The 56,058-nt window shown below is 74.3% G+C and carries 54 protein-coding genes (1 of these 54 only partly in view); 33 read left to right on the plus strand and 21 right to left on the minus strand.

The window, feature by feature from the left end; genetic code table 11:
• Positions 1-103: 103 nt before the first annotated feature.
• The 12 genes from GD632_RS12575 (at position 104) to GD632_RS12630 (ending at position 12,762) form a co-directional block, all read left to right on the plus strand.
• Complete coding sequence (locus GD632_RS12575; RefSeq protein ID WP_193311473.1) at positions 104-1,135, plus strand: methyl-accepting chemotaxis protein; 1,032 nt, start codon at positions 104-106, stop codon at positions 1,133-1,135.
• A gap of 166 nt (positions 1,136-1,301) precedes the next feature.
• Positions 1,302-2,912 (plus strand): methyl-accepting chemotaxis protein, encoded by a 1,611-nt coding sequence (locus GD632_RS12580; RefSeq protein ID WP_152192561.1) that lies wholly within the window; start codon positions 1,302-1,304, stop codon positions 2,910-2,912.
• Positions 2,913-3,069: 157 nt separating this feature from the next.
• Entirely contained in the window at positions 3,070-5,286 is a 2,217-nt protein-coding gene (locus tag GD632_RS12585; RefSeq protein ID WP_226924853.1) for a chemotaxis protein CheA, read from the plus strand.
• Positions 5,286-5,702 (plus strand): chemotaxis protein CheW, encoded by a 417-nt coding sequence (locus tag GD632_RS12590; protein WP_152192563.1) that lies wholly within the window; start codon positions 5,286-5,288, stop codon positions 5,700-5,702. Before GD632_RS12585 ends, GD632_RS12590 begins: the two co-directional genes overlap by 1 nt.
• 29 nt (positions 5,703-5,731) lie before the next feature.
• A complete protein-coding gene (locus tag GD632_RS12595; RefSeq protein ID WP_152192564.1) occupies positions 5,732-7,408 on the plus strand; it encodes a methyl-accepting chemotaxis protein in 1,677 nt (558 codons plus the stop codon).
• A 10-nt stretch (positions 7,409-7,418) separates the two neighbouring features.
• Positions 7,419-9,056 carry a methyl-accepting chemotaxis protein gene (locus GD632_RS12600; RefSeq protein ID WP_152192565.1) on the plus strand — a complete coding sequence of 546 codons (1,638 nt, stop codon included), beginning with the start codon at positions 7,419-7,421 and terminating at the stop codon, positions 9,054-9,056.
• Between the two features lie 81 nt (positions 9,057-9,137).
• Positions 9,138-10,247 carry a chemotaxis-specific protein-glutamate methyltransferase CheB gene (gene cheB / locus GD632_RS12605; protein ID WP_152192566.1) on the plus strand — a complete coding sequence of 370 codons (1,110 nt, stop codon included), beginning with the start codon at positions 9,138-9,140 and terminating at the stop codon, positions 10,245-10,247.
• Positions 10,244-11,065 carry a CheR family methyltransferase gene (locus tag GD632_RS12610; RefSeq protein WP_152192567.1) on the plus strand — a complete coding sequence of 274 codons (822 nt, stop codon included), beginning with the start codon at positions 10,244-10,246 and terminating at the stop codon, positions 11,063-11,065. The genes cheB and GD632_RS12610 overlap by 4 nt, the downstream gene beginning before the upstream one ends.
• On the plus strand, positions 11,062-11,445 hold the full coding sequence (locus tag GD632_RS12615; RefSeq protein ID WP_152192568.1) for a response regulator: 384 nt from the start codon (positions 11,062-11,064) through the stop codon (positions 11,443-11,445). Before GD632_RS12610 ends, GD632_RS12615 begins: the two co-directional genes overlap by 4 nt.
• Positions 11,442-11,915: a chemotaxis protein CheX gene (locus GD632_RS12620; protein ID WP_152192569.1), complete on the plus strand. Its 474-nt coding sequence runs from the start codon at positions 11,442-11,444 to the stop codon at positions 11,913-11,915. Before GD632_RS12615 ends, GD632_RS12620 begins: the two co-directional genes overlap by 4 nt.
• A gap of 2 nt (positions 11,916-11,917) precedes the next feature.
• Positions 11,918-12,280 carry a response regulator gene (locus GD632_RS12625; RefSeq protein WP_152192620.1) on the plus strand — a complete coding sequence of 121 codons (363 nt, stop codon included), beginning with the start codon at positions 11,918-11,920 and terminating at the stop codon, positions 12,278-12,280.
• Positions 12,277-12,762, plus strand: a complete 486-nt coding sequence (locus GD632_RS12630; protein WP_152192570.1) for a hypothetical protein — start codon at positions 12,277-12,279, stop codon at positions 12,760-12,762. Before GD632_RS12625 ends, GD632_RS12630 begins: the two co-directional genes overlap by 4 nt.
• Here the strand turns inward: GD632_RS12630 and GD632_RS12635 are convergent.
• Together GD632_RS12635 and GD632_RS12640 are read right to left on the minus strand one after the other, a co-directional pair.
• Positions 12,759-13,571, minus strand: coding sequence for an SGNH/GDSL hydrolase family protein (locus GD632_RS12635; RefSeq protein WP_226924854.1), 813 nt, complete (start codon positions 13,569-13,571; stop codon positions 12,759-12,761). The genes GD632_RS12630 and GD632_RS12635 overlap by 4 nt on opposite strands.
• A 67-nt stretch (positions 13,572-13,638) precedes the next feature.
• Positions 13,639-14,310 (minus strand): uracil-DNA glycosylase, encoded by a 672-nt coding sequence (locus tag GD632_RS12640; protein WP_152192571.1) that lies wholly within the window; start codon positions 14,308-14,310, stop codon positions 13,639-13,641.
• Between the two features lie 119 nt (positions 14,311-14,429).
• Between GD632_RS12640 and GD632_RS12645 the strand changes: the two genes are divergently transcribed.
• From GD632_RS12645 to GD632_RS12665, 5 genes are all read left to right on the plus strand, one after another.
• Complete coding sequence (locus GD632_RS12645; RefSeq protein WP_152192572.1) at positions 14,430-14,711, plus strand: DUF3263 domain-containing protein; 282 nt, start codon at positions 14,430-14,432, stop codon at positions 14,709-14,711.
• Positions 14,712-14,755: 44 nt separating this feature from the next.
• The gene (locus GD632_RS12650) at positions 14,756-15,376 is read left to right on the plus strand and encodes a LytR C-terminal domain-containing protein (protein ID WP_152192573.1); all 621 of its coding nucleotides are present in this window, start codon (positions 14,756-14,758) and stop codon (positions 15,374-15,376) included.
• Between the two features lie 318 nt (positions 15,377-15,694).
• Positions 15,695-17,323 (plus strand): chaperonin GroEL, encoded by a 1,629-nt coding sequence (groL, locus tag GD632_RS12655; protein WP_152192574.1) that lies wholly within the window; start codon positions 15,695-15,697, stop codon positions 17,321-17,323.
• A gap of 179 nt (positions 17,324-17,502) precedes the next feature.
• Positions 17,503-18,183 (plus strand): MgtC/SapB family protein, encoded by a 681-nt coding sequence (locus tag GD632_RS12660; protein WP_152192575.1) that lies wholly within the window; start codon positions 17,503-17,505, stop codon positions 18,181-18,183.
• Positions 18,184-18,185: 2 nt separating this feature from the next.
• Positions 18,186-19,064 carry a DUF4031 domain-containing protein gene (locus GD632_RS12665; protein ID WP_152192576.1) on the plus strand — a complete coding sequence of 293 codons (879 nt, stop codon included), beginning with the start codon at positions 18,186-18,188 and terminating at the stop codon, positions 19,062-19,064.
• A 56-nt stretch (positions 19,065-19,120) separates the two neighbouring features.
• On the opposite strand, the gene GD632_RS12670 is transcribed toward GD632_RS12665, so the two are convergent.
• Together GD632_RS12670 and GD632_RS16465 are read right to left on the minus strand one after the other, a co-directional pair.
• A complete protein-coding gene (locus GD632_RS12670) occupies positions 19,121-19,411 on the minus strand; it encodes a WXG100 family type VII secretion target (RefSeq protein ID WP_152192577.1) in 291 nt (96 codons plus the stop codon).
• Between the two features lie 53 nt (positions 19,412-19,464).
• On the minus strand, positions 19,465-20,556 hold the full coding sequence (locus tag GD632_RS16465; protein WP_193311474.1) for an HD domain-containing protein: 1,092 nt from the start codon (positions 20,554-20,556) through the stop codon (positions 19,465-19,467).
• A 105-nt stretch (positions 20,557-20,661) separates the two neighbouring features.
• Here GD632_RS16465 and GD632_RS12680 point away from each other — a divergent pair, with 105 nt between their 5' ends.
• Genes GD632_RS12680 through moaA form a run of 3 tightly spaced genes read left to right on the plus strand, consistent with a single transcriptional unit; the run spans position 20,662 to position 22,585 of the window.
• Entirely contained in the window at positions 20,662-21,138 is a 477-nt protein-coding gene (locus GD632_RS12680) for a MogA/MoaB family molybdenum cofactor biosynthesis protein (RefSeq protein ID WP_152192578.1), read from the plus strand.
• Positions 21,138-21,566 carry a molybdenum cofactor biosynthesis protein MoaE gene (locus tag GD632_RS12685; protein WP_152192579.1) on the plus strand — a complete coding sequence of 143 codons (429 nt, stop codon included), beginning with the start codon at positions 21,138-21,140 and terminating at the stop codon, positions 21,564-21,566. Before GD632_RS12680 ends, GD632_RS12685 begins: the two co-directional genes overlap by 1 nt.
• Complete coding sequence (moaA, locus tag GD632_RS12690; RefSeq protein ID WP_152192580.1) at positions 21,563-22,585, plus strand: GTP 3',8-cyclase MoaA; 1,023 nt, start codon at positions 21,563-21,565, stop codon at positions 22,583-22,585. Before GD632_RS12685 ends, moaA begins: the two co-directional genes overlap by 4 nt.
• Before the next feature lie 117 nt (positions 22,586-22,702).
• Here moaA and GD632_RS12695 read toward each other — a convergent pair whose 3' ends face one another.
• Both GD632_RS12695 and moaC read right to left on the minus strand, forming a co-directional pair.
• Positions 22,703-22,939 carry a MoaD/ThiS family protein gene (locus GD632_RS12695; RefSeq protein WP_152192581.1) on the minus strand — a complete coding sequence of 79 codons (237 nt, stop codon included), beginning with the start codon at positions 22,937-22,939 and terminating at the stop codon, positions 22,703-22,705.
• The gene (moaC, locus tag GD632_RS12700; RefSeq protein ID WP_152192582.1) at positions 22,936-23,415 is read right to left on the minus strand and encodes a cyclic pyranopterin monophosphate synthase MoaC; all 480 of its coding nucleotides are present in this window, start codon (positions 23,413-23,415) and stop codon (positions 22,936-22,938) included. Before moaC ends, GD632_RS12695 begins: the two co-directional genes overlap by 4 nt.
• An 84-nt stretch (positions 23,416-23,499) precedes the next feature.
• Between moaC and GD632_RS12705 the strand changes: the two genes are divergently transcribed.
• The 7 genes from GD632_RS12705 (at position 23,500) to GD632_RS12735 (ending at position 29,711) form a co-directional block, all read left to right on the plus strand.
• Complete coding sequence (locus tag GD632_RS12705; protein ID WP_152192583.1) at positions 23,500-24,738, plus strand: ThiF family adenylyltransferase; 1,239 nt, start codon at positions 23,500-23,502, stop codon at positions 24,736-24,738.
• An 11-nt stretch (positions 24,739-24,749) separates the two neighbouring features.
• Positions 24,750-25,970 (plus strand): molybdopterin molybdotransferase MoeA, encoded by a 1,221-nt coding sequence (locus tag GD632_RS12710; RefSeq protein WP_152192584.1) that lies wholly within the window; start codon positions 24,750-24,752, stop codon positions 25,968-25,970.
• Complete coding sequence (gene mobA, locus GD632_RS12715; RefSeq protein ID WP_152192585.1) at positions 25,961-26,578, plus strand: molybdenum cofactor guanylyltransferase; 618 nt, start codon at positions 25,961-25,963, stop codon at positions 26,576-26,578. Before GD632_RS12710 ends, mobA begins: the two co-directional genes overlap by 10 nt.
• Positions 26,579-26,660: 82 nt before the next feature.
• Positions 26,661-27,071 (plus strand): TOBE domain-containing protein, encoded by a 411-nt coding sequence (locus GD632_RS12720; RefSeq protein WP_152192586.1) that lies wholly within the window; start codon positions 26,661-26,663, stop codon positions 27,069-27,071.
• Positions 27,068-27,829, plus strand: coding sequence for a molybdate ABC transporter substrate-binding protein (modA, locus tag GD632_RS12725; RefSeq protein ID WP_152192587.1), 762 nt, complete (start codon positions 27,068-27,070; stop codon positions 27,827-27,829). Before GD632_RS12720 ends, modA begins: the two co-directional genes overlap by 4 nt.
• Complete coding sequence (locus GD632_RS12730; RefSeq protein WP_226924855.1) at positions 27,826-28,647, plus strand: ABC transporter permease; 822 nt, start codon at positions 27,826-27,828, stop codon at positions 28,645-28,647. The genes modA and GD632_RS12730 overlap by 4 nt, the downstream gene beginning before the upstream one ends.
• The gene (locus GD632_RS12735; RefSeq protein WP_152192588.1) at positions 28,644-29,711 is read left to right on the plus strand and encodes a sulfate/molybdate ABC transporter ATP-binding protein; all 1,068 of its coding nucleotides are present in this window, start codon (positions 28,644-28,646) and stop codon (positions 29,709-29,711) included. Before GD632_RS12730 ends, GD632_RS12735 begins: the two co-directional genes overlap by 4 nt.
• Before the next feature lie 60 nt (positions 29,712-29,771).
• Here GD632_RS12735 and GD632_RS12740 read toward each other — a convergent pair whose 3' ends face one another.
• From GD632_RS12740 to GD632_RS12770, 7 genes are all read right to left on the minus strand, one after another.
• Positions 29,772-31,208 (minus strand): sensor histidine kinase, encoded by a 1,437-nt coding sequence (locus GD632_RS12740; protein ID WP_152192589.1) that lies wholly within the window; start codon positions 31,206-31,208, stop codon positions 29,772-29,774.
• The gene (locus tag GD632_RS12745; RefSeq protein ID WP_152192590.1) at positions 31,205-31,918 is read right to left on the minus strand and encodes a response regulator transcription factor; all 714 of its coding nucleotides are present in this window, start codon (positions 31,916-31,918) and stop codon (positions 31,205-31,207) included. The genes GD632_RS12740 and GD632_RS12745 overlap by 4 nt, the downstream gene beginning before the upstream one ends.
• 18 nt (positions 31,919-31,936) lie before the next feature.
• Entirely contained in the window at positions 31,937-33,460 is a 1,524-nt protein-coding gene (locus GD632_RS12750; RefSeq protein ID WP_152192591.1) for an amidohydrolase, read from the minus strand.
• A 2-nt stretch (positions 33,461-33,462) separates the two neighbouring features.
• Entirely contained in the window at positions 33,463-34,029 is a 567-nt protein-coding gene (locus GD632_RS12755) for an NYN domain-containing protein (RefSeq protein WP_152192592.1), read from the minus strand.
• A 123-nt stretch (positions 34,030-34,152) separates the two neighbouring features.
• The gene (locus GD632_RS12760) at positions 34,153-34,890 is read right to left on the minus strand and encodes a PspA/IM30 family protein (protein WP_152192593.1); all 738 of its coding nucleotides are present in this window, start codon (positions 34,888-34,890) and stop codon (positions 34,153-34,155) included.
• 70 nt (positions 34,891-34,960) lie between these two features.
• Positions 34,961-36,976 (minus strand): TPM domain-containing protein, encoded by a 2,016-nt coding sequence (locus tag GD632_RS16415; protein WP_264371892.1) that lies wholly within the window; start codon positions 36,974-36,976, stop codon positions 34,961-34,963.
• A gap of 40 nt (positions 36,977-37,016) precedes the next feature.
• Positions 37,017-37,922, minus strand: a complete 906-nt coding sequence (locus GD632_RS12770; RefSeq protein ID WP_152192594.1) for an NUDIX hydrolase — start codon at positions 37,920-37,922, stop codon at positions 37,017-37,019.
• A 105-nt stretch (positions 37,923-38,027) separates the two neighbouring features.
• Between GD632_RS12770 and GD632_RS12775 the strand changes: the two genes are divergently transcribed.
• Entirely contained in the window at positions 38,028-39,005 is a 978-nt protein-coding gene (locus GD632_RS12775; RefSeq protein WP_152192595.1) for a Gfo/Idh/MocA family protein, read from the plus strand.
• 65 nt (positions 39,006-39,070) lie between these two features.
• Here the strand turns inward: GD632_RS12775 and GD632_RS12780 are convergent, their stop codons facing one another.
• The 3 genes from GD632_RS12780 to GD632_RS12790 all read right to left on the minus strand — a co-directional run bounded on the left by GD632_RS12780 (position 39,071) and on the right by GD632_RS12790 (position 44,946).
• Positions 39,071-40,732, minus strand: coding sequence for a DNA repair helicase XPB (locus GD632_RS12780; RefSeq protein ID WP_152192596.1), 1,662 nt, complete (start codon positions 40,730-40,732; stop codon positions 39,071-39,073).
• A 120-nt stretch (positions 40,733-40,852) separates the two neighbouring features.
• Positions 40,853-43,096, minus strand: a complete 2,244-nt coding sequence (locus GD632_RS12785) for a helicase-associated domain-containing protein (RefSeq protein WP_226924856.1) — start codon at positions 43,094-43,096, stop codon at positions 40,853-40,855.
• A complete protein-coding gene (locus GD632_RS12790) occupies positions 43,093-44,946 on the minus strand; it encodes an SseB family protein (protein WP_152192597.1) in 1,854 nt (617 codons plus the stop codon). The genes GD632_RS12785 and GD632_RS12790 overlap by 4 nt, the downstream gene beginning before the upstream one ends.
• 182 nt (positions 44,947-45,128) lie before the next feature.
• Here GD632_RS12790 and GD632_RS12795 point away from each other — a divergent pair, with 182 nt between their 5' ends.
• The 3 genes from GD632_RS12795 to GD632_RS12805 are packed head-to-tail and all read left to right on the plus strand — an operon-like array spanning position 45,129 to position 47,622.
• Complete coding sequence (locus GD632_RS12795) at positions 45,129-45,512, plus strand: cold-shock protein (protein ID WP_152192598.1); 384 nt, start codon at positions 45,129-45,131, stop codon at positions 45,510-45,512.
• Positions 45,513-45,535: 23 nt separating this feature from the next.
• Positions 45,536-46,378 (plus strand): DUF3027 domain-containing protein, encoded by an 843-nt coding sequence (locus tag GD632_RS12800; protein WP_152192599.1) that lies wholly within the window; start codon positions 45,536-45,538, stop codon positions 46,376-46,378.
• Positions 46,379-46,407: 29 nt separating this feature from the next.
• Positions 46,408-47,622 (plus strand): MFS transporter, encoded by a 1,215-nt coding sequence (locus GD632_RS12805; RefSeq protein ID WP_152192600.1) that lies wholly within the window; start codon positions 46,408-46,410, stop codon positions 47,620-47,622.
• Positions 47,623-47,693: 71 nt separating this feature from the next.
• On the opposite strand, the gene GD632_RS12810 is transcribed toward GD632_RS12805, so the two are convergent.
• The 4 genes from GD632_RS12810 to GD632_RS12825 all read right to left on the minus strand — a co-directional run bounded on the left by GD632_RS12810 (position 47,694) and on the right by GD632_RS12825 (position 53,292).
• Complete coding sequence (locus tag GD632_RS12810) at positions 47,694-49,922, minus strand: beta-xylosidase/alpha-l-arabinosidase (RefSeq protein WP_152192625.1); 2,229 nt, start codon at positions 49,920-49,922, stop codon at positions 47,694-47,696.
• Positions 49,923-50,066: 144 nt separating this feature from the next.
• Positions 50,067-50,960, minus strand: a complete 894-nt coding sequence (locus tag GD632_RS12815; protein WP_152192601.1) for a carbohydrate ABC transporter permease — start codon at positions 50,958-50,960, stop codon at positions 50,067-50,069.
• Positions 50,957-51,994, minus strand: a complete 1,038-nt coding sequence (locus GD632_RS12820) for a carbohydrate ABC transporter permease (protein WP_152192602.1) — start codon at positions 51,992-51,994, stop codon at positions 50,957-50,959. The genes GD632_RS12815 and GD632_RS12820 overlap by 4 nt, the downstream gene beginning before the upstream one ends.
• A complete protein-coding gene (locus GD632_RS12825; RefSeq protein ID WP_152192603.1) occupies positions 51,991-53,292 on the minus strand; it encodes an extracellular solute-binding protein in 1,302 nt (433 codons plus the stop codon). Before GD632_RS12825 ends, GD632_RS12820 begins: the two co-directional genes overlap by 4 nt.
• 110 nt (positions 53,293-53,402) lie before the next feature.
• On the opposite strand from GD632_RS12825, the gene GD632_RS12830 reads away from it, so the two are divergent.
• A complete protein-coding gene (locus GD632_RS12830) occupies positions 53,403-54,404 on the plus strand; it encodes a LacI family DNA-binding transcriptional regulator (protein ID WP_226924857.1) in 1,002 nt (333 codons plus the stop codon).
• On the opposite strand, the gene GD632_RS12835 is transcribed toward GD632_RS12830, so the two are convergent.
• Entirely contained in the window at positions 54,405-54,653 is a 249-nt protein-coding gene (locus tag GD632_RS12835) for a DUF2530 domain-containing protein (protein WP_152192604.1), read from the minus strand.
• A gap of 125 nt (positions 54,654-54,778) precedes the next feature.
• On the opposite strand from GD632_RS12835, the gene GD632_RS12840 reads away from it, so the two are divergent.
• Positions 54,779-56,058, plus strand: the 5' portion of a protein-coding gene (locus tag GD632_RS12840) for an NCS2 family permease (RefSeq protein ID WP_152192605.1). Its footprint extends 184 nt past the window's final position; the window shows 1,280 of its 1,464 coding nt (coding positions 1-1,280); it begins with the start codon at positions 54,779-54,781; the stop codon falls past the right edge of the window.

The following is a 56,058-nucleotide window of genomic DNA, read 5'->3' on the forward strand; positions in this document are numbered from 1 at the left end:
CCCCCCCCCGCCGCCCCCCCCGCGCCCCCCCGCCCCGTCGCCCCCCGGGGGGGGGGGGCCCCCCCCCCCCCCGGCCGCCGCGGGGGAGGACCTCTCCGACGCGATGGCGACGTCCCAGTCCGTCAGCCTCGCCGTCGCACTCGTCGGCCTGACCCTCGTGCTCGGGATCAGCTGGCTCACCCAGCGCTCGGTGACCCGTCCCGTGAGCCGGATGCGCACGGCGCTCCAGGCGATGGCGGCCGGGGACCTGACCGTGCGCGCGGACGTCGACAGCGCCGACGAGGTCGGCCAGATGGCGCAGGCACTGGACACCGCACAGACGAACCTCCGGGCACTCGTCGGTGAGGTCTCCGGGACGGCGCAGGCGGTGGCCGCGGCCGCGGAGGAGCTGTCGGCCGGCGGGAGCCAGCTCGGCTCGACGTCGGAGGAGACCTCGACGCAGGCGAGTGTGGTGGCAACCGCCGCCGGGCAGGTGTCGAGCAACGTGCAGACGGTCGCGGCCGGGGCAGAGCAGATGGGAGCCTCCATCCGGGAGATCGCGCAGAGCTCGAACGACGCGGCCCGGGTCGCCCACCAGGCGACCGGGGTGGCGGCGGCCACGAACGAGACGGTGGCCAAGCTGGGAGTGAGCTCCCAGGAGATCGGGGACGTCGTCAAGGTCATCACGTCGATCGCCGAGCAGACCAACCTGCTGGCGCTCAACGCCACGATCGAGGCCGCGCGCGCCGGCGAGGCCGGCAAGGGCTTCGCGGTGGTGGCCGGGGAGGTCAAGGACCTCGCGCAGGAGACCGCCAAGGCCACCGAGGACATCGCCCGTCGCGTGGCGGCGATCCAGGTCGACACCGCGGGCGCGGTGGACGCGATCGGGGAGATCTCGCGCATCGTGGGCCAGATCAACGACTACCAGCTGACCATCGCCTCGGCGGTGGAGGAGCAGACGGCGACGACCAACGAGATGGCGCGCAGCGTGACCGAGGCCGCGACCGGGTCGCAGGAGATCGCGTCGAACATCACGGGGGTGGCCACCGCCGCGGCCTCGACCACCGAGGTGCTCGGCCAGCTCAACGGAGCGGCCGACGAGCTGGCCCGGATGTCTGCCGACCTGCAGGCCCGCGTCGCGCAGTTCACCCACTGAGCCCTCGACGGACGTCTCACAACGCCGGCGTCACTGCCGACGAGTGGGGTGTGCGCAGGATGCGCACGGCCGTCCTGCGTCCCCGCGGACTGCCCGACGCGGTGGGGTGGACCCACGGAGCGCCGGTGCCCGCTGCAGGACGACCACCGACCCACAAGGAAGACCGATGTCGGCAGAACCTCTCGCCAGTGCCCCCTCCCGCCGTTCGCTCCGCGATGTCTCTGTCCGGGTGAAGATCGCCGCCACCGTGGGTGTCGTCGCGCTCGTCGCCCTCGTCATCGGGGTGGTCGGCATCATCGAGGTCCGCGGCCTCGCACGGGACCAGGAGGACATGTTCAACCAGCGCGTCACCCCGATCGTCGAGCTGGCCGAAGCCCAGGAAGTGTTCTACGGAGCACGCCTCCGCGCGAACGCCCTGCCGGTGCGCCCGGCGGCAGAGCTCGACGCCTACCTCGCCGACGTCGACGACCGCGAGACGGAGGTCGTCGCGATCCTCGAGGACTACCGTGAGCACGCCACGAACGAAGCAGCGCTCGACTCCCTCGTCGCCGCGGTCCAGGGCTGGCACGAGGAGGTCCGGGGGCCGTGGGCGGATGTGGTCCGCTCGGGCGACCTCGAGGCCATGGAGGCGTACTACAACGAGACGCTCGCCGCCGTCGGTCAGGAGGCTGCTGAGATCCTCACGGCGGGCATCGACAACCAGGTGCGGTCCGCCACGGCGGACTTCGAGACGGCGAAGGCCGAGGCCGCGAGCACGCAGGTGCTCCTCATCGTTGTCCTGCTCGTCGGGCTCGCTGTCGGCATCGTCGTCGCTCTCGTCGTCATCCGGCAGATCATGCGGACCGTCGAGACCGTGCGGGCCGCCGTCGAGGCGCTCGGCAACGGTGACCTCACCGCGGAGCCCCAGGTGACCAGCAGGGACGAGCTCGGCCTGATGGCCGAGCACCTGGGGCGCTCGATGCGCCAGCTGCGCGGGACGGTCGGCGCGGTCAACGAGGCCGCCGTGACGATCGCCTCCGGTGCGGAGGAGCTCGCTGCCTCGACCACGCAGGTCGTCGCCGCGAGCGAGGAGACCTCCGCCCAGTCCGGTGTCGTCGCCTCCGCCGCCGAGCAGGTCAGCCAGAACGTCCAGACCGTGGCGGCGGGCGCCGAGCAGATGGGCGCCTCGATCCGTGAGATCGCCCAGAGCTCCAGCGAGGCGGCGGCCGTGGCCGCCCGCGCCACCACGCAGGCGGCCGTGACGAACGAGACGGTGCAGAAGCTCGGCGCCTCGTCGATCGAGATCGGCAACGTCATCAAGGTCATCACGACCATCGCCGAGCAGACCAACCTCCTTGCCCTCAACGCGACCATCGAGGCCGCTCGCGCCGGGGAGGCCGGCAAGGGCTTCGCCGTCGTCGCCAGCGAGGTCAAGGACCTCGCCCAGGAGACCGCCCGGGCCACCGACGACATCGCCCGCCGCATCGAGGCGATCCAGCAGGACACCGAGGGGGCCGTCGGCGCCATCGGGGAGATCACCGAGATCATCGGGCAGATCAACGACTACCAGATGACGATCGCCTCGGCCGTCGAGGAGCAGACCGCGACGACCAACGAGATGTCGCGCAGCGTGACCGAGGCGGCGACCGGGTCGACCGAGATCGCGGGCAACATCACGGGGATCGCCTCCGCCGCGGCGGACAACAGCGCGACGATGACCCAGATGAGCAGCGCCGTCGCGGAGCTCGCGGGCATCTCCGAGGGCCTGCGCGCCCAGGTGTCCCAGTTCCGCGTCTGAGCCACCACTCCGCCACGGGCGGGTCCGCCACCGGCGGGCCCGCCCGTGGTGTGTTCACCCCGACGTCTCACAAACACCGCGCGGGCACCGATGAGCAGGGAGTGCGCAGGAAGCGCACAGACCGACACGGATGCATGGAGGTCCGCCGGTGGATGGCATGGATGAGATCGTCCACGAGTTCCTCGTCGAGAGCTACGAGAACCTCGACCAGCTCGATCAGGACCTCGTCGCGCTCGAGAGCGCCCCGACCTCGCGCGAGCTGCTGAGCAGCATCTTCCGCACGGTCCACACGATCAAGGGAACGAGCGGCTTCCTCGGCTACTCGAACCTCGAGAGGGTCTCCCACACCGGGGAGAGCCTCCTCGCCGAGCTTCGTGACGGCGCCCGCCGGATGGACCAGGCGACCACCGACGTGCTCCTCGCGCTCGTCGACACCCTCCGCGCGATCCTCGCCTCCATCGAGGCCGGCCGCGGCGACGACCACGACGTCGAGCCCACGATCGCGCGCATCGTCGCCGTCCAGGAGGGCGCGGTCCCGCCGGAGCCCGCCGCCGTCCCCGAGTCGGCGCCGAGCCCCGAGCCGGAGCCGGCCGCCGAGCCCGCTCCCGAGCCGGCTCGCAAGGTCATCGGCAAGCGCCGCGCCACCGAGGCGCCCGCCGCCCCCACCCCTGCGGCTCCGGTCGCCGAGCAGCCCGAGCCCGAGCACCACCGCAACGCGGCCGAGAGCTCCATCCGCGTTGACGTCGAGCTGCTCGACAGCCTCATGCGCCAGGTCGGTGAGCTCGTCCTCGTCCGCAACCAGTTCGACCGCCTGTCCGACCGCGGGGAGGACGCCGAGCTCGCCCGCTCCGCGCAACGCCTGAGCCTCATCGCCACCGAGCTGCAGGAGGGCGTCATGAAGACGCGCATGCAGCCCATCGAGCACGTGTGGAACAAGATGCCGCGCGTCGTGCGCGACCTCGCCTCCATGCTCGGTCGCAAGGTCTCGCTGTCGATGCTCGGCGGGGAGACCGAGCTCGACCGCTCCCTCCTCGAGGCCGTCAAGGACCCGCTCACCCACCTCGTGCGCAACGCCGTGGACCACGGCATCGAGGCGCCCGCCGAGCGCGTCGCGGCCGGCAAGCCCGAGCAGGGCCAGGTCACCCTGCGCGCCTACCACGCCGGTGGGCAGGTCATCGTCGAGATCGCCGACGACGGCCACGGGATCGACCCCGACGCCGTCGCGGCCAGCGCCGTGAACAAGGGGCTGCGCACCGAGGAGCAGGTGCGGGCGATGACCCCGCAGGAGATCTACGAGCTGCTCTTCCTGCCCGGCTTCTCCACCGCGAAGGCGGTGACCAACGTGTCCGGCCGCGGCGTCGGCATGGACGTCGTGCGGACGAAGATCGAGGCGATCGGCGGGTCCGTCGACGTCGACTCCCAGCCCGGGGCCGGCACGACGTGGCGCCTGCGCATCCCGCTCACCCTGGCGATCATGCCGGCGCTCACCGTCACCTGCGGTGCCCGGACCTTCGCCATCGCCCAGACGAACCTCCTCGAGCTCGTCGCCGTCGACTCGAGCCAGCTCGAGTACGTCGGCACCGCCCCCGTCTACCGGTTGCGTGGCGCACTCCTGCCGCTCCTCTCGCTCGCCGAGGTGCTCGGCATGGAGCCGCAGCAGCAGGCCTCGCACACGATCGCCGTCCTCCAGGCCGATGAGCAGCGCTTCGGTCTGCTCGTGGACCGCGTCCTCAACAACGAGGAGATCGTCGTCAAGGCGCTGTCCTCACGGATCAAGCAGATCGGCCTCTACTCCGGTGCCACGGTGCTGGGTGACGGCGACATCGCCCTCATCCTCGACGTCCAGGCCATCGCCCGCCGCGCCCTCATCGGCGAGCTCGGCCAGCTCGTGCGCTCGAGCAGGGCGCCCGAGCTCCGCACGAGCGGCACGGAGCAGCAGCTGCTCGTCGTCGCCATCGGCGAGGACCGGCGCGTGGCCATCCCGCTCGCCGACGTCACCCGCCTCGAGCGGATGCCCGCGGACCGCCTCGAGCGCGTCGGCAGCCGGGAGGTCGTCCAGTACCGCGGCGACCTGCTGCCCGTCGCCCGTCTCGACCGGGTGCTCGGCGCCATGAGCTATGAGCAGCCCGAGGAGCTCCTCGTCATCGTGCTCACCTCCGGCGGCGTGACGGTCGCCGTCGTCGTCGGGGAGATCGTCGACATCGTCACCGACGACCCCGCCAGCCGCAGCGGGCTCGAGGACACCGGGCTCACCGGCTCGACCGTCATCAAGGACCGCGTCACCGAGCTCCTCGACGTCGGTGACCTGCTCCACGCGGTGGGCATCGCGCCCTTCGACACCTCCGCTCTCGACGAGGAACTGGTGAGGATCTGATGAGCACCCAGTACGTGACCTTCACCCTGGGGGACAACCTCTACGGCATCGGCGTCGGGCAGGTGCAGGAGGTGCTGCCGTACCGGGCCACCGCCAGCGTGCCGCTGGCGTCTGCGGAGGTCGCGGGCCTCGTCAACCTCCGGGGGCAGGTGGTCCTCGCCCTGGACCTGCGCACCCGCCTGAGCCTGCCGCCCCGCGAGTCGAGCGAGCCGATGATGGTCGTCGTCAAGCTCGGTGGGGAGCCCGTCTCGCTCCTCGTCGACGCGATCGGTGACGTCGCCGAGGTCGACGACGCCCAGTTCGAGGCCCCGCCCCAGACCCTCACCTCCGAGCTCCGCGAGGTAATCCGCGGCGCGTACAAGCTCGACGGCCGCCTCCTGCTCGCCCTCGACGTCGACGCCGTCACCGCGGCCTGACCCCGACCTCCCCACCCCTGGAGAACCCCATGGCCGTCCTCGCCCCCGAGCGGACGCGACCCGCACCGGCTCCGTCGCCGGTCCGGCCCTCCGCGGCACCCACCCCGTCCCGCAGGCGCCGCATCGGCGACGTCTCGCTGCGCACGAAGATCATCGGCAGCTCGCTCGGAGCGGCCGCGCTCGTCCTCGGCATGTCCGGCGTCGCCGTCTGGGGCACGCTCAGCGCCGCTGACTTCGCGACCGAGACCCTCGAGCGGGACGTCCGTTCCGAGCAGGTCATCGGACAGATGCGCGTGGCCTTCTCGCAGGCCCAGTTCCTCGGGGCGGCGAGCCTCCTCGTGGCCACCCCGCAGGAGGCCCAGTCCGTTCTGGAGGAGCGCGGTGCGCACCTCGCCGAGCTCACCGCCCTCGCCGAGGAGTACCGGGCGGAGCTCGCCCCGAACGCCGAGGCGGCCACCCTCGTGGCCGACGTCGAGACCGCGGTCGATGACTACCTCGCGGCGGCAGCCGCCACGGGTGAGCTCATCAGCAGCGGCAACGCCGCCGGCCCCGAGGTCGGTGAGCTGGTGGCCGAGATGGACGCGCAGGCCGCGCTCATCGCGGAGGACCTCACCGCCGTCGCCGGGATCCACGAGGCGACGGCCACGGAGGGGCTCGCGCAGATGGAGGCCACGGCGACGACGGCGATCGTCTCCGCCGTCCTGTGGTCGGTCGTCGGTGCCGTCGTCATGATCGGCGGCGGCATCCTCATCGGCCGCCGCGTCTCCCGCAACGCCCTCCGGCTCGTGCGGACGACGACGGCGATGGCGTCCGGCGACCTCACGACAACGACCGACGTCACCGACCGGGACGAGCTCGGCCAGGTCGCCGAGGCGCTCGACGCGGCGCAGCGCAACCTGCGCGAGCTCGTCGCCGAGGCCTCCGGGACGGCGCAGGCGGTCGCAGCGGCCGCGGAGCAGCTCTCGGCGAGCGGCGGCTCGCTGCGGGCCACGACCGAGGGGACCTCCACGCAGGCCGGCGTCGTCGCCGCCGCGGCGGAGCAGGTCTCCGGCAACGTCCGGACGGTCGCCGCGGGCGCGGACGAGATGGGCGCCTCCATCCGGGAGATCGCGCAGAACGCCGCCGAGGCCGCCGAGGTCGCCGCCCAGGCCACCGGGGTGGCCGAGACGACGAACGAGACGGTCGCCAAGCTCGGGACGTCATCCCGCGAGATCGGCGAGGTCGTCAAGGTCATCACCACCATCGCGGAGCAGACGAACCTCCTCGCGCTCAACGCGACCATCGAGGCCGCCCGGGCCGGTGAGGCGGGCAAGGGTTTCGCCGTCGTCGCGGGGGAGGTCAAGGAGCTCGCGCAGGAGACCGCGCGGGCCACCGAGGACATCGCCAGCCGCGTCGACGCGATCCAGGTCGACACGGCCGGGGCCGTCGCCGCCATCGCCGAGATCTCCCGCATCATCGGCGCGATCAACGACTACCAGCTGACGATCGCCTCCGCCGTCGAGGAGCAGAACGCGACGACCGACGAGATGTCGCGCAGCATCGCCGAGGCCGCCACCGGCTCGGGGGAGATTGCGGGCAACATCACCGCCGTCGCCAGCTCCAGCGCCGCGGCCGACGACACCCTCGTCCAGCTCACGGCCGCGGCCCAGGAGCTCGCGGGCATGTCGGCCAACCTCCAGAACCGCCTCGCGCAGTTCCGCTTCTGATCGGACCCCCATGCCCACCGCCCCCGTGTCTCCCGTGCGGCTGCGTCGCACCGGTGTCGCGACCCGGCTCTACGTCGCCTTCGGTGTCGTCGCGCTGTTCGTCCTCATCGCTGCCGGCATCGGCTTCGGTGCCGTCTCGCAGCAGCGCGAGCAGTCCGAGGAGCTCGCGCGCGCCCAGGCGCTCGCCCGGCTCGCCGAGGAGGCGCGCTTCCAGATCGCCGACGCGACGGGTTGGCAGGGGCTCTACCTCAGCGACGTGGCGGTGCTCGGCACCGACGTCGGCCTCGCCGCCGACTCCTACAACAGGGCGGGCATGGCCGAGACACGCCGCGACGTCGAGGCCTGGCTCGACGAGCTCGACACCGTGGACCTGAGCCCGGCGGAGGAAGAGATCTTCGCCAGGCTCCGCCCGGCGTGGGAGGACTTCTTCACCTGGGACGCCCAGGTGGTCGAGTGGCTCGCCCTCGACACGCAGGAGGGCCGTGAGACAGCGCTCGAGTCGATCAACGGAGGGGAGGCGGGCGAGTCGTACTTCACCGTCCTCACCATCGCCGACGAGGCGCAGGCACTCGCCGCCGAGGAGGTTGCCGCGGCTGAGACCGCCCAGGCCGACGGTCAGGCGACCGCGATCACGCGGCTGGTGATCACCGGTTCCCTCGGCACCGTCGTCGCCGCACTCTTCGCCGGCCGGACCACCCGCCTCCTGCTGCGCCGGATCACCCGCCTGCAGCACCTCGCCGAGCGGCTGCGCGCGGGGGACCTCACCGCGCGCAGCGAGCTCACGCGCACCGACGAGCTCGGCGACGTCGGTACCGCCCTCGACGAGGGGGTGGCCGCGGTCCGTGCCCTCGTCGGCGCGGTCGGAGACTCCGCGGACCGGGTCTCCGGGTCCACCGGGGAGCTGGAGGCGCGCACCCAGCGCGTGTCCGCCGAGGTCGCCCAGACCTCCGCCCAGAGCGCCGCCGCGGCGGCCGCCGCGGAGCAGGTCTCGGCCAGCGTGCAGACCGTCGCGGCCGGGGCGGAGCAGATGGGCGCCTCGATCCGCGAGATCGCCCGCACGGCGGAGGAGGCGGCCGCGGTCGCCTCCCGCGCCAGCACCGTGGCGCGGTCGACGAACGACACCGTGGCGAAGCTCGGCACCTCCTCCCAGGAGATCGGCGACGTCGTCAAGGTCATCACCTCGATCGCGGAGCAGACGAACCTCCTCGCGCTCAACGCGACCATCGAGGCCGCGCGGGCCGGTGAGGCGGGCAAGGGCTTCGCCGTCGTCGCGGGGGAGGTCAAAGAGCTCGCGCAGGAGACGGCGCGGGCCACCGAGGACATCGCCCGCCGGATCGAGACGATCCAGGGGGACGCGGGCGCCGCCGTCGGCGAGATCGACGAGATCACCCGCATCGTCGGGTCCATCAACGACCTCCAGCTCACCATCGCCTCCGCGGTGGAGGAGCAGACGGCGACGACGAACGAGATGAGCCGCGGGCTCTCCGAGGCCGCCACCGGCTCCGGCGAGATCGCCCAGAACGTCACCGTCCTCGCCTCGGCCGCCGAGACCCTCGACTCCGTCCTCGGCGGGATGAGCGCCGAGGTCGGCGACCTCACCGGGATGTCCACCGAACTGCGCGGCCGCGTCGCCCGGTTCGCCTACTGAGCGCCGACCCGCCGTGCACACCTGCCCAGACCGCGTCCCCGCCCCGGCGACGCTCCCGATGACCGGAAGGGGGAACCCCGCATGAGCGTGCGAGTCCTCGTCGTCGACGACTCCGTCGTCATCCGCCGCCTCGTCACCCAGGCGCTGGGCGCCGACCCCACGATCGAGGTCGTCGGCGTCGCCGCGAACGGCCGCCTGGCCCTCGGCAAGGTCGAGCAGCTGGCACCCGACCTCGTCACCATGGACATCGAGATGCCCGAGCTCGACGGCATCTCCACCGTCCGCGCGCTGCGGGCCGCAGGCCACCGGATGCCGGTCATCATGTTCTCCACGCTGACCGAGCGCGGGGCGGCCGCCACGCTGGAGGCGCTGTCGGCCGGCGCGACGGACTACGTCGCCAAGCCCTCCGGCGCCGGCGGCCTGCAGGAGGGCCTGCGGCGGGTGGCCGGGGAGCTGGTCCCCAAGATCCATGCTCTCGTCCCCGGTCGCCGCCGCGCCGAGCAGCTCGCCACGGCGCGGACGACGACGGCGTCGGCGCCGGCGCCGGCGCCCCCCACGCTCACCGGCCGCGGTCCCGTCCGGCTGCGCGCCCTCACGCCGCGGGCCGCGCCGGTGCGCGCCGTCGTCCTCGGGTCGTCCACGGGAGGCCCGGCCGCGCTGGCCGAGCTCGTCGGCGGCCTGGCGGAGGCACCGCCGGTGCCGGTGGCGATCGTCCAGCACATGCCCGCCGTCTTCACCCGTCAGCTCGCCGACCGGCTCGACCGGATCGGTCCCGCGACGGTCGTCGAGGCCACCGACGGTGAGGCACTGCTGCCGGGGCACGTGTACGTCGCCCCCGGTGGTCGCCACCTCCTCGTCGCGGGCGACCGGGGCGCCCTTCAGGCCCGGCTCGCCGACACCGCGCCCGTCAACTACAGCCGTCCCTCCGTGGACGTGCTGTTCCGCTCCGCCGTCGCCGCGCTGGGCGGGGAGCTGCTCGCCGTCGTCCTCACCGGGATGGGGGCGGACGGCGCGGCCGGGGCGGGCCAGGTCGCCGACGCCGGCGGCACCGTCCTCGTCCAGGACGAGACGACGTCCGTGGTGTGGGGGATGCCCGGTGCGACCGCCGCTGCCGGCAACGCCCACGCCGTCCTTCCACTACCGGAGATCGCCAGCGCCATGACTCGAGTCATCGGGGAGGCACGCCGATGAGCGTGTCAGCAGAGACATTCGGGTACGTCGCGGACCTCGTGCGCACCCACAGCGCGATCCAGCTCGCGCCGGGCAAGGAGTACCTCGTCGAGAGCCGGCTGCTGCCGCTCGCGCGGGAGAAGGGGCTGACCGGACCTGCGGCCGTGGACAGCTACGTGCGCGGCATGCGCCACGGCTCCGACCGCAGCGAGGTCACGCGCGTCGTCGAGGCCCTCACGACCAACGAGACCTCGTGGTTCCGGGACTCCTCGCCGTTCGCGGCGCTGCGTCAGCACATCGCCCCGGCAGCACGGGCGCAGACCACCGGGCCCCTGCGGATCTGGTCGGCGGCGTGCTCCACCGGCCAGGAGCCCTACAGCATCGCGATGACCCTGCTCGAGAGCGGCGAGCGTCGCTTCTCGGTGCTCGCGACGGACCTGTCGACGGCCGTCCTCGCCCAGGCGCAGAGCGGGCGCTACAGCCAGCTCGAGATGAACCGCGGCCTGCCCGCGGCGATGCTCGTGCGCTACTTCGAGCGGGCGGGTGCCGGCTGGGGCGTCAAGGACGAGCTCCGGCGCGCCATCACCTTCGCCCAGCACAACCTGCTCCAGCCACCCCCCGCCGGGGGGCCCTTCGACGTCGTCTTCCTCCGCAACGTGCTCATCTACTTCGACGCCGCCACCAAGCGGGACATCCTCTTCCGCATCCGCCGGGCCATGCGGCCCGGCGCCTTCCTCGTGCTCGGTGCCGCCGAGTCCATGGTGGGCATCGACGACGCGTGGGAGCGCGTCCCGACCGCTCAAGGTTCCGTCTACCGAGTGCCAGGAGGCACCCCATGAGAGCTCTTGTCATCGACGACTCGCGCGCGATGCGCCGGATCGTCTCCCGCCTGCTGCAGGACCTCGGCTACACCACCGACGAGGCGGGCGACGGTGAGGAGGCGCTGACCCTGCTCGAGGCCGACAGCGGCTACGACCTCGCCTGCGTCGACTGGAACATGCCGGTCATGGACGGCCTGACCTTCGTCTACGCCGTCCGCCAGCGGCGCGAGTGGCGCGGGATCACGCTCATGATGGTGACGACCGAGTCCGAGCACGGCCAGATCGTGCGGGCGCTCGCCGCCGGCGCCCACGAGTACCTCATCAAGCCGTTCACCCCCGACGCCCTCAGGGCCAAGCTCGAGATGCTCGGGCTCCTGCCCGTCGAGGAGAACGCATGAGCGCCACGATGGCCGACCACGTCGTCGCGATCGCGCAGGACATGTTCACCGCGATGATCGACGGCGAGCCGGGCCTGCTCACCGACCGGGCGGGTGACGTCGTCCTCGCCGCCCCCGTCCGCGCCTGGGTGGAGATCCAGGGCGAGCCCGCCGTGCGCACCGTCGTGGCCACCGGCCGCGAGACCGCCGACCGGATCGCCCGCGCCCTGCTCGCCCTCGGACCCGCCGAGCCCGTCACGGTCGAGGACCTGCGCGACGCCCTCGGGGAGGTCGCCAACGTCATCGGCGGCAACCTCAAGGGACTCATGGAGGGCACCGACGGGCTGAGCCTGCCCGTCGTCAGCCTCGACGACACCCAGCCGGGCGGTGACCTCGTGTGGGAGCGCGCGCTCCAGTGGCACGACGCGCCCCTCGTCATCTCCGCCTGGCACCCCGACACCACCACCGACGCAAAGGAGGACACGCAGTGAGCCTGCGAGTCATCGTCGCCGACGACAGCAAGGTCATGCGGCAGATCGTCATCCGCACCCTCCGGCAGGCCGGGTACGGCGACTGGGAGGTGACCGAGGCGAGCAACGGCGCCGAGGCGCTGGAGCTCGCGCTCGCCCAGCAGCCCGATCTCGTGCTGTCGGACTGGAACATGCCCGAGATGACCGGCATCGAGCTGCTCCGCGGGCTCAACGCCTCCGGGAGCGAGGTCCCGCTCGGGTTCGTCACCTCCGAGGGCTCCCCGCAGATGCGCGAGCTGGCCGAGAGCGAGGGCGCACTGTTCCTCATCGCCAAGCCGTTCACGCCGGACGCGTTCCGCTCGACCATCGACCCCCTCCTCGCATGAGCGCCACGACCCCGCTCCCCCCGCTCAAGGAGCTCCGTGACCTCCTCACCATGCTCGTGGGACGCGACTGTGAGATCGCCCTGGCCGAGGAGTCGGTGACGCCGGCGACCGAGCCGGGCGTCGTCGTCGGCGTGTACGTCACCGAGTTCCTCCGCGGTGAGGCGCTCGTGGCCGTGGACACGCACCTGGCCGCGGCCCTCGGCGGCGCGATCGCGCTCATCCCCGCGGGCGCGGCGCGCGCGTCTCTCGGCCCACTCCAGGAGACGCTGCTCGAGAACGTCACCGAGGTGCTCAACGTGACCTCGGCGCTGTTCAACGTCGGCGACGCCCCGCACCTGCGCCTGGAGTCGGTCCACGACTCCGGCGCCGGGCCGCTCCCCGCCGACGTCGCCACCTGGCTGCGCAGCTACGGCCCCCGCCTCGACACCACCGTCGACGTGCAGGGCTACGGCAGCGGCCTGCTGTCGGTGGTGCTGCGCTAGGCGGTCTCGACGGTGACCGGCTCCGGGTACTTCGCCCGGCGCAGGTCACCGGAGGACCGCCGGCGCAGGCGGCGCTGCACCCAGGGCAGGGCGTAGGCCTGCGCCCAGCGGGCGTTGCCGCGCCAGCGGTCGGCCCGCGCCTCGGGCGGCAGGGGCGCGAGCGGGTCGTCCCACGCGTCGAGGTCCGGGGCGAGCCCGAGACCCACCAGGGCCGCCTGCGCCACCCGCTCGTGACCCGCCGTCGAGAGGTGGATGCGGTCCTCGGCCCACATCCGCCAGTCCTGGACCGCGCGCATGCCCCACAGGTCGAGCACGTGCGCGCCGTGGCGGTGAGCGATCGACCACAGCCCGGTGTTGAAGACGGCCACCTTGGACCGGGTGAGGCGGATGACCGGTGCCCCCGCCGGGTCCGAACCGGTGACGAGGAGGACGTCCGCGCCCGCCGCCCGCAGCCCCGCGACGGCGTCCTCCAGTGACTGGAGGAGGGCGTCGACGTCCGCGCCCGGCCGGAGGATGTCGTTGCCGCCCCCGGTGACCGAGACGAGGTCCGGGCGCAGGTCACGCGCGGTCGGCAGCTGCTCACGGAGGATCTGCCGCAGCAGACGGCCGCGGACCGCGAGGTTCGCGTACTCCAGCGGCGGCTGGCCGGCCGCGGTGCGGCGACGCGAGAGTGCGCTCGCGAGGAGGTCGGCCCAGCCGCGGTGGCGGGCAGGGTCGGTGGGGTCGGGGTCGACCATGCCCTCGGTGAGGGAGTCCCCGATGGCGACGTAGCGGCCCCACGGCGGGGCGGTGGTGTCCGGCGTGCTCACGGGACGATCCTGCCACCGCCGGTGGAGGGGAGGGCTCCCGGTGAGGGGGTGGTGTGCCGGGCCGGTGTCAGGGAAGCGCCCAGCGGACCGGGCGACCCCCCTGCTCCTCGAGCAGCGCGTTGGCGCGGGAGAAGGGGCGGGAGCCGAAGAAGCCGCGCGACGCCGACAGGGGGCTCGGGTGCGCCGAGGCGACGACGGGGACGTCCCCGAGCAGCGGCCGCAGCGTCTGCGCCTGGTTGCCCCAGAGGATCGCGACGAGCGGTGCGTTCCGCGCGACGAGCGCGCGGATGGCGTGCTCGGTCACCTCCTCCCAGCCCTTGCCGCGGTGGGACGCGGGTTGTCCCGGCTGCACGGTGAGGACCCGGTTGAGGAGGAGGACGCCGTCGTCCGCCCATGGCGAGAGGTCACCCGTCGACGGCGGGTGGGCACCGACGTCGTCGGCCAGCTCCCGGAACACGTTGACCAGGCTGCGCGGGATCGGACGGACGTCGGGCTGGACGGAGAAGGACAGGCCCATCGGGTGGCCGGGGGTGGGGTAGGGGTCCTGGCCGACGACGATCACCCGGACGTCCGCGAAGGGCCGGGTGAAGGCGCGGAGCACGTCCGAGCCTGCCGGGAGATAGCCGCGCCCGGCGGAGACCTCCGCGCGGAGGAAGTCGCCCATGGCGTGGACCCGGTCCTCCACGGGCGCCAGCGCCCGGGCCCAGCCGGGGTCGAGGATGTCGGCGAGCGAGGTCACCCGGGAAGCCTAGCCGCGGTCTCCCGCGCCGCCACGCGGAGTAATGACATCGCTGTCATTCCCCCCTAGCATGGGGTGGTCGCGGCGCCGACACGACGCGCCGGGCAGGAGGAGGAGACATGGACACCGCTTACGCGCTGGGTCCGCAGGCCGCGCTCGGGGACACCGAGCGCGAGATCCTCGCCTTCGAGCGGCAGTGGTGGAAGTACGGCGGCGCCAAGGAGACGGCGATCCGCGACCTCTTCGGCATGAGCGCCACCCGCTACTACCAGGTGCTCAACTCCCTCATCGACACCGAGGCCGCCCTGGCGACCGACCCGATGCTCGTCAAGCGCCTTCGGCGGATGCGCGACGCGCGCCAGCGCGAGCGTTCGGGGCGCCGCCTCACCCCCTCGAGCTGAGCGTCGCGCCGCGGGGCGGGTGCGCTAACGGTTAGCCTGCTCGCGTGAGTCAGTATCCCGAGGACGAGTTCGACGTCGCCGGCCGTGACCGCGGCCCCCAGGGCGTGCACCGCGAGCCGCGGTCCCTCCTGCGTGCCCTGGCGCCCTTCCTCGCCGTCATCATCATCGTCCCGCTCCTCGCGTGGGGTGCCGTGAGCCTGCTCAACGGGGCCGACGACGACCCCGGCGCCGACCCCGCGCCGGTCGAGACCACCACTGCGCCCGCCGACCCTGAGCCCGCCGAGCCGACCGAGGACCCCGAGGGCGAGCCCACCGACGAGGAGCCGGCGGAGGAGGAGACGACACCGGAGGAGGAGACGACCGAGCCCGTGGACGAGCCCGTCCTCACGGCGTCGATCTCCGTGCTCAACGGCGCGGGGATCAACGGGCTGGCCGGGGACGTCGCCGCCGAGCTGGGGGAGGCCGGCTTCACGACGGTGGGCGCTGCCGACTACGGCTCCGGCTCCCCGGACGTCACGACCCTCTACTACCGCAACGCGGACCTCGCCGCGACGGCCGAGGCCATCGGTGAGCTCCTCGACATCGACAACCTCGTCGAGGCGCCGTCGGCCACGCAGAACGTCGAGATCGCCATCGTGCTGCGCGGGGACTTCGCCGCTCGTTGACCTGCGTTGAACCGGACATTGACCGTGAGGAGACTCACACCTAAGGTGGGGGCCGTCCCTCCACAACGCCGTGGGGATCGCCGGGCCGGCAGTCCACGCGACCGCCGGCCCGGCCTACCTCGTCCACCGGCTCCCGGTGCTTGCACTCTCGGGTGGAGAGTGCCAAGATCGAGTTAGCACTCTCGTGCTGAGAGTGACAACAGACTCGGGCCGCTCAGTGAGGTCTGCGAGCCGGCGGGACGTGACCGCCCGGCGCGCAGGCCGTCCGTCGCGGGCACTGGCCGACCCAGCCACGCTACAAGCGGAGGATCTATCCCCATGGCAAAGATGATTGCCTTTGACGAGGAGGCCCGTCGCGGTATGGAGCGCGGGCTCAACCAGCTCGCCGACACCGTGAAGGTCACGCTCGGCCCCAAGGGCCGCAACGTCGTCCTCGAGAAGAAGTGGGGCGCCCCCACGATCACCAACGACGGCGTGTCCATCGCCAAGGAGATCGAGCTCGAGGACCCCTACGAGAAGATCGGCGCCGAGCTGGTCAAGGAGGTCGCCAAGAAGACCGACGACGTCGCCGGTGACGGCACGACGACGGCGACCGTCCTCGCCCAGGCGCTCGTCCGCGAGGGCCTGCGCAACGTGGCCGCCGGTGCGAACCCCATCGCCCTGCGCCGTGGCATCGACAAGGCCGTCCAGGCCGTGACCGAGAAGCTCTTCGCCCAGGCGAAGCCGGTCGACTCCAAGGAGCAGATCGCCGCCACCGCCGCGATCTCCGCCGGTGACCAGGCGATCGGTGAGCTCATCGCCGAGGCCATCGACAAGGTGGGCGCCGAGGGCGTCATCACCGTCGAGGAGTCCCAGACCTTCGGCCTCGAGCTCGAGCTCACCGAGGGCATGCGCTTCGACAAGGGCTACATCTCGCCCTACTTCGTCACCGACGCCGAGCGCCAGGAGGCCGTCCTCGAGGACGCCTACGTCCTGCTCGTCGAGTCGAAGATCTCCAACGTCAAGGACCTGCTGCCCCTGCTGGAGAAGGTCATCCAGTCCGGCAAGCCGCTCGCGATCATCTCCGAGGACGTCGAGGGCGAGGCCCTGGCCACGCTCGTCGTCAACAAGATCCGCGGCACCTTCAAGTCCGTCGCCGTCAAGGCCCCGGGCTTCGGCGACCGCCGCAAGGCGATGCTCCAGGACATGGCGATCCTCACCGGTGGCCAGGTCATCTCCGAGACCGTCGGCCTCAAGCTCGAGACCGCCGACCTCGACCTCCTGGGCCAGGCCCGCAAGGTCGTCGTCACCAAGGACGAGACGACCATCGTCGAGGGCGCCGGCAACCCCGAGCAGATCGAGGGCCGCGTCGCGCAGATCCGCGCCGAGATCGAGAACTCCGACTCGGACTACGACCGCGAGAAGCTCCAGGAGCGCCTCGCCAAGCTCGCCGGCGGCGTCGCCGTCCTCAAGGCGGGCGCGGCCACCGAGGTCGAGCTCAAGGAGCGCAAGCACCGCATCGAGGACGCGGTGCGCAACGCCAAGGCCGCCCAGGAGGAGGGGATCGTCGCCGGTGGTGGCGTCGCCCTCATCCAGGCCGCTGCCGACGCGTTCGAGACCCTCGACCTCGAGGGTGACGAGGCGACCGGCGCGAACATCGTCAAGGTCGCGGCCGACGCCCCGCTCAAGCAGATCGCCATCAACGCCGGCCTCGAGGGCGGCGTCGTGGCGGAGAAGGTCCGCAACCTCCCCGCGGGCCAGGGCCTCAACGCCGCCTCCGGCGAGTACGAGGACCTGCTGGCCGCCGGCATCGCCGACCCGGTCAAGGTGACGCGCTCCGCGCTGGAGAACGCCGCCTCGATCGCGGGCCTGTTCCTCACCACCGAGGCCATCGTGGCCGACAAGCCCGAGAAGGCGTCCGCCGCTCCGGCCGGTGGCGACGACATGGGCGGCATGGGCGGGTTCTGACCCGACCCGGAGACTGACCGGCAGCGGCCGGTCCTCCAGCCCGGCCGAGGGGCGGCACCCGCACAGGGTGCCGCCCCTCGGCACGTGCGGGCGGGTCCCGCCGGCGAGTGCCTGCGGGGGCCGCCCCCGGCGAGGACAATCAGGGCCGTGGACAGCGACGGACGGGGAGGTGGGCGCCGATGTGGGAGCTGACGCCCGAGGTCGTCCGCGCGCTCCAGATGCTCGCCCTGACCTTCCTCCTGTCGGCCGTCGTCGGTGCCGAGCGGGAGTACCGGCACAAGGACGCCGGGCTGCGCACCCACGTCCTCGTCGGCGTCGGCTCGGCGCTCTTCACCGTCGTCTCCGCCTACGGGTTCCCCGAGCTCGCCGGTGACCGCCCCCAGGACCCCGGACGCATCGCCGCGCAGGTCGTCACCGGCATCGGGTTCCTCGGCGCGGGCGTCATCTTCACCCGCAGCTCCGTCGTCCACGGACTGACGACCGCCGCCACGATCTGGCTCGTCGCCGCCGTCGGGGTGGCCTGTGGAGCGGGCCTGCCGCTCGTCGCCGTCGCGGTGACAGTGGTCTACCTCCTCCTCATCCCCCTGCTCGGTGCGGCGACCGCGCGGATGCCGCGGGCAGGCGGGCCGGACGTCCTGCGGGTGCGCTACCGCGACGGTGAGGGCGTGCTGCGCTCGGTGCTCACCACGGCGACCGACCTGGGCTTCCGCGCGGCCGTGCTCGGGGTGTCGCCGGCCGAGGGGCGCACCGTGGAGGTGCGGGCCGAGTTCACCGGCAAGCTCGCCCGCCACGAGCTCGTCGCCGCCCTCGGATCCGTCGACGGCGTCGTCGAGGTCGCCGTCGAGGACGAGGGGCGGTAGTCGTGGTGATCCTCCTCGACAGCCCGCGGTGGCCCGCGCACGGGACCCTGTGGGCGCACCTCGTCTCCGACACGAGCCTCGCCGAGCTGCACGCCTTCGCCGCGCGCTGCGGCGTGCCCCGGCGTTCGTTCGACCTCGACCACTACGACGTCCCCGCCGCCCGCCACGCCGAGCTCGTGGCCGCCGGCGCGCGGCATGTCGAGGGCCGCGAGCTCGTTCGCCGCCTGCGGGCCAGCGGGCTGCGCGTGCGCCCCACCGAGCGGCCCGCCCGCACCGAGCTGGCCCGCCGCTGGGCCGGGCTGCTCCCGTCCCGCCCCGAGGTCGGGGAGGAGCTCGCCGTGCGCTGGAGCGAGCCGCACCGCGTGTACCACGGGGTGGACCACCTGCTCGACGTGCTCGACCGGCTCCGGCTCCTCGCCGACGGCGGCGAGCGTGTCGGCCGCGCCGTCGTGCTGGCGGCGTGGTGCCACGACGCCGTCCACGACGGTGCCACCCCCGCCGACGAGGAGGCCTCCGCCGCGCTCGCCGCCACGCTGCTCGGCCCCGTGGTCGGTGAGGGTGAGTCGGCCGAGGTAGCCCGCCTCGTCCGGGTGACCGCGACGCACGCCCCCGCGCCCGACGACGCACCCGGCCAGGTCCTGTGCGACGCCGACCTCGGGGTGCTCGGCGGCACGCCCGAGGCCTACGGCCGCTACGCCGCGCAGGTGCGCGCCGAGTACGGCCACGTGCCCGAGCCGGACTTCCGGCGCGGGCGCACGGCCGTGCTGACCCGCCTGCTCAGCCGCCCCCGCCTCTTCGCCACGCCCACCGGGGAGCGGCTGTGGGAGGCGGCCGCACGTCGCAACGTCGCGGCCGAGCTCGCCGGCCTCCGCGCGGGCTGAGCGTCCCCGGGGAGTGATCCGGCTGTCGGCGCGACGGGGGAGCGTTGGGAGCCGGTTCAGCGTGCGAAGAGGCCGTGCGCGCTCGTCTCGGCGTCCGCGTACGTGCGGGCCGCCAGGTCCAGCGCCTCGGTGATCTGGGCGAGCGACTGCTCGACCACCTGCTGGGTGGCCCGCCACTCCTGGGCCACCCCGGCGAAGCTCTCCGCGGCGGCGCCGCTCCACGTGCTCTGCAGGTCGAGCAGCTGCGTCATCATCCCCGCGACCTCCGCGTGGATGGTGCCGGCGCTGCTCCGGGCACGGGCGGCCGCCGCCTCGACCTCGACGCTGTCGACCTCGAACCGGGTCATGGTGATCTCCCTCCGTCGGCCCCACCCCGGTGGTGCGGCTCTCGAGGGCGACGCTAGGAGCGCGGCAGCTTCGGCGGCGGACGGAACAGCGCGCTTGGGGACGGCGCTTCCTCGTCCCGGCGCTGTGCGGCAGCACGCTCGCGCCGCTTGCGCCGCCGGCGCCGCAGCTCGAAGTCGGGCTCCCGCTCGATGCCCGAGAGGGCCCGGTCCTCGTCCTCCGGCTCGTCCGGCGTCACGGCCGTCCTGGACGCGGCCTCCGGGGTCGGCGCGGTGGCCGGCGCCGAGGCGGAGGGCTGGGCAGGGGCGGGCGGCCCCGCTGGTGGCGGCGCGGGTGGCGACGGCTCCGCCGGGCGAGTCGCGGCGGCCGGCGGGACCGGCGCGGCGGGGCCGCGGCTCGGCCAGACCGTCGCGGCTCCCGGGCGGGCGGTGCACTCCTCGGCAGGGTGCTCCGTGCCGCCGAGCTCGACGAGCCGGGCGCGCAGGTGGCTGAGCTCGGCGGTGAGGTTCTCCCGGGCGGGCTCCTCCCAGGACAGGCTGAAGGGGCTGACGAAGAGCCGTCGTCGCTGCAGCAGCTTGGTGAGGATCGCCAGGCGCGAGGCGACGTAGTCGGGCTCAGGGATGTGGGCGTACTCCTCGCGGATGGCGCGCTTGTAGGCGTAGTAGCGCTGCGGCTCCACCGCGAGCGTCGCGAGGTCCGCGTCGCACAGGGCGAGGGCGTCGACGTCGTGCTCGTCGGCGTCGTGCCGTGCGAGGGTCGAGATGAGCTCCTGGACGCGCTCGGTCACGGCGTCGGGGACACCCAGCTCGGCCAGCTGCTCCCGGGCGAGCGCGGCGCTCGCCACCTCGTCCTCCCCGCCGCGGCGGGCGTAGGCGACCTGGGCGGAGCTGTTGAAGACCGCGCCGTGGTACCAGGCCGCCAGGCGGACGACGTCGGGCACGTGCGTCTCCTCGGCGAGCTCGTCGACCCGGGCGAGGACGTCGATGAGGTGGCGGAGGTTGTGGAAACGGCGCTCCGGCTCCTGCCAGCGCTCCACGAGCTCACGCGCGGTGCGCTGGATCTGCTCGCGCGGGGCTGTCGCACCGACGGCGACAGCACTGCGCACGAACGCGGAGACGAGCCACTGTGGCGCGTCGGCGAGGCTCACCCGGCCCTCCCCTCATCGACTGGCCATCGTAGACCCGTCAGCGAGGCGCGTCAGCCGGGACGCCGGTACGGGTGCCGACGGAGGGTGATCACGTAGCCTGGCGGCATGCTGGACAACGTGCCCGCGGCGGTCCTCACCGTCTCCACCCGGTGCAGCCGGGGGGAGCGCGCGGACGAGTCCGGCCCCCTCGCGGTGCGGCTGCTGGCCGACCTGGGCTGTGCCGTCGCGCCCGCGCGTGTCGTCCCGGACGGGGAGGAACCGGTCCGCGAGGCCCTGCGCGCGGCGCTCGCCGACGGCGCCCGCGTCGTCCTCACCACCGGCGGCACGGGCGTGAGCCCCACCGACCGCACCCCCGAGGCCACCGGCCCCCTTCTCGAGCGCGAGCTCACCGGTGTCGCGGAGGCCGTGCGCCGTCACGGGACCGCCCCCGGCTCCGTCCTCAGCCGCGGGCTCGTCGGAACCGTGGGCGCCGCCGTCGTCGTCAACGCGCCGGGCAGCACGGGCGGCGTGACGGACACGGTCGCCGTCGTCGGCCCGCTCCTCGGCCACATCCTCGACCAGCTGGACGGCGGCGACCACTGATGGGTGAGGTCGTGCTCACCGCGCTGAGCGAGGAGCCCCTCGACCTGGCCACGCACCTCGCCGCCGTGTCCACCTCGGCCACGGGCGCCGTCGCCACCTTCACCGGGCAGGTCCGCGACCACAGCCCCGACGCCGCCGGGCCCGTCGTCCGGCTCGAGTACAGCGCCCACCCGGACGCTGCCCGCGCCCTCGAGGAGATCGCCGCCGAGGTCGTCGCCGCGCACGCCGACGTCCGGGTCGCCGTCAGCCACCGCGTCGGTGTCCTCGCCGTCGGGGACGTCGCCATCCTCGCGTGCGCCGCCAGCTCCCACCGCGACCTCGCCTTCACCGTGTGCCGCGAGATCGTCGAGCGGGTCAAGGAGCGCCTGCCGGTGTGGAAGAAGCAAGTCCTCGACGACGGCAGCCACACCTGGGTGGGGTCGGCATGAGCGTGTCGATCTCTCCCGGGCTGCGCCGGCCGCTCGTCGACCGCTTCGGCCGCGTCCACACCGACCTGCGCATCTCCCTCACCGACAAGTGCTCGCTGCGCTGCACGTACTGCATGCCGGCCGAGGGGGTGCCGTGGCTGCACCGCGACTCGATCCTCACCACCGACGAGCTCGTCCGGGTGGCCGAGGTCGCTGCCGCGCTCGGGATCGGCACGGTCCGGCTCACCGGAGGGGAACCGCTGCTGCGCCAGGACGTCGTCGACGTCGTCTCCCGGCTGGCGGGGGTCGCCGGACCCGACGGACCGCTCGAGCTGTCGATGACGACGAACGGGCTGCTGCTGCCCAAGCTCGCCCGGGCCCTGGCCGACGCCGGTCTGCGGCGCGTCAACATCAGCCTCGACACCCTCCGCGCCGAGCGCTTCCACGAGCTGACCCGGCGCGACCGCTACACCGACGTCCTCGACGGCATCGAGGCCGCCCGTGACGCCGGCCTGGCACCGATCAAGGTCAACACGGTCGCGATGCGCGACGTCAACGACGACGAGATCGTCGACCTCGTGCGCTTCGCCACCGAGCGCGACCTCGAGCTGCGTTTCATCGAGCAGATGCCGCTGGACGCCGGGCACGTGTGGTCACGCGTGCGGATGGTGAGCGGGGAGGAGATCCTCGACAAGCTCGCTACGGAGTTCACCCTCACCCCGCTGCCCGGACGGTCCTCCGCGCCCGCCGAGCGCTTCCTCGTCGACGACGGCCCCACGACCGTGGGCGTCATCCGCTCGGTGACCAAGCCCTTCTGCGGCACCTGCGACCGCGTGCGGATCACCGCCGACGGCCAGCTGCGCAACTGCCTGTTCTCCCGCGAGGAGTCCGACCTCCTCACCCCGCTGCGGGGCGGCGGCACCGATGACGACCTCGCGAGCGTGCTGCACCGCTGCATCGCCGGCAAGCTCCCCGGCCACGGGATCAACGACCCCGGCTTCCTCCAGCCGGACCGCCCCATGAGCGCCATCGGCGGCTGAGCCCGGCCCCCCACAACGTCGCAATTGGTCGCTCTGCTGACGCTTTGCGCGCTCGCGGCGTCCCCCAGTCCACCAATTGCGAAGTTGGGGGGCGGGGGCGGGGGGCGGGGGCGGGGGTCAGCCGCCGGCGAAGGGGGGGAGGACGTCCACCACGTCGCCCGCGGTGACCGGGGCGTCGTTGTCGCTGCGCACGCCGTTGACGAGCACCGAGCAGCGCTCCAGCACCCGCGCCAGGCGTTCGCCGTGCCGCTCGGACAGCACCGCCCGCAGCTCGCCCACGGTCGCCGGCTCGACCGGCTCCTGCTCGCGCCCGGCCGCCTCGGCGGCCGCCGCGAAGTACCGCACCGTGCTCATCGCCCGTCCTCCTCCCGGCGCCACTGGCCCGAGCGGCCACCGGACTTCGCCACGAGCCGGACGTCGGTGATCGTCACCGAGCGGTCCAGTCCCTTGACCATGTCGACGACGTTGAGCGCCGCGACGCTCACCGCCGTCAGCGCCTCCATCTCCACCCCGGTGCGGTCCGCGGTGCGGACGGTGGCGGTGATCGCCACGCCGTCGTCGTCGACCTCGACGTCCACCGTGACGCCGTGGACGCCGATGACGTGGGCCAGCGGCAGCAGCTCGGGGGTGCGCTTGGCGGCCGCGATGCCGGCGACCCGCGCGACGGCGAGGACGTCGCCCTTGGGGACGTCGCCCTCGCGCAGGGTGGCGACCAGCGCCGGGGAGCAACGGACCCGACCCGCCGCCGTGGCGGCGCGGACCGTCGGGCTCTTCTCGGTGACGTCGACCATCCGCGCGTGACCCCGCGCGTCGAGGTGGGTGAGGCTCATGGCGCCCAGCGTCTCACCGTTCCCCGCCGGAGGGCAGGGGACGTTCGGGGCTCCCCCTCGCGGCGCCCCTCCTACAGTGGGCGCATGCCCCTTCCGCCGCTCGTCCCGCCGGGCCCGCCGCTGGAGCGCGAGCAGGTGCTGCGCTACTCGCGCCACCTGCTCCTCGAGCAGCTCGGTGAGCTCGGGCAGCGCCGCCTGGGGGCCGCGCGCGTCCTCGTCATCGGCGCCGGCGGGCTCGGCTCGCCGATCCTCCACTACCTGGCCGCCGCGGGTGTCGGGCACATCGGGATCGTCGACGACGACGTCGTGGACGCCACCAACCTCCAGCGCCAGGTCCTCCACACGACGGCGGACGTCGGGCGCCCGAAGGTCGAGTCGGCCGCCGCCCACGTCCGCGCCCTCAACGACGACGTCGCCGTGACGCGCCACCACCTGCGGCTGGACGCGACGAACGCCCGCGACGTCATCGGCGGCTACGACCTCGTGCTCGACGGCACCGACAACTTCCCCACCCGCTACCTCGTCGCCGACGTCTGCGCCGACCTCGGTCTCCCGCTCGTGTGGGGCTCGATCCTGCGCTTCGACGCCCAGGTGGCGGTCTTCTGGTCGCGCCCGCCGCGTGAGGCCGGCTACCCCGCGGTGACGCTGCGCGACCTGTTCCCGGCCCCGCCCCCGCCGGGGGCGACCCCCTCCTGCGGGCAGGCGGGCGTGCTCGGTGCGATGTGCGGTCAGGTCGGCTCGCTCATGGCGGCGGAGGCGGTCAAGCTCCTCACCGGGGTCGGTGAACCGCTGCTGGGGCGGGTCGCGGTGCTCGACGTCCTCGCCGCCCGCTGGAGCGAGCTGCCGCTGCGCCCGCAGCCGCGCGCCGTCGCCCCCACCTCCCGCGCCGAGCTCGGCTACGACCCGCTCGGGCTGCCCATCACCACCCACGCCGCCGCCGTCCTCGCCGCCGAGCCCGAGCCGGCCCCCGGCGACGACGGCCCCACCCTCACCGCCCGGCAGCTCGGCGAGCGGCTCGCCGCCCGTGAGCGCGGGGAGGACCACTTCGTCCTCCTCGACGTCCGCGAGCCGACCGAGCGCGCGATCGTCCAGATCCCCGGCGCGGTCGCCGTCCCCCTCGAGCGGCTCGTCGCCGACCCCCTCGCGGCGGTGGGCGCCGGGGTCGAGCCGGGGACCGCCGTCGTCGTCCACTGCCTGTCGGGGGGACGCGCCGCGCAGGCCCAGCGCATCCTGCGCGGGGCCGGGTACAGCGACGTCACCAACCTCGCCGGCGGCGTGCGCGCCTGGGTGGCGGACGTCGACCCGAGCCTGCCGGTCTACTGAGGGGACTGCCCGTGATCACCGTCGAGGAGTACCAGGAGCACGTGCTCGGCCAGGTCCATCCGCTCGTCCCGCGGCGTGTGGCCGTCACCGAGGCGCACGGGCTGCGCCTGGCGGAGGACGTCGCCGCCGTGCTCGCGGTCCCACCCTTCGACAACTCCGCGATGGACGGCTTCGCCGTGCGGGCCGCCGACCTCGCCGGCGCGGGCGAGGACGCGCCGGTCGCGCTCCCGGTCGACGGCGACGTCCCCGCGGGCACGACCCGGCCGACCGCCGTCGAGCCCGGACGGGCCGTGCGGATCATGACCGGCGCGCCGCTCCCGCCCGGCGCGGACGCCGTCGTGCCCGTCGAGCTCAGCGACCAGCCGCCGGGCGCCACCGCCCTCCCCAGCCGGGTGCTGCTCCGCCGCGCGCCCGCTGTCGGTGCGCACGTGCGCCGCCGGGGGGAGGACGTGCGCCCGGGTGACGTCGTGCTGCGGGCGGGCACGGTCCTCGGCGCCACCCACGTGTCCGCCGCTGTCTCCGCCGGCCACGGCGACCTCCTCGTCCTGCCGCGCCCCCGGGTCGGGGTGCTGGCCACCGGCGACGAGCTGTGCCCGCCGGGCGTCGACCCGGGACCGGGCCGGATCCCCGACTCCAACAGCGTGCTCGTCGCCGGCCTCGTGCGGGAGGCGGGCGGCGAGCCGGTGCCGCTGGGCTCGGTGGGTGACGACCCCGAGGAGCTGCGCGCCGTGGTCGCCGGTGCGCTGCCCCACCTCGACGCGCTCGTCACCTCCGGCGGCGTCAGCGTGGGCACCAAGGACGTCGTCAAGGCGGCCCTGTCCGGTGAGCTCGCCTTCACCACCGTGGCGATGCAGCCGGGCAAGCCGCAGGGTTTCGGGCTCCTCGAGGGACGCGTGCCCGCGTTCGCCCTGCCGGGCAACCCGGTGAGCGTCATGGTCTCCTTCCACGTCCACGTGGCCCCTGCGCTGCGCCGCCTCCTGGGGCAGCCCGCGCGCGTGCCGCTCGCCACCGCCCGCGCCGCCGTGGCCTGGCGCTGCCCGCCCCGCCGGCGCCAGTACCTGCCGGTCACGGTCGACGACGGACCCGTGCCCTCCGTCCACCCCGCCTCCGCGGGCGGGTCGGGCTCCCACCTCGTCGCCTCCCTCGCCGCGGCGCAGGCGCTCGCGGTCGTGCCCGAGGACGTCGGCGCCGTCGCGCCCGGTGACGAGGTCGGGCTGCTGCGGTGGCCCTAGCGCACGACGCCGTCGTCCTGGCCGGAGGGACCGGCCGGCGGCTCGGCGGCGTGCTCAAACCGCAGGTCGAGGTCGGCGGACGGCGCCTGCTCGACCACGTGCTCGACGCGACGGCGGGAGCGAGCCGCGTCGTCGTCGTCGCCCCGGGGACGGTGCCCGTCCCCGACGGCGTGACCCGCACCCTGGAGGACCCGCCCCACGGCGGGCCGGTCGCCGGGATCGTCGCCGGGCTGCGGGCGCTGGGGCGGGGGGAGGCGCTCGTCCTCGTCCTCGCGTGCGACCTGCCCGGGGTCGCCGCCGCCGTGCCGCGTCTGCTCACCGAGGCGCCGGGGCTTCTCGAGGCGGGGGCCGACGGCGTGGTGCTGAGCGACGGCGCCGGCCGCGAGCAGTGGTTGCTCGGGCTCTACTCGAGGCCGGCACTCGAGGCGTCGGTCGCCTCCCTCTCCGCCGGGGACGGCCCGCGCGGCGCCTCGGTCCGGGCCCTCGTCCGGCCGCTGCGGCTCGGCGCTGTCGCGGCGCGGCACGGTGAGGTGCGCGACATCGACACGTGGGCGGACCGGGACGCCTACCTCCGGGACGAGACCGGGAGGAGCACCGGCGACAGCTAGCTGGACCGTGGCGGTGGGCAGGACCGCTCCCACGCCATCGCCACCGACTCGGTTCCGCAGGCGCGGTGCTAATCTCGGTTTTGTGCCGCAGTTCCGGATCGGGTCCGCCGCCGCGCTTCTCGGGGTCAGCGACGACACGGTGCGCCGCTGGGTGGATGACGGGCACCTGGCCGCCGGCACCGACGACGCCGGGCGCAAGGTCGTCGACGGCGCCGAGCTGGCCCGTTACGCCCAGGAGCTCGCCGAGCGACGCCAGCACCCGGAGGTCGGCGGGGTGTCCAGCTCCGCCCGCAACCGTTTCACCGGGCTCGTCACCCGGGTCCAGGCCGACGGTGTCATGGCCCAGGTCGACCTCCAGTGCGGGCCCTTCCGCGTCGTCTCGCTCATGAGCGCCGAGGCGGTCGAGGAGCTCGGGCTCGAGCCCGGCTCGCTCGCCTCCGCCGTCGTCAAGGCGACGACCGTCATCGTCGACGCACCCCGGGAGAACCGGTGAGGCGGCGGGCCGCCCTCGCCGCCGTCGTCGTCCTCGCGCTGGCCGCCTGCGGGGGTCGGGCCGGTACGGCGACCACGACGGACGGGCCGGGCGGCGACCTCACCGTCCTGGCCGCGGCGTCCCTCAACGTCGTCTTCGCGGACCTCGCCGAGCGCTTCACCGCGGAGTACGGGGTCGAGGTCGCCTTCTCCTTCGCCGGCTCCTCCGACCTCGTCGCCCAGCTCGACGCCGGCGCTCCGGCGGACGTCCTGGCCACCGCGGACGAGGCGACGATGGGGCGAGCCCTCGCGTCCGGGACGGTCGCCGGCGAGCCGCAGGTCTTCGCGCGCAACACCCTCACGCTCGTCGTCCCGGCGGGCAATCCCGCCGGCGTCACCGGGCTGGACGCGAGCCTGGACGGAGCCGACCTCGTCGTCTGCGCCCCCCAGGTGCCCTGCGGCGCCGCGACGTCCGCGCTCGCGGACCTGCTCGGTGCCGTCATCACGCCGGTGAGCGAGGAGGGCAGCGTCACCGACGTCCTCGGCAAGGTGACCAGCGGCCAGGCGGACGCCGGGCTCGTCTACGCGACGGACACCGCCGCCGCGGGGGACGCCGTCGAGACGGTCGACGTCCCCCGCGCGGACGAGGTCGTCAACGACTACCCGATCGCCGTCACCGCGGACGCCACCCACCCGGACCTGGCCGCCGCCTGGGTCGACCTCGTCCTCGGTCCCGAGGGCCGGCGCGTCCTCGGCGACGCCGGGTTCGGCACGCCGTGACGACGGCGCCCGCCCGACGGGCCGCCGGCGAGCTCGTCGGTGGCCTGCCGCGCTGGGTGCTCGTGCCGGCCGCCGCCGGCGTCCTCCTCGTCGCCGTGCCCGTGCTCGGCATGGTGCTGCGCGTGCCGTGGGGGGAGCTGCCGGCTCTCCTCGGCTCCGAGGCCTCGCTCGCCGCGCTCGGCCTCAGCCTGCGCACCTCGGCCGCCGCCACCCTCCTCGCCGTCGTCCTCGGTGTGCCGCTCGCCCTCGTGCTGGCCTGGTCCCGGCTGCCCGGTGCCCGGGTGGTGCGGACCGCCGTCCTCCTGCCGCTCGTCCTGCCGCCCGTGGTCTCCGGGCTCGCGCTGCTCACGACCTTCGGCCGCCGCGGGCTGCTCGGGCAGCGGCTCGAGGTGCTCGGCCTCGACATCGCCTTCTCGACGACGGCGGTGGTGCTCGCCCAGGCATTCGTCGCCCTGCCCTTCCTCGTCATCTCCGTCGAGGGTGCCGCGCGGACGGCCGGCCGCCGGCACGAGGTCGTCGCCGCCACCCTCGGCGCCCGTCCCACGACCGTGCTGCGCCGCGTGACGATCCCGCTGCTCGCGCCGGCCCTCGGCTCGGGCACCGCGCTCGCCTTCGCGCGCTGCCTCGGCGAGTTCGGGGCCACCCTCACCTTCGCCGGGTCCCTCCAGGGCGTCACCCGCACCCTGCCGCTGGAGATCTACCTCCAGCGCGAGACCGACCCGGATGCCGCGATCGCGCTGTCCCTCGTGCTCGTCGTCGTCGCGGCGGGCATCGTCCTGCTCACGCAGCGGCCGCGGCGCAGCGGGGTCGGGGGATGAGCGCCCCCGCGCTCAGCGTCCGCGCCGCCGTGCCGGAGCGGGACGTGGAGGTCGACCTCGACGTGCCCGAGGGCCGGGTCCTCGCGCTGCTCGGCCCCAACGGGGCGGGCAAGTCCACGGTGCTCGGGCTCGCGGCCGGCACGGTGCGGCCGGGCGGCGGCGAGGTGCAGGTCGCCGGGCGGCGGGTGGCGGGGGAGCGCACCTGGGTGCCGCCCCACGAGCGGCGGATCTCGCTCCTCGCCCAGGAACCGCTCCTCCTGCCGCACCTCGACGTCCTCTCCAACGTCGCCTTCGGGCCGCGCGCCCGGGGAGCGGGACGCCGCGGGGCGGAGCAGGTGGCGCGAGCCCGGCTGGCGGAGGTCGGCGTCGAGGAGCTGGCCGCCCGGCGGGTGCACCGGCTCTCCGGGGGGCAGGCCCAGCGTGTGGCCCTCGCTCGGGCGCTGGCTCCCGAGCCGCACCTCCTCCTCCTCGACGAGCCCCTGTCGGCCCTCGACGTCGACGCCGCGGCCCAGCTGCGCCAGGTGCTGCGGGCCACGCTGCGGGGTACTGGGCGGTCCGCCATCGTCGTCACCCACGACCTGCTCGACGTCCTCGCCCTCGCCGACGACGTCGTCGTCCTCGACGGTGGGCGGGTCGTCGAGCGGGGAACGACGGCGGAGGTGCTCAGCCGGCCGCGGTCCGCGTTCGGTGCGCGGCTCGCGGGGGTCAACCTGGTCCTCGGGGAGCGGGTTGCGGCGGACGCCGTGCGCGCCGGTGCCGACGAGGTCCACGGGCTGGCGAGCGGTCCGCCGCTCACGCCCGGGCGTGCCGCGGCCACCTTCTCCCCGCGGGCGGTCGCCGTCCACCGGGCGGCGCCGGGCGGCAGTCCCCGCAACGTCCTCCCGGTGCGGGTGACAGGCCTCGAGCAGCAGGGCGCCCTCGTCCGGGTGCGCGGTGAGACGGCGTCCGGATGCCGCCTGGCGGCAGACGTGACCCCGACGTCGCTGAGCACCCTGCGGGTCGGGGTGGGTGACGACGTCGTCTTCGTCGTCAAGGCCGCCGAGGTCGACGTCTACGCCGCGTGACCCTGACGGCGGGACGTCCTCCCGGGTGAACCGCTGGGCGGGATCCGAGCGGCGGAGCCGTCAGGCCGGGGCGGACCCGGCCGCCGGAAGGGTGACGCGCACGGTCGTCCCGCCCCCGGGCGTCGGGAGCACGCGCGCGGTGCCGCCGTGGGCGGCGACGAGCGCGGAGACGATCGCCAGGCCGAGGCCGGACCCGCCCGAGGAGCGGGCACGGGAGTCGTCGAGGCGGTAGAAGCGCTCGAAGACGCGCTCCGCGTGCTCGGGGGAGATGCCCGGACCGTGGTCGCGGACCTCGACGACGACGTCCGCGCCGAGCCGCCCGGCCGCCACCTCGACGGGCGTCCCGGAGGGGGTGTGGCGCACGACGTTCCCGGTGAGGTTGGACAACACCTGGCGCAGGGCGTTCTCGTCGCCGACGACGACCATCGCCTCGGGGCCCGTGATGCCCTCCGCGAGCGGCAGGAAGGTCGCCGTGCGCTCGGGGTCGAGGGCGCGCAGGTCGGCGACGGCGTCGTGGGCGAGCACGGCGAGGTCGACGGGCTCGCGGGCGAGACGGCGGCCCTCGTCGAGCCGGGCCAGCTGGAGGAGGTCGGTGACGAGACCGCCCATGCGGCGTGCCTCGCCCTCGATCCGGGCCATCGCCGCGGGCAGCTCGGCCTCGGGGATGGCGCCCATCCGGTAGAGCTCGCCGTAGCCGCGGACGGTGGCGAGCGGGGTGCGCAGCTCGTGGCTCGCGTCGGAGACGAAGCGGCGCATCCGGCCCTCCGAGGCGGCCTGCGCGGCGAAGGCCTGCTCGATCTGCGCGAGCATCGTGTTGAGGGAGTGCGCCAGCCGCCCGACCTCCGTGCGCGGGTTGTTCGCCGGCACCCGCCGGGAGAGGTCCCCGGCGGCGATGGCCCCGGCCGTCTGCTCGATCTGTCGCAGCGGGCGCAGGGCCCGCTCGACGGCGAACCAGCTGAGCGCGGCACCGAGGAGGATGATGAGCACCCCCGAGACGACGATCGTCCGGGCGACCTGGTAGGCGGTCTCGTCGGCACCCTCGAGGGGGAGGGCGACGGTGAGCGTCGTGCCGGTCGGGGCGTCCTGCACGCCGTAGGTGACGGCGCGCCAGCGCTGTCCGGTGAGGTCGCTGCCCACGGTGTAGGCCTCGCCGAGGTTCGTCACCGCAGCGGGAAGGTCGGGTCTGCCGAAGCGGGGCAGGGTCCACTCGGCGACGATCTCCCGGGGGGTGGTACCGGGGGACCGCAGGCTGAGGAAGTAGTCGGACGGCATGACGGAGTTGGAGTCGGGATCGGCGATGAGCTGCTGGAGAGTGTCGATGTTGACGTTCCGTGCCGCCGTCGCGATCTGGTCGTCGGTCTGCTCGAGCAGGTAGGCGCGCAGCAGGGTGCCGGTGGTCGCCCCCGCCACGGTGAGCCCGAGCCCGAGGACGACGACGACGATGAGCACGAGCCGGTGGCGGATCGGGACCGCGCTGAGACGCTCGTGCAGGGTCATCCGCTGGGCTCGCGGAGCATGTACCCAACCCCGCGGCGGGTCTGGATGAGCGGGACGGGCTTCTCGCCGTCGCTGCCGCGGCCGTCGACCTTGCGCCGGAGGTAGGAGATGTAGGACTCGACGATCGCGCCGTCACCGCCCCAGTCGTACTCCCACACGTGGTCGAGGATCTGTGCCTTGGACAGCACCCGGCCGGCGTTGACCATGAGGTAGCGCAGCAGCTTGAACTCGGTGGGCGACAGGTCGATGACCCGTCCGGCGCGGCGGACCTCGTGGGCGTCCTCGTCGAGCTCGAGGTCGGCGTAGCGCAGCACGCCCTCGTCCGGCTCCTGCTGCTGGGTGCGGCGCAGGATCGCGCGGATGCGGGCGACGACCTCCTCCAGGCTGAAGGGCTTGGTCACGTAGTCGTCGCCGCCCACGGTGAGACCGGTGACCTTGTCCGACATGTCGTCCCGGGCCGTGAGGAAGAGGACGGGGGTGTGGTGGCCGCGCTCGCGCAGGCGGCGGGTGACGGTGAAGCCGTCCATGTCGGGGAGCATGACGTCCAGGACGATGAGGTCCGGCTCGGCCTCGACGGCCAGGTGGATCGCCTCGTTGCCGTCCGCGGCGGCGAGGACCTCGAAGCCGGCGAAGCGCAGGGAGGTGGTGAGGAGCTCACGGATGTTCGGCTCGTCGTCGACGACGAGCAGGCGCGCCTGGTCCCCGGTCATGGGACCAGTGTGCCGCCCCTACCTGGAACTTTCCTGGACGCCCGCTCCATGCGTGAGGCGCCCGGCGAGGAGGGTGGCGGCGACGGGGACGGTGCGCAGGTCCGTCCCGGGCGCCAGCGGGTCGGCGTCGAGGAGGACGAGGTCGCCGGGGTGCCCGGGCGCCACCGTGCCCCAGCCGTCGGTGCTCGCGGCCAGCGCCTCGGCGGGCGTGAGCCGCTGGGCGGGCGTCCACGCCGGACGCTCGTCGGCCGTGCGGGTGACGGCGGCGGCCATGGCGAGCCACGGGTCGAGCCGCGCCACCGGCGCGTCGGAGCCGAAGCGCAGCTCCGCGCCGGCGTCGAGCAGGTCGCGCAGGGGGAAGGTGCGCTCGGCGCGCCCCGGCCACGCCGCCTCGACGAGGTCGCGGTCGTCGAGCAGGTGCGCCGGCTGCACGCTCGCCACGACCCCGAGGGCCGCGAACCGCGGCACGTCCGCCGCGGCCACGAGCTGGGCGTGCTCGACGGTGCCGCGCGCACCCGTCGCCTCGTACGCGTCGAGGACGATGGTGACGGCGGCGTCACCGATGGCGTGCACCGCCGTGGTGAGGCCCGCTCCGGAGGCGCTCTCCATGAGCGCACGCAGCTCGCCCGCCGGGACCGTCTGCTCCCCGTGGCCCGCCCCGGTGCCGGCGTCGGCGCCGACGGCGGTGTAGGGCTCGTGGCAGAAGGCGGTGCGGGTGTTGAGCGCGCCGTCGGAGATCACCTTGAGCGGACCCATGGTGAGCAGCCCGTCCCCGCCGCGGAGCGGGTCGCCGGTGCGCAGGCCGGCGGTGAGGACGTCGTCGAGGTCGTCGGTGTAGACGCCGGTGCGCACCCGCAGCGTGTCCAGTCCCGCGGCCACCCGCTCGGGCCACACGCGGTGGTTGGCCGCGAACTCCATGTCGACGACACCGACCACCCCGCGGGACGCCGCCGCGGCCATCGCCGCGCGCAGTCCGGCGTCGGTGGACTGCGGCAGGCGGCCGATCGCGGCGAGGACGTCGAACCACTCGTGCTCGCGGATGAGCCCGTCGCGGGGTGGGACCCCGAGCCGCTGCATCGCGGCGCCGCTCAGCCAGCCGCAGTGGACATCACCCGAGACGAGGACGACGGGGACACCCGGGGCCGCCCGGTCCAGCGCCCTCGTCGTCGGCAGGTCCGGCCACAGCGCGTCACGGAAGCCGTAGCCCTCGACGAGGGCACCGCGGGCCGGGGGGTGGGCGGCGACGGCGGCCCGCACCGTCTCGACGGCGTCGGCCGCGCTGCGCGCCGTCGTGAGGTCGATGCGGGTGAAGGACCGCGCCCACTGGGCGCTGTGGACGTGCTGGTCCCACAGCCCCGGGACGAGCCACCGGCCGTCCGCGTCGAGCTCGTCGCCGCCGCGGGCGAGCGCGGGACCGACCTCCACGACCCGCCCGCCCGAGACGCGCACGTCGACAACGGCGCCACCCGGGTGGCCCGAGACCACACCGCGACGGGCGGCGACGGGCACGAGCCGTGCCCGCCGCACGAGCAGGCTCGTCACGGTCAGAGGTAGCGGCTGGGGTCGAAGCTCGCGAGCGGGATGATCCGCACGCGGGGCAGCGGGGTCTGGAAGGCCCCGAGGTCGTCCTCGAGGTCGAAGATGCGCAGGCCGCGCGAGGTGAGCTCGGTGAGCTGGTGGTTGACGAACTCGCGGAAGCAGATGACGCCGACCTGGCGGCCGGCGTCGACGAGCCGCTCCACCTGGGGGAGGAAGTCGCCGTCGTGGCTGGCGAGGAGGACGTCCCCGTCGGGGAGGTCGGCGATCGCCTCGAGGGTGCGCTGGATACCGATGTCGACGACCTTCTCCGAGGAGAGGCCGGACAGCGGGATCGGGTGGAAGCTCATCGCGAGCAGCGCCTGGACGAAGCTCATCGGCATCTGCCCCGAGCTCGCGTTGAGGAAGAACAGGCCCTTGGCCGGCTGGTCGAAGGCGGCGTGGGCGAAGTCGAGGATGCGGTCCCAGCGCGGGCGCTCCTCGGGCGCGGGGCGTCGGCCGAGGACGCTCATCCCCAGGGTGGCGTCGATGTTCTCACCGTCGATGAGCAAGTACGTGCGCGGCGCGTCGGGCATGGGCTCACCTTAGCGACGAGTGGACGACGACGGCGCCTGCCGGGCCGCGGCGTCGCCGGATGGACGGTGTGGGGTCCGGGCCCGTCACGGACCCGAACCCCACCCGGTGACGCGGCTGGTGCCTCAGGCCTCGATCTGGCCGGGGGTCTTGCCCTGCTTGAGGGCGGCGAGGCGCAGCTCGACCTCGCTCGTGGTGCCGTAGTTCTCGAGCTCGGCGAACTGCGACTCGAGGGAGCCGGCGTTGAGCTCCGCGCGGCCGGCGACGCGCGCCTCCTCCTTGCGGACCTGCTCCTCGAAGCGGGAGATCTCGGTCGTGGGGTCCAGGACGTTGATCGAAGAGATCGCGCTCTGCACCTTGCCCTGCGCCTCGGCCGTCTTGGCACGGGCGACGAGCTGGTCGCGCTTGGACTTCAGCTCCTCGAGCTTGGAGCGCATCTGGGTGAGGCCGGTCTTGAGCTTGTCGACGACCTCGTTCTGCGAGGCGATCATCGGCTCGGCGTCGCGCGCCTCCTGCTCGGCGGCGATCTGCTTGGTGAGGGCGATCTTCGCGAGGTCGTCGAAGCGCTGCGCCTCGGCGGTGTTGCCGGCCGTGCGCATCTCCTCGGCCTTGTTCGACGCGGCGAGGGCCTTGTTGCCCCAGTCGCGGGCCTCCTCGAGGTCGGCGGCGTGGTCCTGCTCGGCGAGGCGCAGGTTGCCGATCGTCACGGCCACCGCCTCCTCGGCCTCGACGATCGAGTTCGTGAAGTCGCGCACGAGCTGGTCGAGCATCTTCTGCGGGTCCTCCGCGCGGTCGAGGATCGCGTTGATGTTCGCCCGCGTCAGCTGCGCGATGCGACCCAGGATGCTCTGCTTCTCGGTCATGGTGCTGCCCTTCGTCGTGTGGTGCTCGTGGATTCCTTGCAAAAGCCTGTCGTGGGGCGGGTGGAGGCGGTCAGAAGCGTCCGCCGCCCCCGCCGAAGCCTCCACCGAAGCCGCCTCCGCCGCCGCCGAAGCCGCCTCCGCCGCCGAAGCCGCCCCCGCCGAAACCGCCGCCGCCCCAGCCGCTGTGCCGGTTGCCGCCGCCGAGGAGGATGCCGCCGAGGATGAGGGACCCGACGTCGACGCCGCCGCGCTGCCCGCCGGAGCCGCCGCCGAAGCCCCCACCGAACCCGCCGAAGGAGTTGATGTCGCGCTCGGCGAGCTGCTGCGCGGCCGCGACGCGCTGCTCCGCCTGCTGGACGAGGGCGAGGGCGCGCTCGGGGTCGCTGCCGGCGAGGGAGGCCGCCTGCTCGGCGAGCCGGGTGGCCTCGGACAGCCGGGTGCGGGCCTCGGTGCCGACGGCGCCACGGCGCGTGCGGATGAGCTCGGACACCGCGGAGATCCGGGCGTTGACGGCGTCGAGCCGGTGGGTGAGCTGCAGGCGTGCGCGCTCCCGGCGCTCCTCGAGCTGGCGGGACGGCGCGAGCGCGGCGTCGAGGGCGTCCTCGGCGGCGGTGAGCCGCTCGAGGGCGGCGAGCGGGTCGCCGCCCTGCCGGGCCTGGTTGCCCTGCTCGATCGCCGCGCGGGCCTCCGCCACGCGGGGTGCGACGACGGCGTCGTCCGCCGCGAGGCGCGCGGCGTCGCGGATGTCGGAGCCGATGGACGCGAGGGCGGCGTCGAGCCGCTGCCCCGCCTGGGCGAGGTCGTCGCCGGCGCGGTCGACGGCGTCGAGGAGGGAGGCGGCCTGGCCGATCGCCTCCTGCGCGGTGTAGGCGGCGGCGACGGCGGCCGCCCGGTCATCTGCCTCGACGTGCCGGCGCCCCTCGGCGATGGCTTCCCGTGCGCCCTCGAGCAGGCCGGTGGCCTGCTGCGGGTTCTGGGAGATCGAGGCGAGTGCCGAGGCCGGGTAGCGGGCGGCGAGGCCGTCGAGGACGACGCGCGCGGTGGGCAGGCGTCCCTCGACCTCCCCGGCGCGGATCTCCATCTCCCCGAGCACCTGCGGCGCCCGGGACTGCATGTCGCGCAGCTCGGCGAAGTGGGCGGCCTGCTCCTGGAGGGTGGTGGCGACGTCGTCGCACAGGGTGAGGATCTCGGCCATCATCGTCCGGGCCTGCGGCTCGGTCTCGGGCTGGTCGTCGTCGAGGAGCTGGCGGACGTGGAAGGCGCGGGCGGCCTTCGTCCTCGCCTCCGCGAGCGCGTTGCTGAAGGGGTCGGTCGCCTGCAGCCCGAACTGGGCACGGGCGAAGCCGAGCTCCTCCTCCGAGGAGCGGATGGCGTCGTCGACGGCGACGAGTGCGGAGCCGGCCCGCTTGTTGAGCTCCTCGGTGGGCAGCCGCAGCGGGTGGTCGGGGGGCAGCTCCTGGCCGCGCGGGCCGCGCGGCGCCGCGTCCTTCCTGCTCCGGCCGCGCACCCAGGAGAAGAGCGAGATCGCCGCGATGCCGAGCAGGCCGATGAGGAAGATCGTGCCGAACCCGATCCCGCCGCCGCTCGCGCCCGGCGCACCCGCGCCGCTGCCGTCCCACTCACGCAGTCCCTCGGCGGCCGCGACGGCGGCCGCGCCCCAGTTGTCCTCCCGCAGCTCCGGCTCGACGTACTGGGTGCTCACCTCCTGCAGGCCCTGCTCGGAGATCGTCGTCGTGTCCCCGCACAGGCAGTAGTTGCGGTCCTCGACGGCGACGGCGAGCACGACGTCGTCGGTGCCGAGGTCAGAGGTGCGGATCGTCTCCTGCGCCCAGCTCTCGCGGTCCATCCCGTCGAAGGTGTCGACGTAGACGACGAAGAGGTCGACGCCGCGGTCCTCCTGCAGCTCGGTGATCGCGTCCTCGATGTCCGAGGTCTCCCCGCCGTCGAGCACGCCCGCCTCGTCGGTCACCCGGTCCCCGAGGAAGAGCGGTGGCTCGGCGGCCGCCGGCCCCGCGACGAGGCCGAGCAGGACGAGGAGAGGGGCGACGAGGGCGGCGCGCAGGCGCCGGGTGGAGGTCTGGCTCACCCTGCGATCTTCGCGTCACCGTCGGCGCAGCGCAATGCGCCTACCGCGGCCGGGCGATGGGCAGCTTGGTCCCCACGGCCTCCCGCTCGTCCAGGACGGCGCGGCGGAAGCGGACGAGCTTGGCGGGGCGGCCGCCGGTGGAGGTGTCCACCTCACCGGTCTCCTCGACGAGCTCCTGCTGCTCGACGAGCCGGCGGAAGTTCTGCTTGTGCAGCGGCTGCCCCGCCACGGCCTCGACCGTCGTCTGCAGCCGGCCGAGCGTGAAGCTCTCCGGGAGCATCTCGAAGACGACCGGCCGGTACTGGATCTTGGCGCGCAGGCGGCTGATACCCGTGGCGAGGATCCGCCGGTGGTCACGCTGCATGGGCAGGCCCGGCGCGCCCGCGCCACCGTCCGCCTCGGGGACGAGGCCCGCCTCGTAGAGGAGCTCGTAGCGCTGGAGGGCGAGCTCGGGCAGCCACGGGTTGTCCTCGAGCCCGAAGGTCACCGCCGCGCGGAGGCGGCGCCGCTGGGCCAGCTCGTCGTCCGCCGTCGTCGCGGCCCACCGCTCGAGGGCGGGGGCGAGGACCTGCCCGACCACGCCGTCGTCGCCGCGCTGGTCCTCCCAGGGGAAGTACTCGAGCCAGCTGCGCCACCCGGGCGTCACCGCGGAGACGGTGGTGAGACCGAGGTAGGAGATCTCCAGGACGGTGCTGGGCCCGCTGCTGCGGCCGGTGAACGTGTAGAGCTGCTCGACGTAGCCCAGCTCGTAGCCGGTCTGGCGCGTCACCCACGAGCGCATGCCCGCCTGCATGGACCCGCCGCCGGGCTGGAGCGGGCCGGAGGGCAGGAGCTGGCCGTCGGCGGTCGTGAGGACGAGCGGGACGTCGTTCTGGACCGCCGTGATGACGGCGACGAGCTCGGCGCTCACGCGCTCCTCGTCCACCTGGCCTCCCGTCGTCGTCATGTCGGGCCCCATCATGCCGGGTCGCGGACGGACGACGCCGGTCGGGCGGGCCCGTCGGTGCCTCGCGCTAGCCTGGCGGCAGCCCGCGACAGGAGGAGGAGCTCGATGGTGGACGTGGTGCGGTGGGGCGTGCTCGGAGCGGCCCGGATCGCCGAGAAGGCCGTCATCCCCGCGATCCGACGAGCCGGCGCGGGGGAGGTCGTGGCGGTGAGCTCGGCCAGCGGCCGGGCGCAGGGCTACGCCGAACGGCTCGACATCGCGCGGCCCTACGGCAGCCACGAGGAGCTCCTCGCCGACCCCGACGTCGACGCCGTCTACGTGCCGCTGCCCAACACCGAGCACGCGCGGTGGACGGTCGCGGCGGTGGAGGCGGGCAAGCACGTGCTGTGCGAGAAGCCGATCGTCCAGGGCGTGGCCGAGCTCGACACGGTCGAGGAGGCGGCCCGGCGGGCCGGTGTGCAGGTCACCGAGGCCTTCATGTACCGCTACCACCCGCAGCTGCGGCGGGTGCGCTCGCTGCTGGAGGCCGGGGAGATCGGTGACCTGGTCACGGTCGAGTCCTCCTTCCACTTCGTCCAGGCGCGCACCGAGCCCCTCGACATCCGGTTGCGCCGCGACCTGGGCGGCGGCGCCCACAACGACATCGGCTGCTACCCGATCGACCTGCTCGGCTGGCTCACCGGTGCCGAGCCCGACGACCTCGGCGTGGTCGCGCGCGTCGAGGAGCCGGGCGGGGCGGCCACCCGTGTCTCGGTCGCGGCCCGCTACGGGACGGTGACGGCGAACCTCCACTGCTCCTTCGACGCGGCCTTCCGCGCCGAGGCACGGCTCATCGGCAGCGCGGGCACCATCCACCTGCCCGACGCGTTCCGGGCCGACCGGCGGGGAGGGGTCGCGCGGGTCGTCGTCGAGCGTGACGGCGAGGAGACCGCCGTCGTCGAGGTCGAGGGGGACCAGTACGGCGCGGAGGTGACGCGCTTCGCGGAGCGGGTCCGCACCGGCGCACCGGACCCCGAGGACGCCGCCCTCACCCGCCGCACCGCCGCGACCCTCGAGCGCATCACCCGGCTCGCCTACGCCTGACGTGCGACCCGCCGGGTCCGACCCCTGCCGCCGACAGCTGGATCCCGTCGGCGGAGAGCCCGTGGTCAGCCCTCGGCGGGGAGAGCGCGGTCGGTGAGGTCCTCGGCGTCCACGATCCGGTAGGCGTAGCCCTGCTCCGCGAGGAAGCGCTGCCGGTGGGCAGCGAACTCCTGGTCCACGGTGTCGCGGGTGACGACGGTGTAGAAGTGGGCGGTCTTGCCGTCGGCCTTGGGTCGCAGCAGCCGGCCGAGTCGCTGCGCCTCCTCCTGCCGGGAGCCGAAGGAGCCGGACACCTGAACGGCGACCGAGGCCTCGGGCAGGTCGATGGAGAAGTTCGCGACCTTCGAGACGACGAGCACCGGCAGCTCACCGGCGCGGAACTGCGCGAACAGCTGCTCACGCTGGTTCACGCTCGTCGCGCCGGTGATGACCGGGGCGTCCAGGCGCGCGGACAGGTTCTCGAGCTGGTCGAGGTACTGGCCGATGACGAGCACCTGCTCGCCCGGGTGGCGGCGCACGATGTCCTCCACGACCCGCTCCTTGCCGCCGGCGGTCGCGGCCAGCCGGTAGCGGTCCTCCGCCTCGGCGGTCGCGTAGACCATCCGGTCGCTGTCGGGCAGGGTGAGGCGCACCTCGGTGCACTCCGCCGGCGCGATGTAGCCCTGCGCCTCGATGTCCTTCCACGGCGCGTCGTAGCGCTTGGGGCCGATGAGGGAGAAGACCTCGTCCTCGCGGCCGTCCTCGCGCACGAGCGTGGCGGTGAGCCCGAGCCGGCGGCGGGCCTGGAGGTCCGCCGTCATCCGGAAGATCGGCGCCGGCAGGAGGTGTACCTCGTCGTAGAGGATGAGGCCCCAGTCGCGGGCGTCGAGCAGCTCGAGGTGCGGGTAGAGGCCCTTCCGCTTCGTCGTCAGCACCTGGTAGGTCGCGATCGTCACCGGTCGCACCTCCTTCCGGGCGCCGGAGTACTCCCCGATCTCGTCCTCGGTCAGGGTCGTGCGGCGGAGCAGCTCGTCGCGCCACTGACGGGCGGAGACGGTGTTGGTGACGAGGATGAGCGTCGTCGTCGCCGAGCGGGCCATGGCCCCCGCGCCGACGAGCGTCTTGCCGGCCCCGCAGGGCAGGACGACGACGCCGGAGCCGCCGTGCCAGAAGGTGTCGACCGCCTCCTCCTGGTAGGGCCGCAACGACCAGCCGTCCTGCGCGAGGGCGATCGGGTGCGCCTCCCCGTCGACGTACCCGGCGAGGTCCTCCGCCGGCCAGCCGAGCTTGACGAGGACCTGCTTGACCTGGCCGCGCTCGCTCGCGTGGACGACGACGGTGCTCGGGTCGAGCCGCTCACCGACGAGGCCGGCCATCTTCCGTGAGCGGAGGACCTCCTCGAGCACGGCGACGTCCGTCGCCTCGAGGACGAGCCCGTGCGCCGGGTGCGCGACGAGGCGCAGGCGCCCGTAGCGGTCCATCGTCTCGGCGACGTCGACGAGCAGGGAGTGGGGGACGGGATAGCGCGAGAAGTCGATGAGCGCGCTCACGACCTGCTCGGCGTCGTGCCCCGCGGCGCGGGCGTTCCACAGCCCGAGCGGTGTGAGCCGGTAGGTGTGGATGTGCTCGGGGGCGCGCTCGAGCTCGGCGAAGGGGGCGATCGCGCGGCGGGCGTCCCGGGAGCGCGGGTGGTCGACCTCGAGGAGCAGGGTCTTGTCGGACTGGACGATGAGCGGGCCATCAGGCATCCGACAATTGTCCCGCGCCGGCGGCCACCCGTCACCCGGCCACGTGGTGAGTTGACCGACGTTCTGGCAGCCCGACCCGTCGCCGAGTCGACCAGTTGCGACGGTGGGGGAGGGGGCGCGTCAGTCGGCGACGGCGCTGATGCGGTGGATGGCGACGACGAGCTCGGCCTCGCGGTCGAGGTCGACCATCCGCACGCGACCGCCCTCGACGCTCACCGGCCGGACCCGCCTGCGCTCCGGCTTGCCGCTCGCGCCGATGAGCACGACGCGGACCGCGCTGCCGGCGCTCGCGGCCTCCCGCAGCGCCGCGACGGTGTGGACCGGGTCGGTCGCCGGGAGGTCGTCGCGCTGGTCGGCGCGCTCCTGACCGGCGCGCATCCGTCCCACGAGCCGCTCCAGCGCGACGTCGTCGGGGCCCTGGACCTGGACCTCACCGGCCCGCCGCACGCGCGGGACCGTCCGGACACCGCGTCGCGCCTCCGGCCGGCCGCCCACAGCGGCGCCGGGCCCCTCGAGCACCGGGGCCGCCCCGGTGCGCCGCAGGGTCTCGAGCAGCTCCCCGGGCAGGGCGCGGCTCACGAGCGCCGTCGGGGCGATCTCGCGCAGCCCCAGACCGGCCAGCCGCGGGTCGGCCAGGAGGGCGCGGGTCGTGGCCTCGTCCGGTGTGCGCAGGTAGCTGCCGGCGCCGCCGACGCGCAGCCGGCCGTGCCGTCGCGCGGTGTCGCCCACGAGGTACTCCAGCGCTTGCGGCAGCGGGGTCCGTGAGACGGCGGCCAGCCGCTCGAGCAGCGGCTGCGCCTCCGTGCCGGCATCCAGCGCCCGCCGCACCGACTCCGCGGTGAACCGCACCGTCAGGGCCGCGCCGCGGCTCTCGACGTCGGCCACCTGGTCGAGCAGCTCGGCGAGCTCACGGGTGGGCCGCCCCGGGACGACGGCGGTGAGGTCGCCCTGGACGAGGATCTCGTCGACCGGTTCCGGCAGGTCGCGGGCGAGGGCCGCCGCGGCGTCCTCCGTCCCGGTGGCGAGCGCCCGGCCGGCCGAGCCGAGCGCGCCCGCGCCGGTGAGCCCGAGCAGCTCCGCCTCGGCGAGGACGGCCGCGACGCTCGCCTCGGGCGGCGTCGCGCGCGGGGCCTGCCAGCGCAGCACCGCGTGGACAGCGGTGGCGGCCGGTGCCGTCCCGGCGGGCAGGGAGGCGAGCACGGCGAGCACCCGGCGGCGCAAGCGCGCCGCCCAGCCGCGCTCCAGGCCCGGCCCGAGCGCAGCGCGCAACGTGCCGCGGTCGTCGCGCGTGCCCACGAGCCACGGCATGCGCGTCGAGGCGAGCCAGCCCTCGGCGAGGGCCACCCACCGGTCGGCCAGCTCGTCCTCTGCCCAGTCCGCCGCGGGGGCGGCCGGCCCGAGAACGGGACGCTCGCCGTCGTCGTCGGGACCGACGAGGCCCGCCATGGCGGCGATCTCGACGATCTCCGCGGCCTGCTCCGGGGTGGTGCCCAGGTCACCGGCGAGCCGGCGCAGCTCCCGGACACCCAGCCCCCCGCTGCGCAGCGCGGGCGCCGGCTCCTGCGTCCACTCCCGCACGACGACGCCCACGAGCCGGACGAGCTCCTCCGCGGCGCGCGTGGACTCGGCGGCGACGACGGCGGCCGGCCGGGTGGGTGCCTCCACCGGCGGCGGCTGGGGGTGCGGCTGAGGATGGGTGCGTCCGTGGCGCGCGGCCAGGCCGGTCTCCAGCGGCAGCACCACCTGGGTGGCGCCGAGCCGCTGGAGCACGCCGTGGTCGAGGAGCCACCGGATGGCACCGGACGGCTCGCCGCTCGTCACCCCGACCGGGGTCCCGGTGACGAGCGCGTCGAGGACGCGGTGGGCGGCCGGGGGCGCGTCGGCGAGCACGGCGCCGAGCGCCTCGGGGGTGGTGACGGGCGCGTCGGCGACGTCGAGTGCTGCCAGCGGGGGACCGAGCCGCGCCGGGTAGGGGCCGAGCGCCTCGTGCAGCGCGAGGACGGGCAGGCCGCCGACGACGAGCAGCAGGCGCTCCAGACGTCCGTAGGCCTCGTCCACGCTCACCGCCGCCGCCGCCGGGGCGCCGGCGCCCGTCGCGGCCTGCACGGCCGCCACGTCGACCGGACCCAGGCCCCCGAGCGCGCACACCGCCTCGGCGACCTCGAGGACGTGCTGGTCCAGGCCGGCGAGCACCCGCTCGACCGAGGGCCGGGAGCAGGCGCGGGCGGCGAGGGCCGTGAGCGTCGTGGGCGGTGGCACGGGCAGGTCGGGGCGCTCGCGGAGGAGCGCGACGACGTCCGCGTCCGGCCGTCGCGCGAGCTCGGCGACGACGTCGGCCAGCCGGGCCGTCCCGCCGCTGGTCACGGGGTGGTGCCCTCGCCCTCGCCGGCGCCCGTCCCGTTGCCGTCGCCCGTGCCGCCGTCGCCCGTGCCTGCGGGGGCCGGGGGGAGCTCGGGGTTGCCGAGCGCGTGCCACACCTGCGCGAGCGGAAGCACGCCCTGGGGACCGGACGGGTTGATGACGAGCGCCTTGGCGCGGTTGGCCACGACCAGCTGGAGCAGAGCCCCGGCCGGGAGTCGGCGGGCGCCGAAGTCGGGGTTGTAGGCGGCCACCTCGACCGGCGAGGTGAAGGCGAGGAGCACCGGCTTGCCGTCGGTGCGGTCGCGCACGAGCACGGGCCCGGCACGTCCGTCGGTCTCGGTGTGCCCGATGAACAGCTGGGTCCCCGGCTCGCCGAGCGCGGTGACCAGCTCCTGGGCGGTGTGCGGCCCGGTGAGCAGGTCCTTGACGGCGCTCGCGCTCGGCGCGGCGAGCGCGAGCTCGACCTCCTTGCGGCCGATCGCGCACGAGGGGCCGCCCGGGTCGATGAGGAACCAGCCGAGCTCCTCGGCCTTGCGGAAGGTCTCGAGGAGCGCCGCGCCGGACTGGGCGATGCCGGTGACCCGCTCCTCGGCCGTGGCAGCCTTGGCGCGGAACTCCGCGAGCGCCGCGTTGCTCGTGAACGCCGCCAGCGCACGGCTGCCGTCCGGCGCCGTCAGCGTGGTGAGACGCAGCTCGGGGGCCGGCGTGCCGGGCGCGGGCAGCTCCGAGCCGGTCGCGTCGACGACGAGCTTCCCGCCGAGGGCCTGGCGCAGGACGTGGAGCATGCGCCTGGGGCCGGGGTCGGCAGCGAACTCGGCGACGGCGGCGCGCACGAGCGCGTTGTCCGGCGGCGTGGCAGGCGCGGGCGGTGGGACGACCTCCCCGAGACGGGCGCTGTCGAGGACGACCTCCAGCTCCCCCGGCACCGAGCAGTAGTAGAGGGGCAGCCGCCCGTCCTCGTCGATGAGGTCCGCGGGCTGCGCCTCGGTGAGGACGTGGACGCGCGCGTCGGGGACCGTGCCGGTCGAGGCGCCCGGACCCTGCTCGACGACGGCGAGGATCTGGCCCGCGTCGCGGGACTCGCCCAGCCGCACGATCCACGTGCCGCGGTCGTCGACGAAGGCGAGCGGGACGCCCACGGTCTCCAGGACGTCGAGGAGCCGCAGCGAGCCACCCAGGCGCAGGCGGCGCCGCCCGGGGCGGGTGCCGTCGGCGAGCACCGGGCCGTCGCGGTCGACGACGATGTCGAGGACCTCCGGCCGGGGGCGGTCACCGGGCGCGGCGATGCTCGCGACCGCCGCCCCCTCGGGCTCCACCGCGGCGGCTCCCGGGCGCGCCGTCGTCTCCTCCGCGCCGCGCGGTCCCGGGACGGCGAGACCGGCGGCGGTGATGCGCCGGGTCATCCAGCCGGGGACGGCGTCGGCGCGTCGCGGGTAGCGGGTGAGGTGGTGAACGAGGTCGGTCGCGTCGAGCGGCTCCTCGCCGTCGCGCCAGGGGCCGGGCTCGGCGTCGCGGTTGAAACGCCCGGTCACCGTGAAGCTCGGCTCGGGCCAGCCGGCGGCGCTCAGCGTGAGCGCGCCCTCGATCCACGTGCCCTGCTCCGGACGGGCGCTGAGGTCCTGCAGGCGCCGGGCCAGGGTGTAGGGCGGCTGGTCGGCGGTGAGACGGCCGAGGCGGGCGGTGCGGTCCTCACCGCGGACCTCGACGACCCGGAAGGACACGACGTCGCGCAGCGGCCGCAGCTGCAGGTGCAGCTCGTCCCAGCCGGGCTCGGCCGGGAAGCTGTCGACCATCCAGCGGGCCAGCGCGCTGAGGACCTCCTGCTGGACAGGGTCCGGGGACTGCTGCGTCATCTCTCGCCCTTCGCTCGCTCGGTGGGACCTCCCGGCCCCGTCGTCCACGGTATAGCGCGGCGGCGCCCCACGATCGCCGGAAGCGGATCGGGCCCTCAGGGCGTCCCCGGGCCGGTAAACTGGTGGTTCCCTCCGGCGGCACCCTGCCGCCCCCCGCTCCCCGTACCGCCCAGAGAGGTCCCATGCCCACCGGCAAGGTCAAGTGGTTCGACGTCGACCGTGGTTTCGGCTTCATCACCGCCGACGACGGCACCCAGGTCTTCCTCCACGCCTCGGCACTGCCGGCGGACAACCCGAATCCCAAGCCCGGGACGAAGGTCGACTTCGGTCTCGCCGACGGCCGCAAGGGCCCCTCCGCGCTGTCGGTGCGGCTGCTCGACCCGCCGCCGTCGGTCGCCAAGGCGCACCGCCGCCCGGCCGAGGACATGGTGCCGATCGTCGAGGACCTCATCCGTGAGCTCGACCGTGCCTCCGGTGAGCTGCGCCGCGGCCGGTACCCGGAGAAGGGGCGCGGCACGAAGCTCGCCCAGGTGCTCCGCGTCCTCGCCGACCAGTTCGACGCCTGAGCCCTGGCAACTAGGATCAAGTCGTGACTGCACCCGCCGTGCTCGTGCCCCGCACCGCCCCACCCGCCAAGGAGGCGGTGCTGGCGGGGGCCGTCGACCTCGCTCGCGAGGCCGTCGTCGGCGATGTCGGCGAGGCGCAGGTGGGGGAGCACGCGGGCTACGTCGTCGAGGACGCCCGGCTCCTCACCCACGTCTTCGCCTCGCTCCTCCCCGGCTACCGCGGGTGGTACTGGGCGGTGACGCTGGCCCGGCCACCGCGTGCCCGCCGCGCCACCGTCGTCGAGGTCAACCACCTGCCCGGCTCGGAGGCGGTGCTCGCGCCCGGCTGGGTGCCGTGGTCGGAGCGGCTGCAGCCCAGGGACGTCGGGCCCACCGACGAGCTGCCCTACGTCGGGGACGACGAACGGCTCGACGCCGGGTACGAGGCCACCGGCCGCGACGCCGACGTCCTGGGGCCCGAGCTCGCCTACGAGGTGGGTCTGGGCCGCGAGCGGGTGCTGTCCGCCGAGGGCCGCCGCCAGGCCGCGACCCGCTGGTACGAGGGGGAGCGTGGCCCCACCTCCCGCGGCGCCCGCGCCGCCGGGGCCCCGTGCTCGACCTGCGCCTTCTTCCTGCCCCTGGCGGGCTCCCTGCGTCAGGTCTTCGGCGTGTGCGGCAACGAGTGGTCACCCGACGACGGCGGCGTCGTCAGCCTCGACCACGGCTGCGGCTCCCACTCCGAGACGGGCGAGCGGAAGCGGCCCAGCGACTGGAACCCGGCCGCGCCCGTCGTCGACGAGTTCGACCTCGACATCGTCTCCGTGGGCACCCCCCACGACCCCCCGGCCGGCGAGCCGCAGACCGGGACCACGCCCGACAACTCGTGACTGCGCGGGCGGCCGGGGCCCGGGAGCCGATGTTCCCCCTGCGCCCGGTGGTGCTGGGCGCGTTCGTGCCCTCCCTCGTCTTCGAGATCGGGATCGGCGCGATGCTGCCGATCGTCCCGCTCACCGCGACGGGCCTGGACGCGTCCCTCGCCGTCGCCGGCTTCATGGCCGCCCTCCTGCCCATCGGCCAGCTGCTCGCCGACGTCCCCGCCGGGGCGCTGTCCGCCCGGCTCGGTGACCGCGGCGCCATGCTGCTCGCGGGGCTCGTCGCCTCGCTCGGCTTCGTCGGTCTGGCGCTCGCGCCGAACCTCGCGCTCCTCGCCGTCAGCGTCCTCGTCATCGGCGCGGCGAACGCCGTGTTCAACCTCGCCCGGCACGCCTACCTCACCGAGATCACCCCGCCGCTGCGCCGCGCCCGGGTGCTGTCGACCCTCGCCGGGGTGCACCGGATCGGCCTGTTCATCGGCCCCTTCGCGGGGGCCGCCGTCATCCACGGTGCCGACGTCCGCGCGGGCTACTGGCTCGCCCTGGGGACCTCGCTCGCGGCGACCGCCGTCATCGCGGCGGTCCGCCCCGAGCGGTCCGACGCCGCGGGCACGCGCCCGCGGCGTGACGCGCCGCCGCGGCGGTCGATGCGCTCCGTCCTCGTCGAGCACCGCCGGGTCTTCGCGACGCTCGGGGTGGCGGTGCTCCTCGTCGGCGCCGTCCGCGGGGCACGTCAGACGGTGCTGCCGCTGTGGACCGAGCACCTGGGCCTGGACCCGGCGGTCACGAGCGTCGTGTTCGGGATCGCCGGCGCCGCGGACATGCTGCTGTTCTACCCGGCCGGGAAGGTCATGGACTCCCTCGGCAGGCTGTGGATCGGGGTGCCCGCCATGCTCACCATGGGCGTGGCGATGGCCCTGCTCCCGCTGACGACGACGCTCGGCCCGGTCGTCGCCGTCGCGATCCTGCTCGGCCTGGGCAACGGGATGAGCTCGGGCATCCTCATGACGCTCGGCGCGGACACCGCGCCGCCGGGCGAGCGGGCCCAGTTCCTCGGGATCTGGCGCGTCTTCCAGGACGGTGGGGCGGCGCTCGGCCCGCTCGTCGTCTCCGGCGGCGCCGCGATCGGCTCCCTCGCGGCCGGGATCTGGGTCATGTCCGGGGGCGGTGGCCTCGCGACCGCCGCGCTGGCCCGGTGGGTCCCGCGCTGGTCGGTCCACGCCACCCGCACCACCCGCCGCCGCGCCGGCCTCCTGTAGCCCCGACCGCGCCGAGTCGCCCCGCTCTCGGCGCTGGACCCGGCCGGGGGCAGGGCTCGGGGGCTGTGCGGCTAGCGGGTGACCTCGGTGCGGGTGAGGCGGGGGTCCTGCGGGCGGACCTCGTGGACCCCGCCGACGAGCTCGACCGAGGACTCGGTCTCCCGCTCCGCGCAGCTGGGCCCGACCCACAGCTCGACGGTCCCCGGCTCCACGACGCGCACCATCCGCCGGTCGCTGAAGGCCAGACGCGTCGTCGGCACGGTGAGGTGGACGGTGACCTCCTCGCCCGGCTCGAGGTCGACGCGGCAGTACCCGAGGAGCTGGGCGACCGGCCGGGTGACGGTGCCGACGACGTCGCGCCCGTACAGCTGGACGACGTCGGTCCCCGCCCGCCCACCGGTGTTGCGCACCCGCACGGACACCTCGATGCTGCCGTCGGTCGCCACCTCGGGGAGCGCTGCCTCCAGCCCGGTCCGGGCGAAGGTCGTGTACCCGAGCCCGTGCCCGAAGGGGAGCGCCGGCGTGGGGTCGAGGTTCGTCGTCGAGGACGGGCCGGTGAGCGAGGGGTGCAGGTAGGAGTAGGGCTGGGAGCCCGCCGACCGCGGCATGCTCACCGGGAGCCGCCCGGAGGGGTTGACCCGGCCGGTGAGGACGCCGGCCAGCGCGGCGCCGCCCGCCTCGCCCGGGAAGAAGCTCTGGACGACGGCGGCACACCGCTCCAGCGCCCAGTCCACCGCGTAGGGGCGGCCGGTGAGCAGGACGAGCACGACCGGGGTGCCCGTGGCGAGCACCGCCTCGACGAGCTCCCGCTGCACACCGGGCAGCTCGAGGTCGTCACGGTCGCAGCCCTCCCCGACGGTCCCGCGACCGAAGAGCCCGGACTGGTCACCGACGACGACGACCGCGACCTCCGCGTCGGCGGCGAGCGCCACCGCCTCGGGGATGCCCGAGCGGTCGTCGTCGTCCACGGCGCAGCCGGCGGCGTAGGTGGCCGCGACACCCTCGGTGCGCAGCGCCTCGAGCACGGTGGGAGCGGCGATGCCGTCCTCCGTGCCGGGGTGCTGGGGGATGACGTGGTTGACGAAGGAGTAGCAGCCGAAGAGCGCAGGGACGCGGTGCGCGTTCGGGCCGACGACGGCGACACGCACCGGGGAGCGCAGCGGGAGGGTGCCGTCGTTGCTCAGCAGGACGACGGACTCCTCGGCCAGCCGCTGCGCGATGGTACGGTGGTGCGGCGGGTCGAGCTCGATATCGCCCTCGGGGGCGTCCGCCGAGAAGTCCGCGTCGAGGAGGCCGAGCTCCTCCTTCTGGCGCAGGACACGGAGCACCGCCCGGTCGACGAGCTCGACCGGTGTGCGCCCGTCCTCGATGCGCTCGCGCAGCGGTGCGAGGTAGGTGTTGCCCGTGGGCAGCTCGACGTCGATCCCGGCCGCGAGGGCGAGCTGCGCCGCGTGGCCCGGGTTGGCCGCCACGCCGTGCAGGAGGTGGAGGAAGGCGACACCGAAGTAGTCGGCGACCACGGTCCCGTCGAAGCCCCAGCGCTCGCGGAGCAGGCCGGTGAGGATCTCCGGGTCGGCCGCGACGGGCACGCCGTCGATCTCCGTGTAGGCGTGCATGACCGAGCGGGCGCCGCCGTCGCGCACCGCCATCTCGAAGGGCGGCAGGAGGACGTCGGCGATCTCGCGGGGCCCGGCGTGGACGGGGGCGAGGTTGCGCCCGGCGCGGGAGGCGGAGTAGCCGACGAGGTGCTTGAGGGTGGCGTGGATGCCGGTGCTCTGCAGCCCGCGCACGTAGGCGGTGCCGACCGTGCCGACGAGGTAGGGGTCCTCACCGATGCACTCCTCGACCCGGCCCCAGCGCGCGTCGCGGACGACGTCGAGCACGGGCGACAGTCCCTGGTGCACGCCGAGCGCGGCCATCGACTCACCGATCGCTGCCGCCATCTCCTCCACGAGCGCGGGGTTGAAGGCCGCGCCCCACGCCAGCGGCGTCGGGAAGGTCGCGGCCCGCCAGGCGGCCACGCCGGTGAGGCACTCCTCGTGGGCGATCGCGGGGATGCCGAGGCGGGTGTTCTCGACCAGCCAGCGCTGGGACTCCAGGAGGGCGCGGCGGCCGACGGCCGGCTCGACCGGGCGGGTGCCGAAGACCCGCGTGAGGTGGCCGAGGCCGTGACGGGCGAACTCGGTGAAGCGCGGCGCCTCGTCGAGCATGGCGTCCTGGAGCGGGGCCACGACCTCCCCGTCCGAGCCGGCGCCCACCCACAGGCCGACGATCTGCGCGAGCTTCTCGTCGAGGGTCATGGAGCCGAGGAGCTCGCGCACACGGGCGCTCGCGGGCTCCTGGTGGGCGCCCGGAGCCAGGGTGTCCGGCTGGGCGGGGACGGTGTCAGTCACGGGTGGTCCTTCGTTCGGGCCCGGCTCGGCCGGGACGGGGTGGTGCTGGCCTCAGCCCTTGACGGCGCCCTGGAGGCCGTTGACGATGCGCTTCTCCGCCGCGAGGAAGAAGACGAGAGCGGGGATCATCGCCAGGGAGGTGAAGGCGAGGACACCGGCGGTGTCCTGCGCGTGCTCGGTCGAGAAGCTCGCCACGCCGAGCGGCAGGGTCTGCGCCGTGGGGTTGTTGAGGACGAGGAGCGGCAGGAGGTAGGCGTTCCAGGAGGCGACGAAGGCGAGGACGCCGACGGTCACCATGCCCGGGCCGGACAGCGGCAGGAGGATGCGCCAGAAGAACCCGATGCGGCTGGCGCCGTCGAGCAGCGCGGCCTCCTCCAGCTCCTTGGGCAGCGCCATGAGGAACGGGCGCAGGATGACGACGGTCATCGGCAGCGCGAAGGCCGCCTGCGGCAGCGCCACGCCCCACACGCTGTTGGTCAGGCCCAGGTCCCGGACCATGAGGAAGAGCGGGATGATCGCGACCGTCAGCGGGAAGAGCAGGCCGAGGACGAAGACGAGGAAGAGCGCCTCACGGCCCTTGAAGGTGTACCGGGCCAGCGGGTAGGCCGCCATGATCCCGAAGACCGCGACGACCGCCGTCGTGATGAGCGAGACGATCGTGGAGTTGAGGGCGAAGCGCCAGAAGCTCGCCGACGTGATGACGCCTGCGTAGTTCGAGAAGACCCAGGGATCGGGCAGGCTCACCGGGTCGGCGGCGAGCTGGGCGTTGCTGCGGAAGCCACCGAGCACGGCGTAGATGACGGGCGCGAGCGTGGCGGCGACGACGACGAGCGCGATCGCGTACACGAGCGGGTTGCCGCCCGCGAACGCGTTGCTGCTCCGGCGACGCTTCGGGTCCGGCTCGGTGGTCTCCTCCGGCGGGGAGACGGGGACCACGGCGGTCATCGGGTCACCTTCTTCCGGCTGGTGCGGGGCGCGTCGGTGTCGCGGCGCAGGATGAAGCGCTGGTAGGTGAGCGCGAGGACGAGGGAGATGAGGAAGAGGAGGACGGCGACCGCCGAGGCGTAGCCGTACAGGCTCCGGTTGGTCCCCTGGTTGATGAGGTAGATCGCCATCGTGATCGTCGAGTTCGCCGGCCCGCCCTTGGTGAGGATCCAGACCATGTCGAAGAGCTGGAGCGAGCCGATCATCGACAGGAAGCCCCACGTGCGGATGGTCGGCCCGAGCAGGGGGATGGTGATCCGTCGCTGGACCTGCCACCACGAGGCGCCGTCGATCTGGGCGGCTTCGTAGAGCTCGGGCGGCACGCCCTGGAGGCCCGCGAGGAAGAGGATGACGGCCAGGCCGAGGTACTTCCAGGTGAGGACGACCATGACGGTGTACAGGGCGACCTGGGGGTCACCGAGCCACACCTGGACGACGCTTCCGAGGCCGACGGCCTCGAGGGCGGCGTCCACCGGGCCGTTGGGCTGCAGCAGCATGAACCACACGACACCGGCGACGACCTCCGCCAGGACGTAGGGGACGAAGATGACGACGCGGAGGAAGGAGCGCCCCCACATCTCGCGGTTGAGCAGGAGCGCAACACCCAGGCCCAGGGGCAGCTGGATGAGGATCGACAGGACGACGATCGTGAGGTTGTGCATCACCGCGCTGGTGAAGATCTGGTCCTGGAGGGCGCGGGTGTAGTTCGAGAGGCCGACGAAGTTGTCGAGCGGGCCCAGGCCGTTCCAGCTGAAGACGGAGTAGCGCACCGCCTGGAGGACCGGGACGACGACGAACAGGCCGAACAGCACCAGTGCCGGTCCGACGAAGAAGGCGATCTCCAGGCGCTTGCGCCACTGGCCGGAGAGTCGGGACGGGCCGCGCCCGTCCGGCCGTCCCGCCGGCCGTGCGGGGGCACGGCCGGCGGAACGGGGCTCCGACAGCGTGGCAGCAACGGCACCCGGGCGGGTCACGTCATCTGCCACGTCACTCATCCCAGGTCTGCCGCGGCCTGGGTGGCGTCGACGATGCCCTGCGCGGAGGACTGGCCGGCGAAGACGAGGGCGATCTCGTCGTTCATCGCACCACCGACGTTCTCCCCGAAGGCGGTGTCGAAGTAGAGCTGGACGAAGGGGGCCTCGTCACGGAAGGCGAGGAGGTCCGCCAGGGCCGGGTCGGACACGGAGTCGATCGCGGCCGGGTTGGTCGGCAGGCCCATGTCGTTCTCGGCGAAGGTCTGCTGGACCTCGTCGCTGAGGAGGTAGGTGATGAAGTCGACGCAGGCGTCGGGGGCGTCGTTGGAGCAGGCCCACGCGTCACCGCCGCCGAGTGCGGCGGCAGGGTCGCCCTGCCCGCCCTCGACCGAGGGGAAGGGGAACCAACCGGTCTTCTCGCCGAGGCCCTCGTTGTCCTCGGTGAGGCCTTGCATGACGCCGGGCTCCCAGTGGCCGGCCAGCTCCATGGCGACCTGCTCGGTGGCGAGGAGGCCGGAGGCGGAGGTGGGGCCGGTCTGGGCGGGGGTGGCGAGGAAGCCGGTGTTGAAGGGCTCCGTGGCGACGAGCGCCTCGAGGTCCTCGCCGGCCGCGACGAAGCACGGGTCGGAGAAGTCGAGGGTGTTGACCGCCTCGGTCAGCACGTCCTGGCTGCACTGGCGCAGCGCGAAGTAGTACCAGTAGTGCGCGGCGGGCCACTTGTCGCCGGCGCCCACGGAGACCGGCTGGATGCCGGCGGCCTTGAGGGCGTCGACGGCCGCGTTGAACTCCTCCATCGTCGCGGGCGGCTCGGTGATCCCGGCCTGCTCGAAGAGGTCCGTGTTGTACCAGAAGCCGACGACGCCCACGGAGAAGGGCAGGGCGTAGACGCGGTCCTCGTTGGTCCAGCCGTCGACCGAGGAGCCGAGCTTCTCGATCGTGTCGGCCGCGACGTCGGTGAGGTCCATCGTCAGCCCGGCCTCGACGTGCGAGGCCAGCTCGCCGCCGCCGCGCTCCATGTAGATGTCGGGGGTGTCGCCGGTCTGGAAGGCGGCGTCGAGACGGGTGAGCATGTCCTCGTGCGCGAGGGGGGTGATCTCGATCGTGACGCCGGGGTTGGCGTCCTCGAAGTCCGCGGCGACCTGCTCGTAGACGCTGACGCCGGGCTCGTTGTTGGAGTTGTGCCACCACGTGAGGGTGACCGAGTCGCCGTCGCCGCCGGTCGAGCTGGCGTCGGGTTCCTCGCTGTCGCCGCAGGCGGCGAGGAGGAGCGCGGCGCTCAGGCCCAGCGCCGTGATGCTGACTGCTCTTCTGCGAAGCATGTCGGTTGTCCTTCAGTCGTCGTCGACAGGGGGTGGCGTCAGCGTGTCAGGGGTGCGGCGCGCGTGTCAATCGTTATCGATAACGTTTTCGTAGCGGTAGAGTCGACCGGGTGAGCGAACGGGTGACCATCACGGACGTGGCGCGCAGTGCCGGCGTCTCGGTCGCGACCGTGTCCAAGGTCATCAACGGCCGGTACGGGGTCGCCGCCGCGACGAGCGAGCGGGTGCAGGAGGTCATCTCGCGCCTCGGCTACGAGTCCTCGCTGGTCGCGCGGAGCCTGCGCAGCCGCCGGACCAACGTCATCGGCATCCTCGTCGCCGAGTTCGAGCCCTTCAGCGCCGAGATCCTCAAGGGCGCCTCCGCCGCCGTCGCTGCCACCGGCTACGACCTCCTCGCCTACTCCGGGACCGCCCACGCCGGCAGCGACGTCGGCTGGGAGCGGCGCTCCCTGTCCCGGCTCAGCGGCACCCTCATCGACGGTGCCGTCATCGTCACCCCCACCGTCGTCGAGGTCCGGGACGACGTGCCCGTCGTCGCGATCGACCCGCACGAGGGCCCCACGGGGATCGCGACCGTCGACGCCGACAACGACGCCGGAGCGGTCCTCGCCACCGAGCACCTCATCTCCCTGGGGCACCGCCGTATCGCCTTCCTCGGGGGCCGCACGGACCTCGAGAGCTCGCGGCTGCGCGAGGAGGGCTTCCGCAGCGCGATGGCGGCTGCCGGGCTGCCGGTCGACCCACGTCTGGTCCGGGTGGGTGGCTACCGGCGCGAGACCGCCGACCGGCCCGCGCACGAGATCCTCGGCCTGGCCGACCGTCCCACCGCCGTCTTCGCGGCCAACGACCTCATGGCGATCGCGACGATCGACGCGGCCCGGGACCTGGGTCTGCGCGTCCCGCAGGACCTGTCCGTCGTCGGCTTCGACGACGTCCCCGAGGCCGTCGCCGCCACGCCGCCCCTCACGACCGTCGCCCAGCCGATCCAGCGCATGGGTGCGGAGGCCGTCGGCCTGCTCGTGCGCCTCATCGCCGGCGACGACACCGCCCGGGCTCACGTGCGCCTGCCCACCCGGCTCGTCGAGCGTGGGAGCACCGCGCCCGCCCCGTAGTCAGGAGCGCTGCTTCTCGCGGCGGGCGGCGCGGCGTCGCACGCTCGCCCCCCAGAGCATGCCCAGGAGGCCGACGACGATGCCGGTGAGGCAGATGGCGACGACGCCGTCGAGCTCGCGGCCGGTCGCCTCGAGGACGAGCACGACGACGAGCGCGACCACCCAGGCGACCGTGCCGACGAGGAACATCGTCACCGTGTTGACGCGCATCGGCGGCAGGTCCTGCGAACGGGTCTCCGGGATGCGCATGGCTCGATGGTAGGGGACCGGGTCGCGCTCACCGGGCGCCGCGCAGACGCTGCTCGCGCCGTCGTCGCTGTCGAGGAGTGAGCACCCGCGACGCGGGTTCGCGCGGTTCTGGCACCATGCGGCCCATGTCCACACCGGCGCCGGCGCGCACGCAGAACCTCAGCTGGATCGACCGATACTTCCGCATCTCCGAGCGTGGCTCGACGATCGGGCAGGAGATCCGGGGAGGCATCGTCACCTTCTTCGCGATGTCCTACATCCTCGTCCTCAACCCCCTCATCCTCTCCACCCCCGACTCCACCGGCGCCTACCTCGGCGGCGGGACCGACGGGCCCAACTTCGCCGCGGTCGCGGCGGGCACCGCGCTCGTCGCGGGTCTCATGTCGATCCTCATGGGTTCGGTGGCGAAGTTCCCCCTCGCCGTCGCGGCGGGCCTCGGCATCAACGCCCTCCTCGCCTACACCGTCGTCGGCATGCCCGGGATGACGTGGGCCGACGCGATGGGCCTCATCGTCCTCGAGGGCATCCTCATCCTCGTGCTCGTCCTCACCGGTCTGCGCGAGGCGGTGTTCCGGGCCGTCCCGCAGCAGCTCAAGGTCGCGATCTCCGTCGGCATCGGCCTGTTCATCGCGCTCGTCGGGCTCGTCAACGCCGGCATCGTGCGCCCCGGCGGCACGCCCCTCCAGCTCGGTATCGACGGCTCGCTCGTCGGCTGGCCCGCCGTCGTCTTCGTCGTCGGCCTCTTCCTCATCATCGTCCTCATGGCGCGGGGCGTGCGCGGCGCGATGCTCATCGGCATCGTCACCGCCACCGTGCTCGCCGGCATCATCGAGGCCGTCGCGCACGTCGGGACGCAGGCCGAGGGCGCCCCCGGCGGGTGGGGGCTGACGGTCCCCGCGATCGAGGGCTCCGTCATCGCCACGCCGGACTTCGGCACGCTCGGCCAGTTCTCCCTCTTCGGGGCCTTCGGCAAGATCGGCGTCGTCGCGGCGCTGCTCCTCATCTTCTCGATCCTGCTCGCCGACTTCTTCGACACGATGGGCACGATGGTCGCCATCGGCGCCGAGGCCGACCTGCTCGACGAGGACGGCAACCCGCCCAGCACGCGACAGATCCTCGTCGTCGACTCGGTGGCCGCCGTCGCCGGTGGCGCCGCGGGCGTCTCGTCCAACACGAGCTTCATCGAGTCCGCCGCGGGTGTGGGCGACGGAGCGCGCACCGGTCTCGCCTCGGTGGTCACCGGCCTCGCGTTCCTGCTCGCGGTGTTCCTCGCGCCGCTCGCCGAGTTCGTCCCCTACGAGGCGGCGACGCCGGCGCTCGTCATCGTCGGCTTCCTCATGATGCAGCAGGTCACCGAGATCAGCTGGCGCGACATCGCGATCGCCATCCCGGCCTTCCTCACCAT

This window comes from Georgenia satyanarayanai (assembly GCF_009193135.1).
Lineage (GTDB): Bacteria > Actinomycetota > Actinomycetes > Actinomycetales > Actinomycetaceae > Oceanitalea > Oceanitalea satyanarayanai.

Coding starts and splice junctions, on each gene's coding strand:
- GD632_RS12620 (WP_152192569.1), top strand. CDS start 11,442: ATGAGCGCCACGATGGCCGACCACGTCGTCGCGATCGCGCAGGACATG.
- groL (WP_152192574.1), top strand. CDS start 15,695: ATGGCAAAGATGATTGCCTTTGACGAGGAGGCCCGTCGCGGTATGGAG.
- GD632_RS12815 (WP_152192601.1), bottom strand. CDS start 50,960: ATGACCGCCGTGGTCCCCGTCTCCCCGCCGGAGGAGACCACCGAGCCG.
- GD632_RS12695 (WP_152192581.1), bottom strand. CDS start 22,939: ATGAGCACGGTGCGGTACTTCGCGGCGGCCGCCGAGGCGGCCGGGCGC.
- moaA (WP_152192580.1), top strand. CDS start 21,563: ATGAGCGTGTCGATCTCTCCCGGGCTGCGCCGGCCGCTCGTCGACCGC.
- GD632_RS12790 (WP_152192597.1), bottom strand. CDS start 44,946: ATGACGCAGCAGTCCCCGGACCCTGTCCAGCAGGAGGTCCTCAGCGCG.
- GD632_RS12760 (WP_152192593.1), bottom strand. CDS start 34,890: ATGACCGAGAAGCAGAGCATCCTGGGTCGCATCGCGCAGCTGACGCGG.
- GD632_RS12825 (WP_152192603.1), bottom strand. CDS start 53,292: ATGCTTCGCAGAAGAGCAGTCAGCATCACGGCGCTGGGCCTGAGCGCC.
- GD632_RS12745 (WP_152192590.1), bottom strand. CDS start 31,918: ATGACCGGGGACCAGGCGCGCCTGCTCGTCGTCGACGACGAGCCGAAC.
- GD632_RS12780 (WP_152192596.1), bottom strand. CDS start 40,732: ATGCCTGATGGCCCGCTCATCGTCCAGTCCGACAAGACCCTGCTCCTC.
- GD632_RS12580 (WP_152192561.1), top strand. CDS start 1,302: ATGTCGGCAGAACCTCTCGCCAGTGCCCCCTCCCGCCGTTCGCTCCGC.
- GD632_RS12660 (WP_152192575.1), top strand. CDS start 17,503: ATGTGGGAGCTGACGCCCGAGGTCGTCCGCGCGCTCCAGATGCTCGCC.
- GD632_RS12590 (WP_152192563.1), top strand. CDS start 5,286: ATGAGCACCCAGTACGTGACCTTCACCCTGGGGGACAACCTCTACGGC.
- GD632_RS12585 (WP_226924853.1), top strand. CDS start 3,070: ATGGATGAGATCGTCCACGAGTTCCTCGTCGAGAGCTACGAGAACCTC.
- GD632_RS12615 (WP_152192568.1), top strand. CDS start 11,062: ATGAGAGCTCTTGTCATCGACGACTCGCGCGCGATGCGCCGGATCGTC.
- GD632_RS12770 (WP_152192594.1), bottom strand. CDS start 37,922: ATGACGACGACGGGAGGCCAGGTGGACGAGGAGCGCGTGAGCGCCGAG.
- GD632_RS12820 (WP_152192602.1), bottom strand. CDS start 51,994: ATGAGTGACGTGGCAGATGACGTGACCCGCCCGGGTGCCGTTGCTGCC.
- GD632_RS12740 (WP_152192589.1), bottom strand. CDS start 31,208: ATGACCCTGCACGAGCGTCTCAGCGCGGTCCCGATCCGCCACCGGCTC.
- GD632_RS12835 (WP_152192604.1), bottom strand. CDS start 54,653: ATGCGCATCCCGGAGACCCGTTCGCAGGACCTGCCGCCGATGCGCGTC.
- GD632_RS12810 (WP_152192625.1), bottom strand. CDS start 49,922: ATGACCCTCGACGAGAAGCTCGCGCAGATCGTCGGCCTGTGGGTGGGC.
- GD632_RS12680 (WP_152192578.1), top strand. CDS start 20,662: ATGCTGGACAACGTGCCCGCGGCGGTCCTCACCGTCTCCACCCGGTGC.
- GD632_RS12670 (WP_152192577.1), bottom strand. CDS start 19,411: ATGACCCGGTTCGAGGTCGACAGCGTCGAGGTCGAGGCGGCGGCCGCC.
- GD632_RS12755 (WP_152192592.1), bottom strand. CDS start 34,029: ATGCCCGACGCGCCGCGCACGTACTTGCTCATCGACGGTGAGAACATC.
- GD632_RS12595 (WP_152192564.1), top strand. CDS start 5,732: ATGGCCGTCCTCGCCCCCGAGCGGACGCGACCCGCACCGGCTCCGTCG.
- GD632_RS12775 (WP_152192595.1), top strand. CDS start 38,028: ATGGTGGACGTGGTGCGGTGGGGCGTGCTCGGAGCGGCCCGGATCGCC.
- cheB (WP_152192566.1), top strand. CDS start 9,138: ATGAGCGTGCGAGTCCTCGTCGTCGACGACTCCGTCGTCATCCGCCGC.
- moaC (WP_152192582.1), bottom strand. CDS start 23,415: ATGAGCCTCACCCACCTCGACGCGCGGGGTCACGCGCGGATGGTCGAC.
- GD632_RS12735 (WP_152192588.1), top strand. CDS start 28,644: ATGAGCGCCCCCGCGCTCAGCGTCCGCGCCGCCGTGCCGGAGCGGGAC.
- GD632_RS12630 (WP_152192570.1), top strand. CDS start 12,277: ATGAGCGCCACGACCCCGCTCCCCCCGCTCAAGGAGCTCCGTGACCTC.
- GD632_RS12795 (WP_152192598.1), top strand. CDS start 45,129: ATGCCCACCGGCAAGGTCAAGTGGTTCGACGTCGACCGTGGTTTCGGC.
- GD632_RS12685 (WP_152192579.1), top strand. CDS start 21,138: ATGGGTGAGGTCGTGCTCACCGCGCTGAGCGAGGAGCCCCTCGACCTG.
- GD632_RS12600 (WP_152192565.1), top strand. CDS start 7,419: ATGCCCACCGCCCCCGTGTCTCCCGTGCGGCTGCGTCGCACCGGTGTC.
- GD632_RS12705 (WP_152192583.1), top strand. CDS start 23,500: ATGCCCCTTCCGCCGCTCGTCCCGCCGGGCCCGCCGCTGGAGCGCGAG.
- GD632_RS12575 (WP_193311473.1), top strand. CDS start 104: ATGGCGACGTCCCAGTCCGTCAGCCTCGCCGTCGCACTCGTCGGCCTG.
- GD632_RS12805 (WP_152192600.1), top strand. CDS start 46,408: ATGTTCCCCCTGCGCCCGGTGGTGCTGGGCGCGTTCGTGCCCTCCCTC.
- GD632_RS12610 (WP_152192567.1), top strand. CDS start 10,244: ATGAGCGTGTCAGCAGAGACATTCGGGTACGTCGCGGACCTCGTGCGC.
- GD632_RS12645 (WP_152192572.1), top strand. CDS start 14,430: ATGGACACCGCTTACGCGCTGGGTCCGCAGGCCGCGCTCGGGGACACC.